We start from the raw sequence: 43,672 nt of genomic DNA on the forward strand, positions 1-43,672 counted from the left end.
GAGACACTGACGAAGCCAAACTATCTTTTTCAGAAATTTGGCTTTTCAGTCTCTTCTCAATGCCTGCGAAGTTAGCTGACGGGCTAGGACTGAGAGATGTCCTTCTCCTGAGATTTCAAAATCACAAATTACACTCTAATTTGGCAATTTTTAATTTTGCTTTTTAATTCTGTAGAGATTCGCCCCGAAAATTGGTTCCTCCGCTCCAACCACACGCTTGGTTTGAGCGCGCCCTGCTGGATTAGGCTTGACTTTTTAAGCCAATTTCACTTAAGCTAGCACGAACGTGGAAATTTGTCAATACTTTTTTAGAAATAGCTATTGGCGATCGGCGAAGCTCAAAAGTTGAGAGAAAATTCAAAAAGTTAATTGTTAACAACCAGCCGGGAAGTCCCTCGGTATATTTAGAGGGGATTAATCTGAGCGCTGCGCGAAGTACCCCGAATAAATTACCGTAGGGATCTCCAGAAGCGTCGGGTGTCGCGGACGGAAACCGACAATTAGACATTGCGAGTACCTTTAATTTTGATGTACTTTCTCAACATTAAATCAAAAGAAATGGTACATTAAGGTAGGTCGAAAAAAGGAAGTTAAAAAATGCAACTCACGTACAAATACCGCCTCAAACCCACAAAAGCCCAACTAACAACTATTGTGGCTCATTTAGAACTCTGCCGTCGGCAGTACAACTACCGATTCGGCGAAAGATTTAGGTGGTGGGAAGCAACGAGAACACCTATCAACGCCTGCCCATTGATTGTTTCGATAGTCCCGATTGAGGAAATTTATCAAAATATTCCCTTAACTAGGGTGCAAACTAGGGACGGCAGAAAAAAGGATGAGTCAGGCAATTCTTTGACTAAGAAAGGTGATGTTTTATCGAACCTTGAAGGCGGATATGTACAGTGGCAAACGATACAACTTGCCGACCTAAAAAACACCAAAAAACTATTTCATGACTACAAAGCGTTGGATTCTCAGGTTTTGCAAGATGTCGTCAACAGAGTTGAAACTTCCTTTTCAAATTTCACCACGCCCGATAAAAACGGCAATCGTAGAGGGAAGCCCAGATTCAAAGGGCTTCACTACTACAAATCCTTCACTTATCCTCAACTAGATAACTTAGATATTGTCAAGGACGAGCAAGATAGGATTTGTATTAGTCTCGCCAAAATAGGTCAAGTGCCTATGGTTTTCCACCGTCCAATACCAACAAAGTTCAAAGTTAAGACGGGTACAGTTATCCCAGAAGCGGATGGGTGGTATATTTCCCTGACGCTAGAAGATAAAACGGTTCCCGTAACGGTTGCAGAAATTCAACCGACGGTCGAAAATACTGTTGGTATTGATTTGGGAATAACCAATTACGTTTACCTATCCAATGGCGAAAGGGTTGAGAATCCTAGGTTTTTAAGGAAGTCGGCCCAGAAATTAGCAAGACTTCAAGCGAAGTTAGCTAATAGAGTTAAGGGTTCTAAGCCTTGGAAAGTTATCAAGGACAAGATTTCCCAACTCCATCAGTTCGTAGCTAGAGCTAGATTAGATTTTCAATTCAAAACTGCACATGAGTTACTTAGCAAGTGTGAAGTTTTAGTTGTTGAAGACTTGAGTGTTAAAAATCTAACTAGACGCGCCCAGCCTAAAACTGACATTGAGAATGGCAATTTGGTTTATTTGCCGAACGGCCAGTCAGCAAAAAGTGGCTTGAACAAATCGATGCTTGATGCTGCTCACGGACAATTCGCCAGCGTTCTCAAATATGTTGCTTGGAAGTTAGGTAAAACTGTTCTATTTGTTGACCCCAAAGGAACTTCTCAACATTGCTGGGATTGCCTCAACAAAGTTCCGAAAGAATTATCAGATCGGTGGCATTCTTGTCTGTGTGGAGAATCCTTGGATCGAGATGAAAATTCAGCCAAACTTATAAAGAAGATTGGATTGAGTTACGAAAGTGGCGGGGGAACTCCGTCACTCAAAAAAGCCTTTGAAAAAAAGGAAAAAGAAGCCTGCGGTCTAACTGTACTCAGTTGACCGTCAGGTTAGTTCACACTAACCTAGAGATATAAAATTCGATCGCTGATTTGATTTATATATTAAGGGCCATGATAGATTTTAGCCAAGCTCTACAAGATAAAATTGATATAATTGTCCAAAACTGGATCGAAGCTGTTCGCGCCGACGAGCAAATCGAAAGCGCCAAGCAACTCACCTATACTTCCGTGCGCGACAGCCTTCCCATCGTACTGCAAGCGATCGTAACTATGCTGTCGGAATCAGAAGAAAGCGACATTCGGACACTCATAGAAGAAAGTTTAGACCACGGGAGTGTCAGGGCAAAACAAGGCTACGATGCCGAAGAAATTGCGCGGGAATACCGCTTGCTGCGGAGGGTAATTTTCGATGCTTTGGAGCCAGAATTGCTAAAAGGCTCAGCCGCTGAAGTCAGCCGAGCTTACCGCTTAATTGACAGTGCCCTCGACGAAGTAATTGCTGACTGTTTCAAAACCTATACCCAGGCAAGATTCCAAGAACTACAGGAGTTGCAAAACCAATTGCAACTTACAAATCAAGAGCTGACTCGCTTAGTTCGCGCCAGTCAAGATAATCTATCTCACTTAGCTCACGAATTGAAAACTCCCCTCACCTCTATTATTGGTTACTCAGAATTGTTTTTGCGCCAAAGAAACAATCCTGGACTTAAAGATTCTGTTCCCAATTTGGCACATATTGATAAAGTCCTCAGCAACGGCAGACGCTTACTTAGATTAATTAACGATACTCTCGAAATCACGCGGTACGACGCGGGACGCATAAAATTGCAGCTAACTGCGACAAATGTGCGATCGGCGATCGGCACTGTTGTCCAAATAATCGAGCCTTTGGCGAAAGAAAAAAATTTAGAGCTCGTCGTTGAGTGCGATCCGGTTCTCGATCGAGTTATGACAGATTACTTGCGCTTGCAGCAAATTATCACCAACTTGGCGAGCAACGCCATTCGCTACACCCAAGCTGGTACTATTACCATAAAAACCCAATTATTGTCAGACAAACATTGGAGTATCTGCATCGCGGATACAGGAATTGGCATTGCTTCAGAAGACTGCGATCGGATTTTTATGCCCTATTTTCGGGCAGACAACTCCCAGGGAGCTTACATTCCGGACAGTACCGGCTTAGGGCTAGCAATTGTCGCTCGATTAGTCAACCTCTTGCAAGGTAAAATCGAATTAGTTTCTGAAGTAGGGGTTGGCTCTTCCTTCACTGTAATTTTCCCCTTGGAATTGGAGGGATTTGAGATTCAGGACTGACTTCAACCTCTATATGTAGGCTACGCCCTAAGCACCTTACCCCTTCTTTACTTCTCTAGCAACAAAAGTAATGACTAATGACTAATGACTAATGACTAATGACTGATGACTGATGACTTCTTCAAATCAGAAACCGAATAGTTACATAAACAGCCGCACTTATTAATTGCAGCGCCATCACAGGAAGCCCGTAACGCAGAAAAGTTTTAAAAGAAATCCGGCGCCCGTGCAGTTCAGAAATTCCCGCCGCCACTATATTGGAAGAAGCTCCTACCAAAGTGCCGTTTCCACCTAAAGTTGCTCCGTACATCATCGCATAAAACAGGGGCAGCACAGCAGGTGGAAACTGCCCTGCAAAATCCGGAGCCAGCACCTCTGTCGGTGCGATCCCGATATTGACAACATACTGTTTTAGCAGCGGCACCATCGCCACTACCAGCGGAATATTTGGCACCACGCTCGACATCAAACCCACAAAAAATAACAAAACTAAAGAACCAAGAAAAATATTTTTACCTAAAATAACTGCTAATATTCCAGATATATTGCCGATTACTCCGGTCTTTTCCAAACCGCCAATCAGCACAAAGATAGACATAAAAAATAGCAGGGTGCTCCAATCTAAATCCCGCAAAATATTATTAACAGAATCAAGTTGGGAATGGTGAGCTAAAAGCATTGCCAAAGCAGCCCCCAACAAAGCAACGGCTGCCGGTGAAATAGGCACGGGCAGAGTCTCTCCTATGACAAAAAAGGTCAGCACGAAAGCTATAATTAAGCCGCCTACTGCTAAAACTCGGGGGTGATTGATTTTTGGGTGCGGCAAATGTTCCAAATCGTCTAAGTTTTTGTGCCAAATTTCCCTCCACAGCCAAGGCAACATAACTAATATAACTGCTACGGCAATTACCCCGCCCAAACTTAACTTTACCAGGTAATCTGCAAAGCTCATGTTAATAGCATCGCCGACAATGAATGTCGCTGGATCGCCCACGATTGTCAGCAGTCCCGAACTGTTAGCTACAAATACCATTAAAATCAGTAACGGCACAAAATCTACACCGACTTCTTCTGCCATTGGCGGAATTAATGGTGCTAGCAGCATGACTGTCGTGGCATTGGGCAAAACTGCACAAATTGGCGTAGTAATGGCGACTATACCTAGCAAGAGATTTTTGCCTTTGCCTTTAGCCAAAAGCACCATTTGAGTTGCCAAATAGTCGAATACTTTGGTAGGCTCAAAGGCTCTCACCATTACCATGACTCCGAAGAATAACCCCAGCGTGGCGTGACTCCGAGCGATATATTCGATCGCATTGTTTAACGTCATCACGTGGGTAAAAACCAGAATCACCGCTCCCAGAAATGCCGCAACTGTAAGGTGTATCCATTCTGTAATTATTAAGAAAACTACACATATAAATGTTGCCGTAGCGATCGCAGCTTGCACGTTTTCCATTTAGTCCCCTGAAAAATTTTAAATTTTAAATTTTAAATTTAAGATATTTATTGCCATAAAATTATACTACTTTATGGCTCTTTTGTCAATAAGTTTAAGTGCTGGTTTGGGCAGCAACAAGCTGGGAGCGAGCGCTCGACACAGATCCAGCACAGGAAAAAAAATCACCTCAAAACTACTTCTTTTGGCAGGGTCGCGATCGCCGGAAGTTTGGTATGGCGATCGGGCGATCGCTCAACTACAATGAAGCATGGGCAATATCTGCCAAACTCAACCCCCACGCAGAAATCATGGACTATAGCCAAGTGCTCGCCGAAAAAACCGATACTATCGTCAAACACTGGATTGAAGCAGTACGCTTGGATCGGAAAATTGAAACGGCTGACGCCTTAACGCAATCAGCGATCGAAAATCACATACCTCACTTGCTGGCGGCGATGACCACAGTGCTTTCCCAATATCAAAGCAACGACATAAAAGTAATAATTGAAGCCAGTTTAGATCACGGATTTCTCAGAGCGGAACAAGGCTACGACGCAGCAGAAGTAGCCCGGGAATACCACTTATTGCGTCAAGTAATATTCTCCCAATTAGAAGCTGAATTGCTAGCAGGAACCACCGCCGACGTATTCAGAGCTTTTCGGCTGATAGATGCCGTAATAGACGAAGCAATTGCCCAGTGTTTCAACAGCTACGTCGCTCAGAGGCTGCAGGAACTTCAACAAATTCAAACTCAGTTACAACTCACCAATCAAGAACTCTCTCGCCTTGTCAGCGTCAATCAAGAAAACGTCTACCATTTGGCTCACGAACTCAAAACTCCTCTCAACTCAATTATTGGTTATTCCGAACTATTTCTGCGAAAAGAAAAATGGCAATCTGAAGTCAAAGATACCCTCCCCGGCATCGAACACATCGAGCGAGTATTGCGTAACGGCAGACAGTTGCTGCGCATGATTAATGACACACTAGAACTTTCTCGCGCTAATGCCGGAAAAATTAAACTTAACCTGCAGCGAACTAATGTACAATCTGTAATTAACACCGTAGTAGAAATGATGCAGCCAATTGCTGATGCTAAAGGACTCAAGCTCGCTGTTACCAGCGACTGCGCCCCAACACAAGTAATCGCCGACGGACAGCGGCTGCAACAAATTATGATCAACCTGCTGAGCAATGCCATTCGCTATACAGAATCTGGTAGGATTGAATTAAGTTGCCGCCGTGATGGAGAAGCAAATTGGGCGATCGCAATTACAGATACTGGCATTGGCATCGCCCCCGAAGATACAAAGCGCATCTTTGACCCCTTCTTTCAAGCAGGAGAAGCCGGCAAACAGCTCTTTCCCGCCGAAAGCACCGGGCTGGGATTAGCAATAGTATCGCGGCTCGTCTCGCTGCTGCAAGGCAAAATCGAACTAGTATCAGAAATAGGAGTCGGCTCAACTTTTACCGTGATTCTGCCCGTAGAAGTTAAAATTTTGCAAGAAGTAATTTAAAAGTTAAGAATTGTGAGTTATAAATCCCAGTTCTTAATTCACAACTCATAACTCTTAACCCATAACTCCGCAATTGCTTCAGTTATCATACTGTCGCTATTGCACCGCAGCTACTTTGAAGTATGAGCAAACACCTGCCTGCTATCTTCTAAACAAGCCATCTACAAGAGACGATATCGAACTAACTAACCAGATAAAAGCACTTGCCAGGAAAATGTTCTCTCTAAGTTCTCTTCGATCGAGCCTGTAACTCGAACCCCGTCCCCCTCTACCTGCCCCGTCGCGCTCTAAGTCATAAATGACCTTTTCTGCGTACCATCTCTCAGACTTTCCGGGATACCTTTCTCTAGCATGATTCAGCAGTCGTTTGGCTAAAGCTTTGTTTCCTTTGACAGCTTGCAACAAGTTTCTATCTATCCCTTCTGTGTCCTGGGAATCGCGCCATATAAAAAAAGCGATAATAGCAATTGCTACTAACAGACTTATTGTTAGTATGGGTTTCACAGCTTATTATTTATTAAAGGACCCTATGATTCTATTTGATAATTTGATTTTGTGACAAGATGCCAGCCGGATAATATACAATTTTTAACATTGTTGAGTCCGGAGAGCTTTATAATACTAAATCGTACTGTATCGTACTGTACAAAAAAGTATTGGTCAGAAACGCGATCGCATCCTACTGGTAGTATGATAAGTATATCAAAGCCTCTTTAACAGAACATTATTTCGATGTCCGCCCTCTACGCAACCCCTACCGTGACAGCATTTCCCCTAACAGCCGTTGTTGGACAAGAAGCAATCAAACTAGCCCTACTTTTAGCAGCAGTCGATCCCGGATTGGGAGGAGTTGCGATCGCAGGTCGCCGCGGCACCGCCAAATCAGTCATGGCCCGCGCCTTGCATTCCTTATTGCCGCCAATTGAAATTATCAAAGACTCTTTTTGCAACGCCGATCCTCAAGAACTTATTGTGGAACAGGCATCTTGCTTGAAGGCCGAAAATAGCGAGCCAGATGCCCACACCACAAATACTAATCTCACCACCGAAATTATTCCCACACCCTTCATCCAAATTCCTTTGGGTGTAACCGAAGACCGACTCTTAGGTTCCGTCGATGTGGAACAATCAGTAAAATTCGGCCAAACCGTATTTCAACCAGGACTCTTAGCCCAAGCAAATCGAGGCGTACTTTATGTAGACGAAATTAACCTCCTTGATGACAACATTTCCAACCAATTGCTAACAGTATTAACCGAAGGGCGCAACCAAATAGAACGCGAAGGCATTAGCTTCCAACACCCCTGCAAACCTCTATTTATTGCCACCTACAACCCCGAAGAAGGGCCGCTCAGAGAACATTTGCTCGATCGCATCGCGATCGTACTTTCAGCCGACGCAGCACTCGAACTAGAAGAAAGAGTCTATGCAGTAGAACAAGCTTTATCCTACTCCAGCTCACCCCAACAATTTCTCAATCAATACGCCGAAGACACTGACAACCTCAAAACCCAAATTATCCTAGCCAGAGAATGGCTCAAAGATGTCAGCATTAAACGGGAACAAATTGCCTACCTAGTAGAAGAAGCCATCCGGGGTGGCGTTCAAGGACACCGCGCCGAAATATTCTCCGTCCGCGTAGCCATTGCCGCCGCCGCCATCGAGGGACGCACAGAAGTTAACGCCGAAGACCTGCGCCGCGCCGTAGAATTAGTCATCGTACCCCGCGCCACCATCATCCAAACTCCCCCAGACGAAAACTCTCCTCCTCCTCCCCCCCCACCGCCTCCCCAAAAGCAGTCAGAACAAGAACAAGACGAACCAGAAAACCAGCAAGAAGACGAAGAAGACCAAGAGGATGAAGACAACCCAGAACCTCAAGAAGAACCAGAAAAAGATACCATTCCCGAAGAATTTCTCTTCGATCCCGAAGGCGTAATTCTCGACCCCAGCGTGCTTTTCTTCGCCCAAGCCGCCAACCGCCAAGGCAAATCGGGCAGCAGAAGCACCATTTTCTCCGAAGATAGAGGCCGTTACGTCAAGCCAGTATTGCCCAAAGGCCCCGTCCGCCGCATCGCCGTTGACGCCACCCTCAGAGCCGCCGCACCCTACCAAAAAGCCCGTCGCGACAGGAATTCCCTCCCCCCCCAACCCCCCCTTGCTTCGGGGGGACAAGGGGGGGTTGAGCGCCGTGTATTTGTCGAACAGGGAGACATTCGGGCGAAGCGCTTGGCCAGAAAAGCTGGAGCTTTAGTCGTCTTTGTCGTCGATGCCTCCGGTTCTATGGCCCTCAACCGGATGCAGTCGGCCAAAGGTGCAGTCATGCAGCTACTCACAGAAGCTTATCAAAGCCGCGACCAAGTTGCTCTCATTCCCTTTCGGGGAGAACAAGCAGAAGTGCTGCTACCGCCGACTCGCTCGATAGCGTTGGCCCGCAAACGTTTGGAACGGTTGCCCTGCGGCGGCGGTTCCCCCCTCGCCCACGGTTTGACTCAAGCCGTGCGCGTGGGAGTCAACGCGCGGCAGTCTGGAGATATCGGTCAAGTTGCGATTGTCGCCATTACCGACGGACGCGGTAATATTCCTTTGGCTCGTTCTTTGGGCGAACCGATTTTAGATGGAGAAAAGCCTGATATTAAGAAGGAATTGTTAGAAATTGCTGCCAAAATTCGTGGGTTGGGAATGCAGTTGCTGGTGATTGATACCGAGAGCAAGTTTATTTCGACTGGCTTTGCGAAGGAATTGGCCAAGACTTCTGGAGGGAAATACTATCACTTGCCGAAAGCTACCGAACAGTCGATCGCAGCTATGACTAAAAATGCTCTGCGCGACGCGATCGGCTAACATCCTGATACCCGCATTTATCTGCGTTTATCCGCGTTTATCTGCGGTTAAAAATCCCAAAATTAGACTTTTTGCCAAAAGTCTAATTTTTAATTCTCACTCTCCGGCGAGTCACCGCCAGCGAACCCGCCACTAAACCCAACCCTACCACCGTAGAAGACTCAGGAATTCTCATCGGCAGCACCCGTGTTACCCTTCCGGGCCTCGGGCTTGGAGAAGTTGTACCTTGGGGGAGTTGAGCGATATTAGTCAGCAGCAAATTTTCTAAACCCTGCCCTGAAGCTGCGGTAGAAACGGCTGGGACATTAGCTGCAACGGCAGCTTGACCGCCGGACATAACGGCGGCAGCCAGTAAAATTCCGGTTGCATGTGGCAATAATTTGCGCTCAAAAAAGGTGTGCATGGGAGATTACCTATTTAGCATTTTGTCGCTCAAACTCGATCTATTTATTAATTTCCTGGGCATTCTCTGTCTGAGCTACCTTAGCAATTAACCGAACCGATTTTAGATTTTAGATTTTAGATTTTAGATTTTAGATTATTGGAGTTTCTGAGCCCTAGTTTCCACTAGGCCACAAATTAAAAATCTCAAATCAACTGCTGCCCCTGCCTCTATAATAGACTCCTCAATCCCAAATCGTAAAACCCCCATCCAAAATTGATTGATCTCAACTATCTGCGAGTCGATCGACTTTAAGCTTGCCCATCGCCGCAGATAGAGCCCGATCTTTAACCTCAGTTATAGCTCGGCCGCGACGGGCAACAGTGCCAGAGGGCGACACCCCACAGACTTGATCAGACTCGATTATAAACAATCGATCCGTGCTTTAGAGTGATGTCACCCCCTTTCTTTATCAAATCTTTAAACTGTTTGAGGTTTTGCAAACAAACTGTAAAGCTGTCAAAATAGAGATAGCAATTCTCAGCCAAAATTAGGTAAATCCTCGTGAGTAACACTAGCAATTTTCGCGAAGCCGTGCGCGAGGCCAAAAACCACGCGCTGGTAGGCCCCAACGTCATCTCCAACGCTCTCCCCTTCGTGGGCGGCGGACTTGTCTTAACTGCTGTCGGCACCTACGGCGGCCTGGGAGTGATCCGCAACTATCCCGGGATCTTCTTTCCCACATTCATCGCCGCGATCGTCCTAGAATTAATTCTGTTCTTTGTCGCTCGCGCCGCCGCCGAACAAGGCAACAAAAATACCGCTTTGCCCCTGCTGGCAACCTACAGCTTGCTTTCCGGCTACACCCTCAGCGGATTGGTGTCTCTAGCCCTCAGCACCCAAGGCGTCGGCATCTCCGGCATCGGTTTTGCTGCTCTCGGCTGTGGCCTTACCTTCATCGCCGCCCGCCAAATTGGGTCCAACCTTTCTGAAGAAGACGGCATGGCCCTCACCAAAACTATCAGTTTAGGTGTCATAGCTTTGTTAGTCGTCGTTGGCGGTCAGTTTCTGCTCTCTCTATTTGGCGTCTACACCCCAACCTGGTTGGAAATTGGCATTTCTGGCGTCGGCGTGTTTATATTTGCAGGCGCTGCGATCGTCGATTTTTACATATTACCCCGCAGCTACCGCGACGATCAGTATTTGCCCGCTGCTCTGTCGATGTACTTGACCTACATCAACTTGTTCATTTTCATTCTGCGCCTGCTGATTGCTCTCAACGGCCGGGATTAATTGAAAATTTAGCTTAAAAAAAACCGCGGCTCGATCGACATCCTGCCGCGGTTTTTGATTAAGATTGGGAATCTAGATAGTCGTCATCGCCTCAAGCGCGATCGCCAACAAAACTTATACAGCGTATTCCAGGTTTATGAAGTAGGGACACGGAACCGGGTCCGGTGTCCCTACGGCGGGGATAGAGCCCTATGTGATCTCCTCGCTCAACCAGGAATACGCTGTATCATGTCCTCCGGCTGAAGGCATGAGGTATAATTTTACTTTTTAATGACTTAATCAAAAGTCTTGTTATCTAATTCTGTCGATCGCGATTTCAACATTCATAAAAAATCCATAGGATAAAACTCATGTACTTAAAATATGAAGATATCAGAAGAGTCAGCGTAGAAATTACCTCCCGGTGCAATGCAGCTTGCCCGCAGTGTCCCCGCACCGACAACCCGATTTTGCCGGGGGCGGAATTAAAGATGCAGGATATTGAGAGAATTTTTCCCAAAGAGTTTTGCTCTCAGTTGGATTTGGTTTATATGTGCGGCAACTACGGCGATGCTATGACTAGCAATACGACAATTCCCGCGATCGAGTATTTGCACCGCATGGGAGTTCCTCATATCTGCCTGTACACCAACGGTAGCGGACGCAATCCCGACTGGTGGCACAAGCTGGCAAAGGCGATGACAGGAGAATGCGACCGCGTAATTTTTAGTATCGACGGGTTGGCAGATACTAACAGCATCTACCGCCAAAATACCAACTGGGACAGGATAATGCAGTCTGTTAATTCCTTCATCCAAGCAGGCGGAAAAGCTGTATGGCACTACTTGATTTTTGAACACAACCAGCACCAAGTAGAAGCAGCGCGGGATTTAGCCCAACAACTAGGATTTGTCGAGTTTGTACCGAAAGCTACCTCTCGTTTTGTGGCGAAAGAGATTTATGACAAAGAGTCCGCAAATCAACAGCCTCAGAAGCCAGAAAATTCTCAGGTAGAGGCTGAGAGCGATCGCCCAAACCCACCAGCAACAGCGAATGTATCAGCCCCTCAGCATCAAGAACAGGCCGCGCTTGAGTTCCACCAACAAGCTGAGGAATGTTTGAAACAAGGAAAGCTATCAGAGGCGATCGCAGCCAGCCAACAAGCCCTAAAAATTCAGCCTAATTTGGCAGCAGCCTGCAAAACTTTAGGCAACGCTTTTCAAGGTTTGGGGAAGATGCAAGCAGCAGCAGATTGTTACGCCAAGGCACTCCAAATTCAGCCTAATTTTCCCGAAGTTTATGCTAATGTCGGCAGTCTTTATGCTCAACAGCAACAGTGGCAGCCAGCTAGTGCTTATTACCAAAAGGCGATCGAACTTAAACCAGATTTTGCCGGAGCTTATCGCAATTTAGCTAAAGTGTTGACGCAGCTGGGGCAACCAGAAAAAGCAAATTATGCTTGGTATCAAGCTATAGCTATCGAAACCTCTCAAGCACCAGAACCAACTCCTTCTGTCCCATCAAAGCCAGCCAGCGAAGAACTCCAACCCCCATCCTTGGAACAATATAAAAATCCGCAGGGAGACCAATTTATTCAAGCTGTAGAAAAATTTGGTAGCCTAAACAATTACTACCGAAATGTAGAAATTAGCTGCCAAACTCAAGCCAGCAAAGAGATTTTCATCAGTTTTGAAGCCGAACTCTGGCCTTGCTGTTGGGTAAGCCATACTAAATACGCTGTTTATAACCACACTTACAGACCGCAAATGCTGGCTTTACTTGAAAAGTACGGCAAGGGGTTTAATTCTCTCAGAACTCAATCTGTGAAAGATGCCCTGGAAAGTGATTGGTTTCGCGAAGACCTCACAAAAAGTTTTTCCTGTTCTAAAAGGTTGGACGTCTGCGCTCACGAATGCGGTAAAACTTTCAATTCAACAGGTTCGCAGTACATTTAGTCACCTCTGCAACCGGAAAAAACCTCAGAAACCCGGTTTATTGACGAACAGCCTACATTTTCGGCTAAGCCCGGGGCAAGAAATTAAGCTGGTAGGGTGCGTAGCGGGCGAAGCATTACTCGCTATTACGGGTTTTGACTTCCTAACGCACCCTACGATACCAGATTCATCCGCGTTCATCCGCGTAAATCTGCCTACATCTGCGGTCAAAAAATCTTTCCGAATATTTTTGCAACAAGCAGCCTGCCGACAGCTAAAATCAATATTACCACCCACAACGCCGGAGAACTCACAGTGGAAGTTCTAGACCTCAAACACCATATCGAAACTTTGTCCGATCGCCTAACCAGTCTACAAGACTATCTTTAGCTCAGCATTAACCGCCGAGAGCCAAAAGTTACAACAGCTAGCAGCACAGCCGAAATCGGGCAACAGAATCAATACAGGCGAACGGCTACTCCAAGAACTAGACGCACTCCAATCCTACCAGCCAAAACTCAACCAGTGCCAAACAATTTTGGCAGATGCTACATCAGCACTGGAGTTACTCGAATTTCAAGCAGACGAGGAATTAGAGCAACAACTTCAAACTAATTTAGCTCAACTCAACTGCTCTCTCGAAGAGTGTGAATTAGAGCAATTGTTGAGCGGGCCTTGCGACAAAAATGGAGCCTACCTGATAATTAATGCAGCAATAGATGACTTAGATGCTCAAGACTGGGCAGAAATGTTGCTGAGAATGTATCTGGGCTGGGTACGGAACCGAGGCTATAGAGTTAGGTTAGTTGAAGAGTCGCGATCGACAGATAGAGGAATTAATTCTGCAACTTTGGCAATAGACGGACGTTACGCTTACGGCTATCTAAAGTCAGAAACCGGAGTGCATCTACTGAAACGTACATCGCCTTTTAATATTACCAGAAAGCAGGCGAGTTCAGCGACGGTGGAAGTTGTGCCGTATGTGGAACTGGAGATTCCACAGCAGGATTTAGAATTAATAATCTTGCCTTCTCCCTACCGGATTTCTGTGAAAGTTTCAGATTGGGTGAAGATTGTTCATGTTCCTACTGGTATTTCTGCAATATCTGGGGAGGAGCGGAGTCGATTGCAAAATAGAGAAAGGGCTTTGGCGGTTCTCACCAGCAAACTGTTTGCTATTATGCAAAGGCAAGGAGTTCAAGAGCTTGCAGACATTCAGGGCGAGATCCTAAAAACAGTCCTCAACCAACCAATTCGGGAATATCAATTGGCCAGCGACAGCGCGAACCAGGGCAAAGTTTTGGATCTCCGTACAGGAATCCAAAAAACAGCCGTCGCCGAGGTGCTCGAGGGCAAAATTGACTCATTTATCAAAGCTGGTGTGCTGCTGAAAAATTGATTTGCACATTTAGAGCAAAATTTCAGCTAAACTCAAAAATACAGCCCACAACGCCGGAGAACTCACAGTGGAAGTTCTAGACATCAAACACAATATCGAAACTTTGTCCGATCGACTGGGTGCAACCCAGGACTATCTTTGACATCCCCGCACTCACAGCCAAAATTCAAGACTTAGAGCAAATCTGCGCCCAACCAGCATTTTGGGACGACCAAGATCGAGCTCAAGAAACCCTCCAAGAGCTTAATGACTTAAAATCTCATTTAGACCAATATCGCGGCTGGCAAACTAGCTTGGAAGATGCTAAAGCTATTTTAGAACTGCTGGAGTTAGAAGCCGACGAGTCCCTGTTCCAAGAAGCCTCATCGAGTCTTTCTCAGTTAACCCGCGAACTCGACCAGTGGGAACTGCAACAATTACTATCTGGACCCTACGATGAAGGCGGCGCCGTTTTGACGATTAACGCCGGGGCCGGCGGCACAGATGCTCAAGATTGGGCCGAAATGCTGCTGCGGATGTACACCCGCTGGGGGGAAAGTCGAGGTTACAAAGTACATTTAATGGAAATTTCCGAGGGAGAGGAAGCAGGTGTTAAATCGGCTTCTTTGGAAATTGTCGGCCGCTACGCTTACGGTTATATGCGATCGGAAAAAGGCACTCACCGTTTGGTGAGAATTTCGCCTTTTAATGCTAACGACAAGCGTCAAACCAGTTTTGCTGGCGTCGAAGTGATGCCAATTCTCGATCGGTCCGTCAAGTTGGACATTCCCGAAAAAGATTTGGAAATCACGACTTCCCGCGCGGGCGGCAAAGGCGGGCAAAACGTTAACAAGGTAGAAACCGCAGTCCGCATCGTTCACCTTCCTACTGGCTTGGCCGTCCGCTGCACAGAAGAACGCAGTCAGTTGCAAAATAAGGAAAAAGCTTTGGCATTACTCAAGGCTAGGCTGTTGGTGGTTGCTAAGGAACAGCGGGCTTCGGAAATTGCCGAGATTCGCGGCGACATGGTGGAGGCGGCTTGGGGCAACCAAATTCGCAATTATGTTTTTCACCCATACCAAATGGTCAAGGATTTGCGTACTGGGGTGGAAACAACCGCCATCGAAGATGTGATGAACGGCGAATTAGACCAGTTTATTCAAGCTTACCTGCGGCAGGAAAATCAGTTGATAGCCCAACCCTCTTAAACCAGTACCGGCAATCAAAGGGGTTCGTAGTGAGGATTTTAGCGATCGTCAAAATTTGAGGAATCATATCAAATCCGTTAGCATCGGAATAGTAAATTCGAGTTCACTGTTGACTGTTGACTGTTAACTGTTCACAGTCAACAGTCAACAGTCAACAGTCAACATCACGGACGGTGTAACCGGAAATGATATCAAGTCCTCACTACAAACCAATTTTATGGTATAATTTTGAGGTTTTGGGCGATCGCCAGACCTTCAACAGGTCGCGCCGTCAAAAAGCTTGATATGATAAAACTTGATCTAACAAACACTAAGGAGAAAGAATGACCCAAGTTGTAATAGGCGAAAATGAAGGGATTGAGTCAGCCCTACGACGGTTTAAGCGGCAAGTTTCCAAAGCGGGTATTTTCCCCGACATGAGAAAGCACCGCCACTTTGAAACCCCCTTGGAAAAGCAGAAGCGCAAAGCTATTGCCAGAAGGACTAAGAGACGCTTTCACCGCAACAACAAACCCTAGAATTAGGGGTCAATTGATTCGGCAGATACAAGGCCTTGCGATTCAAGTACCGCAGCGACTCGGAGAATCACCGCTTCGCTGTAGGGAGCACCAATAATTTGTACCCCCAAGGGCAAAGCGCCGGGCCGCTGTACGGGCACGCAAAGAACGGGCAAGCCAATAAATGATAGGGGTTGGGTGAAAAGTCCCAGATTGGGACGCACTAAGATTTCTTGTCCGGCTATTACCATTTTCTCGACGCCAATTTCAGGGGCAGCAATCGGGGTTGCGGGTGCGAGGATAATGTCTGTGTGTTGGAATATTTCGCGAATTCGATCGCGGTACCACTGTCTGAATCTCTGCGCTTGCAAGTACCAAGTCGCAGGGATCAGGGTTCCCGCTAAAAAGCGATCGCGCGTGGCAGGATCGAAGTCTTGAGGGCGCGATCGCAAATTGTCCAAATGCAAGTTTCCCCCCTCGCAAGCGGTAATGATAAATGCCGCAGCCCGGGCGCGATCGGATTCCGGTATGGTTACAGTTGCAAGCCCCCCTATTTTTGGGGGGTTTGTTGTTTGATTACCACAATCCAAGACATTTGTCAAGGCCTTAGCAACTATTTCTACAGCATCCATTGCTTCCGGTTCGGCCCCAGTGGCGAAATACCCGTCAGCAACAGCAATTCGCAATCCTTCGATGCCTTGATTTAACTGCGGCGAACAAAGTTCAGGCGGGCGTTGAGTGCAAACTGGGTCGCGAGAATCAGGACCTTGCAGGACATCGTACAGCAGCGCCATATCCCTGATCGATCGCCCAAACGGCCCGACACAATCCAAACTACCCGAAAATAAATAAGCGCCAGCCCTGGACAAACGGCCGTAAGTAGGCTTAAACCCAAAGACACCGCACAAAGCAGCCGGTACGCGGATGGAACCGTTAGTATCAGAACCGAGAGTGACAGGTACAAAACCGGCGGCGACTGCTGCTGCGGAACCGCCGCTGGAACCGCCAGCGATGCGCGCAGTATCGCGGGGATTGCGAGTCGGGCCGTAGTGGCTGTTTTCCGTCACAAAACCGTAGGCGTACTCATCCATGTTGAGCGTACCCACGAGCACAGCCCCAGCTTGTTTGAGTCGGGCGACCACCGCCGCGTCCTGGGTAGCCGGAGGATTGCCAGCGTTAATTTTTGACCCAGCTAGAGTAGTAATTCCGGCGACATCGAACAGATTTTTAACAGCGAAAGGAACGCCTGCTAAAGGGCCTGGGTTTTGGTTGCGTGCGATCGAACTATCTATATTTTCGGCTGCTGCGAGTGCGCTTGATGAAGTGATAGCAGTAAAACAATTAAAAGCTTTATCCTTAACAGCAATCCGTTCCAAAGCAGCACTTACCGCCAGTGTAGCCGTAACCTTACCCGATTTAACAGCCGCTGCCGTAGCAACCGCATCAGCCCTCTCCAAAAAACATCTGCGTTCATCCGCGTTCATCTGCCCTCATCTGCGGTTAAAAAACTAAGGTTCAAAGACCGGCGCGACTTCTACTTCTGGGGGTAAAGGAAACTCAGTAACGAGTCGGGCGATCGCAGCTATCCTCTCAAAGTTTACCACAACACCCGGCCGATATTCCGGCTCCAACGGTAAGTTTATCAGTTCAGCAGTGCGATCGACATATTCTTCTACATTTACCATAAGTCCCTCCAAAAAAAACATCCGCGTACATCCGCGTACATCCGCCCCCATCTGCGGTTAAAAATCTAAGCTTCAGATATAAGTGCGATGATTATTGTATCGTAATCGCGATCGGGCAGTCAGTTATTATTGCTCAGTTTTTTGTATTCCTCGGATTGCCTGATATCATCTAGAGGCGATATAGGTTCACTTGGTCGAGCGGGACTGAACTCTATACATATATCAATAATAGCTTCCTTATACTTTTTATAATCATTATTTTCGTAATATGAATTTACGACTCTTGCCTGCACTCTCAATTTCCCTTCCTGCCATCCTCCAGAACCCACTTTTAGAAGTTTACAATTTACTGAGTTTCTACATTTCCATTGAATTTCACTGCACAGAAAACCTTTTGAATCTAACGAAATCGTGCTTAAATCTGATTTGATATCCACACGTTCCGTAGAACCACCGCGATACATTGGTTGGCTGTGATAGCTTGTTAAAAACCTTTCTTTAAATTCTTGACTCACTAAATTCTTAAGTTTCGCTACTGTAAATGTATTATTGTTATCGAACAACAAAACATCATCATCGCGGTCTAGTGGTTTAAATTTATCATTCATAAAATTTGATGCGGTCGTGTACCGTTAAATATCAGGGGTGTAAAAGCATGAGTTACAAATGTTCCGGTGGGCAATGCCCACTCTACGAATACAACTATTTTGACATTTTTTAGGCCAGATTAATTAGTATATTTCATAAATTCAGCCCGGTTCGATGCTTGTTCCCAACTCAAACACTGACAGTTTCCCGCAACTTTTCAACGGCAACATCCAGCGGAGGCAAAGTAAAATCCTCAGCATCCATTAATTCCTTAACCTTCTCAAAAATCTCAACCTCCGCCTCTTCCTGGTCAGTTAGCTTATCATAAAAATAAGGGTCAGTAAACCACTGCTCAAAAGCCATTTCTAACCGCCCATTCGGTGCTAGTTCAAACCGCCAATACTTAGAAACTCTACTATCAACCACCTCAAACAGCGGTGCAGGATTCTGCATGGGATAATAGGTGTAGTTATCGTCACAGATATAGTACCAAACATTACCCTGCGATTGGTAAAGAGCGTAGACCACATATTCCTTGCCAAGCGTTAGGGGAAATTCCACTTCTTTCGTAAAATAGAACTCAGGCTTGAGGTAACTTTCAGGGAGAGCATTGCCTGTATTGGCAATACAGCGAATTTTCATGTTTTTTATAACTACAGATTTTTTAGTGCAACTTTAGGATATGTACGTTTGAATTTGAACTCAACAGTTTGGGCAGTCTCGTTATTTCTGAACCAATGTACTTCAACAACTGCTCCCTCAATTACTGCGGTTTGGGCACTAACCATTTTAACCCAATCACCGACTTTGCCCCCGTAATTAGCAACCAATCTGGGAGCATCTCCTAACGGCTTATCTGCACTGCCTTGAATTCGCTTGCCGACGCTAGCTTTAGCATCTTGCAACAGAAGTTGCTCCTGCAAATTTCTCGGAATCTCATCGGGAATAGCACCTTGATTCACAATTTAACAGCTTCAAATATTGTTTGTCAAATACCATAAAAACTCACTTTAGCAGGTTCAGTTTTCGCCAGCAACTTACCGCGCGAAATCACATACCGAACTGCCGCGCGCCTCCTAATTGCATCATAACAATCCTCAGCATCCAACACAATCAAATTTGCAGGTTTCCCCGCCTCAATCCCATAATTATCATCTCCCAGATAGAGAGTTTTAGCACCGTTGACAGTCAGCATATTAAAACAAGCTGCAATCTCAGCCATTCCCGTCATCTGACAAACATGAACCGCCATATGAGCCACATCCAACATATTTCCCGTACCTAAACTATACCAAGGATCTTGCACGGAGTCGTGGCCCAAACTCACATTCAATCCCTGCTGCCACAACTCCTTAACCCGCGTCACCCCACGGCGTTTGGGATAAGTATCAGCGCGGCCTTGCAGAGTGATATTAATTAAAGGATTAGCGATGAAATTAATTCCCGATTTTGCCAAACTTCCCATCAGCTTAAAAGCATAAGCATTGTTATAAGAACCGAAAGCCGTCGTGTGGCTAGCCGTCACCCGCGAACCAGCCCCGCTTCTAATCGCACAAGCCGCTACCACCTCCAAAAATCTCGACTGTTCATCATCGATTTCATCGCAGTGAACATCTATTAATCTATTGTATTTTTCAGCAAGTTCAAAAATTCGTTCAACCGACTTCACCCCATCTTCCCGCGTCAACTCATAATGCGGAATCCCGCCCACAGCATCCGCACCCATATCCAGAGATTTCTCTAAAAGTTTGTCATTTTCTGGACTTTCGTAAATCCCGTCTTGGGGAAAAGCCACAACTTGCAGAGTCATCCAATCTTTGACTTGTTCGCGAACTTCCAAAAGTCCTTGCAAAGCAGTCAGCGTCGGTTCGCTAACATCAGCGTGACTCCTGACAAACAAAATCCCTTGAGACGCTTGCAGCCTTAAAGTTTCAACAGCCCGTTTTTTGACATCATCCAGAGTTAAACTTAGCTTTCGTTCCCCCCAGATTTGAATTCCCTCGAACAAAGTGCCGCTTTTATTCCATCGCGGTTCCCCCGCAGTCAAAGCCGAATCGAGATGAATGTGCGACTCCACAAAAGGAGGACTAACTAAATTGCCTTGAATGTCGATTTCGCGTTCGCCAAATTCTGATATCCGAGGCGAAACAGCGACTATTCGGTCATCCTCAATAGCAATATCAACCGTTGGGCGATCGTCCTCCGCACCTAACAAACGACATTGGCGCAGAACAATGCTATACTTTTGCTCAGACATGAAAATTGCACCTAAATTTAACACTTGTAAACGCGATCCTTCCTAGTTGCTACTCAGTCTAGTGAGACCAAAAGAATTCCCCAATCACTTGCGAACCCCCTCCTTCTCCTCCTCTGCGTCCTCTGCGCCCTCTGCGGTCAAAAAATCTTACTCAAAAAACCAACCTATAACAATAATCACCAAAAAGAAAGCGAACTACAAATCGCCAAAATCAGACAATCTCAAACTCCAGATTGTGATTTTTCACAAAATCAAAGCTAAAATGGTCAACCACATTAGTATCGCTCAATTCCAGATTGTAAAAATCAACAAAATCCGCATCAAAATAGGGCCCAGCGTGCCAAGTCCCCACATCTAACTTAATAAAACAATTGCCCGGAATCCGAAAAGCAACAACATCATCCAAACTCGGTTTATCGCTAACCCCAGGAGGCGCAACCGCCATCAACCAATCCTTCCCCTCCAAAGAACCCAAACACTGAGTACATTGAACGTGCCGCGTAATTTTGCCAAACTTGCGACCTTCCTTCAGGAGCCGCATAATGTAAAATCTAGGAACACCATTTTGCAAATTTAACTGAGCATCCTCAGAATCGAAAGACTTGCCATCAACAGCCGCAAAGATAACTTGACCGTAAGGCCGAAAATTCTCCCGTGTCACCCATTGCGCAAACAACTGCTTAGTCGAAATTGATTCGCTCATAAAACCCAACATCCCTAGCATTCTCCGTCATAAATATTCTAATATAAATAGTAAGACCACTTTATTTCTACCTTGAGTGCAGCTAAAAACCAACCTTTCGACTCATCCCACAAAAAATAAACAAGATTGCCTTCATTCGATCGCCCTTCTTGAAATTAATCTGCGTTAATCTGTGTTAATCTGCCTGACATCTGCGGTTTCAGTATCAACCTTACAATCACGCATCAGCACACTGCTGCAAAAAACGAGCCGGAATATCACGACGAGCACCCCAATGCAAATGCAAATAAGAAGCGTGTACCCGACAAACTCCCCAACCTTCAGCAACCGCCTCAACCTCCCCCCGTTTGCCATACCTCCAACTGTGATAAACTGGATTAATCGGTTCCACAGTTAAATGCGATCGATGAAACTCATGTCCCCAAACCCGATCGAGAGCAGTTAACACCGAACTATCCCTCACCGCCACAGCTTCTCGGTATCCCAGCGTCAAACGCTTTCCCATCGCAGCAGAAGTTTCCAACACCCCCACCCCTTGCCAAGAATTGCCATCGAAGTCTACAATAGAATCGCACAAATACATCAAACCACCGCACTCCGCATAAGCCGGCATTCCCGCAAAAATAGCACTTCTTACCGCATCCCGAATTAAAACATTACCGCTCAATTTTTGAGCAAACACCTCCGGAAAACCGCCGCCAAAATATAACCCTTGCACGTTGTCAGGAAAAACCGAGTCATCAAGGGGGCTCCAAAATACCAACTCGGCACCCAACTCTTCCAACAAATCAAGATTGTCCTGATAGTAAAAATTAAAAGCCCGATCGCGCGCAACTGCAATCCTCACTCCAAATTGTTTACCCAAAGAGTTGACAACATCATCTTTTTGAGTTACAATTTCCGAAGGGAGACTGTGCCTACCCGAAAGTTGCTCAGACCCCTCACCCCCCCCATTTCGAGTTGCAGCCAACAAAGGCAAAAGTTGGTTCCAGTCAAAACTAACAGCAGCCAAATCAGCCAGTTTATCGATCGCAGCATGAAGATTCGGCAACTCCTCAGCAGGAATCAGCCCCAAATGTCGATCGGGAATAGTAACAGCCTCATCCCTACGCAAAACGCCCAAAATAGGTAAATTGAGCGGTTTTAGAGCATCTTGAAGCAGTTCCAAATGTCGGTCGCTCGCCACCCGATTCAGCACCAAACCAGCGAATTTAAGGTCAGGGTTAAAAGAACGAAAACCGTGGGCGATCGCAGCCACAGAACCAGAGAGCCTGCTGCAATCTATGACAAACAATACCGGCAAATTCAGCAAATAAGCCACATGAGCCGTAGAAGCAAAGGAAATAGAATAATTTTGTTCTGCTTCTGGCGACTCCCATCGCAATTCTTCCCTCTCTTCTTTCTTCCGAGAAACACCGTCAAATAAACCCATTACCCCTTCAACCAAGGCACAATTAACATCTTGAATATGACGAGAAAAACACTTTTTTACATAAGATTCAGACGTTAGTACGGGGTCTAAATTGCGACAGGGGCGACCAGTAACAAAAGCATGAAACATCGGGTCAATGTAATCGGGACCCACCTTAAAAGATTGAACATTCAAGCCGCGGCGGATTAAAAAAGCTAAAAGGGCGATCGTCACAGTCGTCTTTCCCGCACCGCTGCGTTCGCCAGCAATCACTAAAGCCATAGTTCTAGTTAGTTAAAATAAATAATAGATAAGATTGCCAAAGTCGCTTCCCCATCAGGAAATTATCTGCGTTCATCTGTGTTAATCTGCCTTGCATCTGCGGTTTCTGTATCAATCAAAGATTTATGCAATCCTTCCTCATAAAAATAGACAGTAGATCGAGTTATGAGTATTGCTCTCGAACCGCTCAAATAATAACTATTTAACGAACCGCGAAGACGCCAAGAGCGCGAAGGAAGAAAAGAGAAGAATAAAAGTAGGGCAGACATTGCCTGCCCCACTGAATGTTAACTCAATCCGTCTTGCTTATTTTTTTACTCCTTTCTCCTGATTCCATCCATCCGTTACATCCGTACATCCGCTACACAATTCGTTGCCGAACTTCTTTTTACTGTTTAACTAACTTCAGGATTTGAGCCGTTACTGCCAAACTTTCTTCGTAAAGCACATCTCGGCCCCAACTCTGCAGGTGCTGACCCAGCAACTGTTCCGTCACCTGGTCGAACAGAGGAGTCACCTGGTTAAACCGATCGGTTTGAGCGCCACCTTTGGTTTCCATCCGCATACAGCCGCCCGCTTCCGAACACAGAACTGTACCGCAGTCAGCCTTTTCGTTCGTAGAATTCAAACGCAGAGCAATCAAATCGCCCGGGACATCGCCCCAATCAGCAGTAGGAATAGCAGCCAACTCGGCTTCTACCACCCGTTCGTCGGGACCGGCGAATTTAATTCGCTTGATTTGGTAATCGCCCTCCTCTTGTTTGAAAGCAACCGGACGCCACTGAAGCCGGCTCGCCAGCCAGCCCAAATACATCAGCGCTTGAGTAGAATTTCCTTTTTCGTAATCGATCGTCACCCGATCGATTTCCCGAATCGCCGCGCGACGTTCCGGGGCGTCAAAAGCCTCAGCAGCCAACTCTTGCCACGCGGCCAACCGGCGCCAATTGAGATCGGCGATCGGAATGCCCTCCTCGATCAGACTTTGCATCAACAGCAATTCAGCTTCCGACTCGGTAAAGCTGCTAGAGTCAACAATCACAGAACTGCTAGTTGTCGCCAGCCGCTGGAACAAACCTCGATCGGCATCGGGATTCGCTTTCCACCACAGCAGCGTCGGCAAATCCGGGATCATCAACGCCGTCACGATGCCGCTCACCCGTTCCAGAGCAGCTTCCGTACCCCGGAGGGTAATGTACTCGCAGCAGATCAAATTGCCGCTGTTGCGCTTGTGAACCGGACAATAAGCAGCAACTTGAGCCTGCACGCCCCTATCTTCCCCCGCGGTCGGGCACAGAGCAATAATCCGGCAGGGATTCGCAGCCACGATCGCGTCAGCCACCCCCGAACCCCCGGAACCCAAGCCAGGCCCGCCCAACTTGGTGTCACCATTGGAATTTTTGCGAGCCACTTCTTCCCGCAAAGTCGCCAGCAATTCAGCGTTAGCTTTGCCAGTTCTTGGCAGTCCGTAAGCTTTTTGAGCAGCCCTGATGCTAGATGCCGTCATCGGCCCGGTAATACCGTCCACCGGCCCTTCATAAAACCCCAGATCCGCCAATAACTGCTGAGTTTCTTCCGGTTCGTAGACTACAAAAGTAAACGTTGTTGCCCTAGTAGCGATCGGAAAATCGCCCTTTGACCCTGATTCTCTGTAACTTTCCCAGATTTGACTCAATTCTGCCTCTATCTGGTCGATCGACACATCTTTAGGATTTTGCAGCGAAACCAGAGGCGGAGCTTTCATCGGTGTCATCGTCATAAATCTTTTCTCCTTTCTTCTTAGTTATTACTCATTGCTCATTAGTTCAGTAGTCCTGGAGATCCCAAAATTTTAGACCCTAGTTTAAGCTGTCAGATTCATCTGTGCAGTAAATCTAAAATCTAAAATCTAAAATCTAAAATCGACTGACTTTTAAAGTCTGCGCCACTTGCGACCGTCTCTGTTAATTAGCAGTTCTGCTTCCGTCGGTTCCCAAGTACCCGCTTCGTATTTAGGAACCAACTCCTGTTCGTTGGACGATTCCCAAGCCATCAGCGCCGGCGTTACCACTCGCCAAGCTTCTTCCACTTCATCAGAACGGGTAAACAAAGTTTGGTCGCCCAGCATACAGTCAATTAACAGTCGATCGTAAGCATCCGAAGATGTCACCCCAAAGGAAGAACCGTAACTGAAATCCATATCCACCGTCCGCGTCCGCAAATCCGGCCCCGGCATTTTTGCCTCGAACCTCAGCGAAATCCCCTCATTGGGATGCACGCGCATGGTCAAAACGTTTGGAGTAGTTTGTTGGGCCGCGGACTGAAAAATTAACAGCGGCACTTCCCGAAACTGAATCGCAATTTCGCTAACTTTTTTCGGCAACCGCTTGCCGGTTCGCAGGTAGAAAGGTACTCCCTGCCAGCGCCAGTTGTCAATCATAAACTTCATCGCCACAAAAGTCGGCGTTGTCGAGTTGGGAGCAACCCCCGGTTCTTCGTGATATCCTGGCACCGGTTTGCCCTTCATCCAACCTGCAGAATATTGACCCCGAATCGCTGAGAACTCCAAGTTATGCAAATCTGCCAAGCGAGTTGCTTGCAGAACTTTCATCTTTTCGGTGCGGATGCTGTCAGCGTCCAAGGAATTCGGTGGTTCCATCGCCGTCAGACAGAAAATCTGCATCAAGTGGTTTTGCAGCATATCCCGCAACGCCCCGGAGGATTCGTAGTAACCCGCCCGGTCTTCTACGCCTACTGTTTCTGCCACTGTAATTTGTACGTGATCGACAAATTGCCGATTCCACAGCGGTTCAAAAATCGCGTTCGCAAACCGGAACACCATTAAATTCTGAACAGTTTCTTTACCCAAATAGTGGTCTATCCGGTAAACTTGCTGTTCTTGGCAAACCTTCTGCACGACTCGGTTGAGAGCTTTTGCCGAACTCAAGTCGCGACCGAAGGGTTTTTCAATTACCAAGCGGTTTTTTACTGGATCGGCCAGCATTTGAGCCGCGCCCAGTTGCCTAATTGCTTCTGGGAAAAAGTTCGGGGAAACTGAGAGATAAAATATGTGATTGCCGCGAGTTCTCCTTTCTTCGTCGAGTTCCGCTAAGAAACCTTTGAGTTTTTGATAGCTTTCGGGGTTGTCAATGTCGCCCGGACAGTAGTACAAACCTTTCGCGAAATCTTGCCAAAATTCTTCATTGCCAATCCCGCCGCCAAATTCTTCAATGCCTTCGCGCATTTGCTCGCGGAAGTAATCGTGACTCCAAGGGCGACGGGCTACTCCCACCACGGTAGTTTCCGGTGGCAAGCGTCGATCGAGCTTCATCTGATAAATTGCAGGTACCAGTTTGCGCTGGGTCAGATCCCCAGAAGCTCCGAAGATTACCAGAATTTGTGGTTCCGGCACTCGTTCTTTTCGTAAACCTACGCGCAACGGATTTTCAAGTAGCGTTACCATTTATTTTCCTTTTTCTAGAGCTGTTAGTCTTGCTAATACACCATGATAGTTTGCGTTGATACTCCCCATACCGTTCATGCCAGGGGATTCTTGAAGAACCCAAAGTCGGATTTTCAAAGGCGCTATCAATTCGCCGCTACCGATTCTACTAAGATTTAACCCCAGTTTCACCGCTACTTTTCTGATAATATTAGCCGCACCGTTACAGTCGGCATTAATTTTTGTTCCGTCCGCAGAGCGATATAATCCGCGAGTTACTCTCTTTCCTGATTCTGTCCACCCTTCAGTTTTTTCACCGAACGTAGGTAGTGAATCATTGTCGAGAAAACTCGCCTTTGAGGTATAAGACTCTTCGGTTTCTACGAACTTAATTCCGTACTCCAGACACAACTGAGATATTTTTTTCTTCAATCTACCTGTTGGAATTTGAACAAAGTTTTGATTGGTCTTTGCCCCCATATTTTTCTTTTGTTTTTGGTCTTTGTTCCATCCAAAAACTATTGTGCCGATTTGATTCTCAATACAGTGATTTACAACGATCCTTGCTGCTTTATTCACCGCATCTCTAACCTGACGATTTCTCTTCTCCGTAATCCTAGCCAATTGATTAGACCAGAATCCTTGAGGCTGATTTTCCTTGAGAACAGAGATTCGCTTGTTGTACCACTGATTCAATGACTTTAAATGCAGTCCATCAATAATAAAGGAAGTTCCTACGTTAGATACGCCAGTCAACCAGTTATTGATTCCGTGGTCTAACCCCAATACACTTTCAGGATTTACCTCAACCTCACGAGATTCCGATTGGTACACAAACTCTGCATAGAAACATCTATTTCTGGGAAGAATCCGAATTTCAACCAACTTCTTGTAATCCAGGTTGGAGGGCATCGGTATAAAAAATTCGCCAATCCCGAACCATATCTTAACCTTGCGTCCCAATGGAAATCGTACCATCCCATTTTTTAGTTTGACATCAGCCCTGGGAAATGTAACTGCTTTAAGGGAATTTTTTTTGTATCCAGGTAGTCTTGGGTGTTGAATTACCGTCCCAGATTTGATACCTTTCAAAAGCCCAATATACGATCTGAATGATTCGGCGACGCTAGTCAATGTCTGCTGTGCCGTATGAGAATAGAGTGCTTTGAAATGCAGGTTGGACTTGAACATTTTATGGAAGTCGTACTTACCGGGAATTTTGCCAGTCTTGAAATACAACTGACGACCGTAGTACAGCGCACAATTTGCTAACTTATTCGACTCACTACAGATAAATTCTAGAACCGCTTTCAGACTAGAGTCAGGATTGACTAAGTTTTGCTGACATCTATAGTTAGACATTCTTTTGATTCTCAATGTATTGCTTGACAACAGAGAGAGCTACCAACTATACAGGACAAAATAACTATTTGTCCTGTATAGTTGGTAATCTGCGTTCGCCAGGGGCTTGCGTCTCGTTCTTCGGTCACAATCATGCCTCAGCGGTTGGAAATGGAAAATTCGAGTTGTATCTCTGGCTAAATTCCTGCTCTGGGACAGAGGATTTTTTTTTTGCGGGGGAAATGAGCGCAATTGCGCTCATTTTTCCGACAGAGAATTGACAACTCAGCATTTAGGAACCAAAACCATTATCTATTCCGAGTCCTAAATGCTTCTGCCTTCAACGATACAGATATCTGTCTAGGCGACGGGTGACAACTTCTGCACTTTCTCTTGCAAGGAGTCCATCAGGGATTGGAACGGGGTGACAAATTTATCGATCCCGTCGAGGAGCAAGTCTGCCATCACTTTGTCCAAGTTGATGTCGATGTCGGGATCTTTGAGACTTTCGATCAGCGTGTAAGCTTCTTCAACGTTGCTCTCAATCCGGGGTGCGACATCGCAGTGATCGAAACAAGCTTCAACGGTGTTCGGCGGCAAAGTGTTAACGGTGTCGGGGCCGATTAGTTCATCGACGTACATGACATCGCTGTAGTTGGGGTTTTTGGTGCTGGTGGAAGCCCACAGCAAGCGCTGCACTTTCGCTCCCTTGGCAGCTAAAGCTTGCCAGCGATCGCTCGCTACGATCTCTTTATACTTCTGGTAAGCTATCTTCGCATTGGCGATCGCCACTTTCCCCTTCACCGCTTCGAGTCTGGCTTTTGTGGAAATATCTGTGACATTTTTGAGTTTCTCATCAATCTTGCCATCGACATTGATGTCGATCCGGCTCAAGAAGAAACTGGCAACAGAAGCAATATTGCTCACATCCAAACCTTTAGCCACCCGCGCTTCCAAACCGCGAATGTAAGCCCAGAAGGTTTCGACGTAGCTGTCAACCGAGAACAGCAAAGTCACGTTAACGTTAATCCCTTCGCTGATGACTTGCTCGACTGCGGGCAAACCTTCAGCGGTTCCCGGAATCTTAATCATCACGTTTTCTTTGCCGAGGGCTGTGTAATAGCGCACGGCTTCGCTAATCGTGCTTTCTGTGTCGTTGGCGATCGTCGGTGGCACTTCGATACTGATGTAACCGTCCAAACCCTTCGACTCTTCGTAAACCGGGGCGAAGATGTCGCAAGCGTTGCGGATATCTTCAAATACCAGAGATTCATAAATCTCCATCACAGATTTGCCCGCCCGGATACCCGCTTCGATATCCGCATCGTAAATCACATTACCCGCGATCGCTTTCTCGAAAATCGCCGGATTAGATGTAATCCCGCGCAGTCCCCGAGTTTCAATCATCTGTTTGAGTTCGCCGGACTCGATCAGATTGCGAGTCAAATTGTCCATCCAGATGCTTTGGCCAATTTCTTCGATTTCTAACAGGTGATTCGTTGGCGTTGCCGTCATTACTGTAACTCCTACAATTTGATAGTTGATAATTTGGAATTGAAATTTGGGAAGTCAAAATTGGGAATTGGTAATTGAAAATTGGCAATGGGGAATTGGCAATGGGGAATGGGTAATTGGGAGTGGAAAGTTATAAGTTAAAACCTTCTTCCTTCTTCCCTCTTCCTTCTTCCTTCTTCCCTCTTCCTTCTTCGTGACATCCGTTACATCCCGTACATTGCTCGTTGCCGAACTTCCCTGGGCCTTCACTGTGGGACTGTTCTAGGATTGCGCGCTCGATCTTGAATAAAAGACTCCACCATCGCTACATTTTCTTTACTACCGACAATCAAGGGCGATCGCTCGTGCAGTTTGGTCGGCACAACGTCTAAGATATCTTGAGTCCCCGTACTGGCGCGCCCGCCGGCTTGCTCCATCAAAAACGCCAAAGGAGCCGATTCGTAAAGCAAGCGCAATTTGCCCTCGGGTTTTTTCACCGTTCCGGGGTACAAAAACACGCCTCCCTGGAATAAAATCCGGTGGAAATCTCCCACCAAAGCCCCGCCGTACCGGGCGCTGTAGCCTTCGCTGCGGTGTACGTAGCGAATGTAGTCTCTCAAAGATTCCTCCCACTGCCAGAAGTTGCCTTCATTAACGCTGTAAATTGGGCCGCGATCGGGAACCTTAATGTTTTCGTTAGCTAGAATAAACTCGCCCAAACTCGGATCGAGGGTAAAAGAATGAACGCCCTGACCGATCGAATAAACCAGCATGGTACTAGGGCCGTAGAGCACGTAGCCAGCCGCAATTTGTTTGCGTCCGTGTTGCAGCAAATCGGAAGCCGAACCGTCTTCATCCTCCCCCTCTTGCTTGCGGATGCTGAATATTGAGCCGACATTGAGATTGATGTCAAGATTGGAAGAACCGTCTATGGGGTCGTAGAGCAGACTGTAACGCCCGATCGGACAATTTTCGGGAATGTAATAGGGTTTTTCCATTTCCTCCGAAGCCAAGCGGCAGACAAGTCCGCTTTGCTGGAATACCGAGATAAACACTTCATTGGCATAGATATCCATCTTTTTGACGGATTCTCCCTGCACGTTCACAGCGCCTGTAAACCCTAAAGCATCTTCCATTAACCCGGCTCTGCTGAGCCGCCTCGCGATCAGCTTTGCAGCTAGCCCGATGCGATTCATCAGGGCACTGAGATCCTGAGCATCTGCACTAAAGCTATGGAGTTGCTGGAGTACGTGACGGGATAGAGTTGTGCAATCGCGGTCTAAGGATTGTACCTGCTCGGTCGGGCCCAGGCGGGCTTCCCCTGTCGGCGCGTTTACCATGATTTTGATGTCCTCCCTGTCTTGTGGCTCGCTCGTTTAGGATTTTTCAGGTGCTTCACACTTGCTCCTGAATCGGCTTTTAGGTCGATCGACCTCTATCTTCTATCTTAGGAAGGGTTTTGCGATCGGGCGTCGAACTTTAGGTGAATTTTAGATCCCCATCGAAAATTGAGGAGTTCGATCGAGTGTTGAGTCCGCAATTGTATTAAAAATCACTCAATTTTTTAATTAAGCGCAGAGTCCGTCCGAGGGAAGAAGGTTTTAACTTTGTGGAAGCAATACCATTCAATCTTTAAATCGCGATCTATAGCTATCGAACAGTTCATCGATTTTCTGGAGGTCATATACCAGCGTCCCCCGCTCATCCCAGAACGTGCGATCGCGATCGCCCTTGAAGGAAAGCCAATTGAAACTTGTCGTTACAGCAAATTTCGCATCAGATACGAGAATTTTGGCGTGGGTATCTCCCAAACGCTTAAGGATAAAATTATCTTTGTACTGATTCGCTAATTTTTTAAGATTTTTCTCAGCTTGGATATCGGATGGGTACTTTTTATCATCTTCATCTTTTCCCAAACCGTACCCAATTAAAAGCTGTACGTCACGCTTAAGTAGTTTTTCTAGCTGTTCAATAAACTGTTTTTTTACAACATTAGCTCGACTCCAAGGATAAATAATCATAGGTAGTCTTAATATTTTTAGATGATGGCGAATTTTTAAGATGCGTTTACCCTCTCGGCTACGCACCTTACCAATAATTAAGTCGAGACTTGTGCTCCTTGGGTATCGATCCCGATCGCCCTTACATCAGCCTTCACCCCAAATTCCCCCCAAGCAGCCGCCATCGCTTTCTCAACCGCTGAGGCAGATGTCACATCAGTTACAGCTAAAAGTGTTGGCCCGGCACCGCTAATTACCATTCCATAGGCCCCTGCATTCAGCGCAGCTTGTTGCACCGCTTCATATCCTTTAATCAGAGATTGCCGGTAAGGTTGGTGAATTTTGTCTTGCAGGGCGCAGCGCAGCCAGTTTTCATTGCCACTTTCCAAAGCCCGCACCAGCAAACCGAGGTGTGCAGCATTAAAAATGGCGTCAGCCCGACTGTAATCTGCTGGCAAAACTTTGCGGGCTTCGGCTGTAGAAAGTTCAAAATCGGGAATGGCTACCACGGGCACAATATTCGGATGCCAGGGAATATCGCAAATTTCCCAAGAACCCCCCTCCTGCCCCCCCTTACTAAGGGCGGGTTGGGGGGGTGCATTGCTAGCAGCGAGGCGACATCCTCCCAATAAAGCGGGGACAACGTTGTCGGGATGTCCTTCAAGTTCGATCGCCAACTGCATCACTTCCACCTGACTCAAAGGCTTTCCGGCTAATTCATTTGCACCGACTAACCCACCGATAATAGCTGTGGCGGAACTTCCTAAACCTCTAGCCAGCGGCACTTGCATATCTATATGTATGGCTACGGGCGGCGGCGATTGGTTCAGGTATCCGTATAACTTTATAAATGCTTGATAAGCGAGATTGCTGTCATCTATCTTGACTTTGGCCGCTTCTTGGCCTGTAACTGTAATTTTTAGTTTCTCGGTTGCTGAGGGTTCGAGTCGGGAGAATTGGAAGCGGTTGTAGAGGCTTAAAGCGGCGCCGATGCAGTCGAAGCCGGGGCCTAAATTGGCGGTTGTAGCGGGTACAGTAACGGTGACGGTGGAATTTTCGGGCATTTTTTGAATGGTGGATTTGGAATATTTAACCGCAGATGGACGCAGATGAACGCAGATCGAAGCATATTATACTATGTTTTCAAAACCACTCTATTCTTGCAGCATTTGAAGATGGTTGATGGCATCTTGATAATCGTTGGTATTGCCGTCTTTTTCATAGAGTTGGGCTGCTTTATGATAATCCGCGATCGCCCCCGGTTTGTCTTCTAAGATTTCGCGGACTCTGGCGCGGTTGTAGTAAGCGTCGCCGTAGTTAGGGTTGATTTCAATGGCGCGATCGAAATCTGCTTTTGCTGCTGGATAATCTTTCAGGTTGCGGGCGCGAATTATGCCGAGTTTGTTGTGGGCTTTAGCGTAGTTGGGGTTGAGGCGGATGGCTTCGGTGTAATCGGCGATCGCACCTTCAATGTCCCCTGCTTCTGACTTGGCTAAACCGCTGTTAAACAAGTCTTCCGCCGGATTTTGAACAATCGTTTTTTGAGCTATTAATATTTCTGAGTATTGAGCAGAGACAGCAGGGGATATATTACCAAAGATAGTAAAGATTCCTAGAGTAGCAATTAAATTGTAAAATGATGATTTCATAATCTAGGCAAAAATATCAGCTACAGAACAACTAAAACCTGGCAACAAAGGCGAAGTTAGTTCATCATTGCTCAACAGCGTAGCAATGAGCCTTAAACTTGCTTGTTCCCTGCGATAAACTTCTATTTGCTGCAATTGCCAATTCACAACCCAGTATTCCTGCACTCCTCGCACCGAATAGAGTCTGAGTTTCAAATCTCGATCGCGTCTATGATTGTCTGCACCGGGGGACAATACTTCAACAATTAACTCAGGTGCAGCGGTTAAATGGCCGGCTTCGTCTAGCAAGATAGCCAAGCGTTCATTGCTCGCCCAAACTACATCAGGAATGACGTTATCAGCGTCCGTGAAAATAAGACCCGGATTGATGGCGGCTCGTCCCAAACCAGTCGAGCGCGACCAAGTTTTTAACTCTAAGTAGATGTTACCACAAGCTTCTTGATGCCCCCAATGCGGTGCTCTAGTCATAAATAGCTCCCCATCAATAATTTCATAGCGATCGCCGTTATCGGGCAATAGTTCTAAATCGGCGGTAGTCCAGCGTACTTTATCAGATATTGTCTGGTTCATACAAGCACTCTTGATAGGTGATACAAACATTCTAAACGATCGAGCTTCTTGTCGCTCCACGGCTTCAAACAATCGGGTTACACAGAGTCTCGTTTTTTTCCGGCGAGACTCAGAATATTGAAACCCGCATGGGCGCGGGTTTCGTTTGTGTAGGATCGATTTGCGATCGCACAATTCGGCGATCCCCCAATTTAAAATTATTTAAAATTTTAAATCACCGGATTACTTCAAAATAGTTTTAGAAGCAATGCGAGTTTTCTTGCGATCGGCTTCACTCAATTGTTCACCAGACTGCAAACGAGTAGCAGAAGTTTGCAGCACAGTTGCGGCACTTTTATCACCCATTTGCAGAGCAGTTTTAGCCGCCGTTTGCAGCATAGTGGCGGCACCGGCGCGATCGCCCTGTTGCAATCTAGTTTCTGCCAGTTGAGTTTGTCGGTACTTAGCCAAAGCTAAAATGTGCTGCTGCACTATCGGGTTAAGTGCCGGCTGATAAACTTTCAGGACATTAGCGGAAACAGCAACGGGATCCGAAAGCAAACCTTGACCGACACTCGGATCGTCGTAGCGAATTTGCAATTGCCCGATCGCCTGTGTACCTTCGGGCAACTGTCCAATATAAATATTAGCCAAAACTACTCGCTCTACATCCTTCATTAAATCTCCCAAGCGCACCATAAAGCGATCGCCCTGCTGCTGTACCGGTAATTCGATCGTGTCTGGGGCAACTTGGGCGATCGGTTTGAGTTCGGCTAACCGCACTTTTGGCATCAGCGAAAATAGCAAATAAGCATTAGTCAAACCTACACCTTGGACGCGAGTAAACAGCCTGCCAAACTCATCAACCGCATCTTCCGGACGCTGAATGTGAGCCAGAGCACCGCCGCCAGCATCAGCAATCTTTTCCAAAATATCCTGGTTCCAGTTATCGCCAAATCCCAGAGAATTTAAAGTCATGTTATACTCCGCCGCCAGTTTAGCCAACTTCAAACAGCGGCTGTCGTCGCCGTGTTCGTTTTCGCCGTCAGTCAGCAGAAACGCCTGAGAGATAGTTTCTTTTTTGCCTTTACCCAACTGTTCAATACCTAACTTAATCCCCTCATCAATTGCTGTGCCGCCTGCCGGGCGCAATTGCTCAATTTGCCGTTTAATGCTAGCGGGGTCTTCCACAATTTGATTGGGGACGAGGACTTTGGCTTTGTGATCGAAAGCCACCGCGCAAAAGCGATCCCCGGGCTTCAACCTGTCCAGCAACTGTCCGGCGGCTTGTTTGACGGTTTCCAAGGGGCGTCCGCCCATCGAGCCGCTGTGGTCGAGAATCAGGCACAGGTTTAAGGGTACGCTGGAGTCGATCTCCCTGGCGATCGCAGATACTGAAATCGCTAGCTGGCGCTGGGTCGAGGGCGCTGCAGCGTCAAGGTTAGGGTCGTTTAAAACCGGGAGCAAACTAACTTTCATGCGGGATACCTAAAGATTGCGTTAGTATTTCTTTAAGAATAGCTCCATCAGTTCAGGCAACATTTCGGTTATATGAACACACCAATTAAAGCTGTGCAATCGCCATACTACGGGGAAGGGAACTCTCGGACGCCACCTCCCGATTTGCCATCCCTGTTGCTGAAGGAGCGGATCGTTTATCTGGGTATGCCTCTGGTACCTGCGGTAACAGAACTGATTATCGCTGAACTGTTGTTCTTGCAGTACGAAGACCCAGATAAGCCGATCAAAATCTACATCAACTCGACAGGCACTTCTGGTTACAGTGGCGAACCCGTCGGCTTTGAAACGGAAGCCTTCGCTATCTGCGACACGATCAGGTACATTAAGCCGCCCGTGCACACTATTTGCCTCGGTTCGGCAATGGGCATGGCTGCGATGCTGTTAGCGGCTGGTACAAAAGGCTTTCGGGCGAGTTTGCCCCACGCTTCGATTGTATTGCACCAACCCAAGGCGTACACGCGGGGTCAAGCAAGCGACATTCAAATTCGGGCTAAGGAAGTGCTGGCAAATAAAGCAACGATGCTTGATATTTTGGCAAGATGTACTGGCCAACCGGTCGAAAAGATTACTAAAGATATGGATCGGTTGCTGTACATGACGCCTCAGGAAGCTAAAGAATACGGTTTGATCGATCGCGTTCTTGAAAGTTCGGAAGAATTGCCGAAACCGCTGCCGGCTGGAGTCATCTAGCTGGGAATGGGGAATGGGGAATGGGGAATGGGGAATGGGGAATGGGGAATGGGGAATGGGTAAGAATTAAGGGTTAATGGCTAGTAGTTTCTACCCTGATTAGTTATTCAATAGTCTTTTTATGACTAACAATGCCCAATGCCCGATGCCCAATGCCCGATGCCCAATGCCCGATGCCCAATGCCCGATGCCCAATGCCCGATGCCCAATGCCCGATCACCAATTACCAACTAAACGGAGTTCCGAATTATGCCTATCGGTGTGCCAAAAGTTCCCTACAAAATGCCGGGGGGTTATGATACTCAGTGGATTAATATCTACGATCGCCTCTACCGGGAACGGATTATTTTCTTGGGCAGGGATGTTGACGATGAAATTGCCAATCAAATCATCGCTGTGATGCTCTATCTCGATTCGGAAGATTCAGGTAAGGATATTATTTTGTACATCAATTCCCCAGGCGGGATGGTGTCGGCCGGCATGGCTATTTTTGATACCATGCAACACATTAAATCGGACGTGGTGACGATTTGTGTGGGCTTGGCTGCTTCGATGGGTTCTTTCCTGTTAGCTGCCGGTGCCAAGGGGAAACGGTTAGCTTTGCCTCACTCGCGAATCATGATTCACCAGCCTTCTGGGGGCACGCGGGGACAAGCAACGGATATTCAGATTGAGGCGAAAGAGATTCTGCGGCTGCGGCACCAACTGAATAATATCTATGCCAAGAATACTGGCCAGCCGATCGAGAAAATCGAGAAGGACATGGATCGCGACTATTTCATGTCCGCTGAGGAAGCCAAGGAATACGGCTTGATTGACAGAGTGATCGAAGAGCGTCCGTAAGTTATTTTTTCGCTTCAGTAGTGCGGGCAACCCTAGCACTACAACCTAGTTCGCAGTAAATTTTGGCAGAATCTTTACATTTAAGGATTCTGCCATATTTAATGGTACTATCAACGCTCATTCATGCTAAATGGATATTGCAGATTATTACCGACAGTTAGGACTGAGGTCTGGTGCGAGTTTATCGCAAGTTAAAGCCTCTTATCGGCAGTTAGCCAGGCAGTATCACCCCGATGTGAATCCGGGAAACGAACAGGCTAAGAATAAGTTTATTGCTATTACTGAGGCTTATAAGTTCCTGGTGAATATTGCCCCCCCCGATGTTGCGGAGTCGAAAGTTGGCAATTCCACTGTGCCGCCTACTTCGACACCCCCGAATCGGGCGGTGAAAGCTCAACGGCAGGCAGTTAAAGTGACTCGAAAAGAGCCGCCGGTGCAATTATCGGCAGATTTATCGGCTGCGGAAGAAAAGTTAAAGCAAGAGGCTTATGTTGAGCTGCAGCAGTTGCTGAAATATCAGAGGTTCCCACGGGCGATCGCCTTGATTGAGGGTTTGGCACAGCGGATTCCCGAAGATTTGGAGGTGCGTCAGTGGCAGGCGATCGCCTATCAGCGCTGGGGACGGCATTTGATCGGAGAAAGGCAGGTTGATAAGGCAAGAATCTATTTGAAAAAGGCTCTGAAAACTGACCCTCACAATCGGGCTTTGTGGGCGGAAGTTGAGCGGGATTTTCGCAGGTTGGAACAGATTTATTGAAGCGATATTGCGTCCCCCTTTTTCAGGGGGGATCGGTCGTGATTTTTTAATTTTTCTAAAATAACTTGGGTATTTTCAGGTCGGTTTTCTGGTAGCGGTTCCATCAATTCGTCGAGCGAGTTTACGAGTAACGGGTCAATATCTATAGCCTGGTTCCTCCAATTAATTTTACCAGTTTTTTCATTAACGGGAAAGTCGATCGGCTGTATGCCTGTTAATAAATGTACAAAAGTACGCCCCAGGGCAAAAAAGTCCGATCGCACGCCTGCTTTACCTAGAATTTGTTCCGGTGCGACATATCCAGCAGAACCTATGGGTGCGGTATCCATCTCTGCTTCTGAGGCGGCTCCGAAGTCAATTAATCTCAATTTCCCATTGGCTTCAACCATCAGGTTAGATGGCTTAATATCCCGATGCACTACATGATATTTGTGGATTTCCTGCAAAATATGAAGCATTTGTTCCAGCCAATCAACAGCTAGTTGTTGAGAAACGTACTGGTTTTTAGTTAAGAATTCTGCCAAGTTTTCGCCGCTAATTTTTTCCATCACCAAACAAGACAATTTCTGGAAGTTATTGGGGAGTTGAATTTGGAAATAACCGTCAGGTTCAACTTGGGGAACTCGGCCATTTCCCGCCAGCCAAATCAAAACTCGCGCTTCTTGCTTGAACAAGCGAACTAAATCTGGATTGTGGGTGTATTTCAAGACTTTTAAAACTTTGACAGTTCCCCATTCGTTTTCCCCTGTTCCCCAATCTTCGACTTCAAAGATGTCTGTGGGGCGTGCGGGATTGGGCGATCGAACTGGTTTAAGGATACGGTAGCGATCGCCAATTAACAAAGCCGTACCGCAAGCCTGACAATTTTGGGCAGCCGGAGGATTTTCGCGTTGTTCGCATTGAGGATGGATGCAGTAAATCATCTGCCTTGATACGTCCAGGACTGACCGAAAGCATCCAGGATACAAGCCCCCGGATTCATCCGTGGATAAATAAAAAACCTGTATCCGATCGACAAGCCCCCGAATTTATCCGTGGGGTCAATGCTTCAATCTAAAATCTAAAATCTAAAATCTAAAATCGATTGACGGATTTAACGGATTTATTCAATTATTAGCATAAAACCCAGCAGTTCTGACCTTACTGCTGGGTTTCTATTTACCGCCCATTTGGGCACGCTATCACATTTAAGTCAAGGATTTAAGATTAATAGCATCGCGCTCTACCGATTGAGCTACCCCCCTGCGTTTGGTAGAGGGGGCTGGATACGAGCCAGCAACCTCGATGATGTTATTGTTCCTGACATTCGTTTTAGCGATCGGCGGTGAATGCTGAGTTTAGAGTAATAACTTGCTGTTGAATTTGTACGCAATGTTGCCTCTGCCAATTGGGCTACCCCCCTATTTTGGGTAGAAGGGACAGGAGTCGAACCTGCACTATCACATTTGTACGGTTTAAGTTGAAGTTTGAGTTTTAACTTGTACTCTGTTTATATCTTAAACCATAACTATCAAAAAAGCAAGCAATCAGCGGAAAATAAATTGAAAAATTCGCTCTCCCACTCTCTGCTCCTCAACTTCAGAATTGTTAGCTTCTTCGCGGGCGAACATAACAGCCTGCTGCAAGATTTCCACCCTTTGGAGCAACTCATTGATCCGCCGCGCCGGCAAAGCTCCAGAAAACTTGACAGTCCGCCAATAGCCGATCGTAATATCTTCGTAATAAACATCGACTTGAGCCGGATGGTGTTCGGTAGCTTCAGCTTTAACGTGATTGCGCGGAGTTTTAAAAGTCTTGAGAGTTTGCACCGGTTCTGTTGCCCAGCAGTCTGCCGAAGCATCGAAGTTCCAAGTCTCGGAAGCATCTAAGACGGGAAGTTTTTTGATGAATGCTTGCAAATCGACCAACTGCTTTTCAATGAATAGCAAATAGCTGACAGGTACTTGGCTCAAAAGCACGTTTCCGTCTACAATTACGTCAGCGCGGGCGCTACAATTTGTCCAATCTTTGGTTGCTGTTACGTCGAAGAGCTTCGTCAAAACTTCAGTCGTTTTGCGGATAATCTCTTCGGCTTTGACTTCAACTTTTTTGGACTCGGGCGGCAGTTGTTCGCCTTCTTCGTCTTTGGGACGGTAAGTGCGCGATATTCCAGAAAGCACAGCCGGCTTCTGAAGTGCTTTTTGAGCTTCTGCTAGTTCTTGGACCGAGCGGCTTTTGATGCCTTTTTCGATCGCGATAATCTGATTTAAGCGTGCCATTGTTCGATGTTATTGACGCTGAACTCATATCAAGCCGGGTTAATACGGATAATCGAATTGTTTGTCCTGTGGCTTTTAGGGCTTTGAGGACTCTGGATCCTCACTACAAACCTCACGATCGTTCTTTAACCAGACTTGCTCTTTTTGTAGTATTACATAATTCAATGTAAATTACAATCTTTCTTTTGTAGGCGCGGTGTCCCTGTGCCCGCCGCTACCCATGCCCGCCGCTACCCGTGTCCAGGAATTTATACCTATTAACGACATCTGGATTGAGAGCAGCAATTCGCGACAATTATATCGGGGAGCGATTGCACGGAGAAAAGTACGGGATGGCTTTGTCTGTTCCTGTAAAATTGTAGCGGCAAAGCATCCACGACAGGACGGGCTTTCCACATTTTTTGAGCTATATTGTTAGGAGCACCCATTACAGTCATACGGTCAATTCTACGATCTTGAACTAGCATCAGGGAGTCAACTCCTAGCTGAATTAACCGGTGATGCAGCCGATAAGCTGCGCGCGCGGCTCCGCCTCCTCATTTGGGATCGTAAGTGTTAATTAACAAAGGCTGAAGCATTTTTTATTAGTGATTTTTTTTCAACCGCAGAGTGGGGGAGGACAGAGAGAGAAGAGAGGATTTTTCCAATCAGTTAGGATTGCTGTAAAAACTCAGTCTCCGCCCAATTCTACTAACTTGCCTGAGGGCGAAGCAGCAAAGCAATTGTTCCAATAAGTGAACCAGGACATCGCCTGCTGCGACTCGTCCGCATCTGGGTGGATGGAGGATTTTCTGGGGCGGAGTTTCTCCCTTGGGTGATGGATACATCCTGATGGATTCGCCCGTGTCGTCAAAAAACCTGAGGGTACTCAAGGTTTTGTGCTCCTTCCCAAAGGCTCGATAGTAGAGCGCACCTACGGTTAATTCCATTGCTCTGGCCGCCGAAATATCGATTGTGAGCGATTACCTGCATCCTCAAAAGGTTTGATCCATGTTGCCATGATTCGACAGATGCTAGGCAGATGTGCCTAAGCCTTTTTGTCTCTCCGTATTTTGAAACATCCTTTAACCAAAATGTAGGAAAGTTTACGTGTTTTTCACGCTGCGACTACCTCTTGAGATAGATGTGCAAATACCTCCCGAGCCCGCTTGTCATATCGGGAAACATTTCTTAACATATAGATAACAAAGGGAATCCAAGGAGACACCAAAAATCCTTAAGCCCTTGGCGTGCCCCGCTTAATTAGATTCTTCGCAAACAAGGGCTAAATCAATGAACAAGCAGCAAAACTCCGAAGTTTCAGCATTTTTGCCAATCCTCCAAAAAGGCATTTGGCTGTTTGGGATTCTCTCTTGGATATTCGGCCTGACAGATAGAAGTATTGCACTATTATCTGACGGATATTTGTCGGCGATCGATATTGTCCAGCTATTTACAGCTTCATTCTTCTTCCTTAGTTGGCTATTTTTAAGCCCTTTTCTGGGTCTTAACTCCCAGAGTCAACGGAAGGGAGAAGACCTTGGGCAGAATGTAGAAGCATCTCCCTAGTTTTTAATTTGGAATGTTAGTTTCTCGATCGATACTTCTCTCTTGTGGGGCAAAGCGGGCCGGCCAAATGCGATCGCAAAAAAACAAAGTTCCCGCCGTCACGCACAGCGGAATGGCCAACAGATTCAACAGGGGAATGCTCACCAAACCCAAACAAACCAAACCAAAACTCCCGCTAGCCGGCAAACTCGCCCAAATTATCTCCAATTTCTCCTGAAAAGGTCGCCTCCGCCTCTCCAAAGGTGCATCTAAGAAGTCCAAACAGACAATAGTCGCGCCCAAAGCTACGCCACCCAAACTGCTAAGAATAGAGCCGACGCCGGGGATAAAATTCAGCAGCAGCAGCGGTATGCCGATGCTCAACAAAATTTGTAGTTTTCGCAGTTCAAAGGCGATCGCCCTTTGAATATCCCGAAAACTATTGCGTAAATTCATTGGTTCTTCTGCGGGCAATTGACCGTTCCGCAGCAGTTCCAATTGTTCGGAAAGTTTGCCGTACCAGGGCGAACCTAAAATCACGCCAAACTGCACTAACAAAAATCCGATTATCAGCAAAAGTCCTGACACTAGGAGTACGCGCAGCAGCCAGCCGAAAGCGACTGTTAACAGGCCCAGAAAGCTCAGCCAAGCTGGAAAACTCGCAATTATAGCATTAAATCGGACGGACAAATCGGCAACTAAAACGTCTATACCTGCCAAACTGGGAAATAGCAAGGTTAAATAAAGACCGATACCAATTATAAAATTTAGCCCTACGGGAACTAATACATAACTCCACAGCTTGGGAGTTTGCAAAATCAGGGTGAAAGCTCGAAAAGGATAGGTGAAACCTGCGAGGAGTCGAATTGGTGCGGTAATGGCGGCGTGGGCGGGGTTTGAATTTAGCTGTTTTGACATATTTGCTGCTTTTGAGGACTCGACTTTATTTTCTATTATCCACTTTCCATTATTATTGCTGATGAGGATTTATCGCAGGTGGCCCAAAAGTGAAGCTTTTTATTTACCATACCCCGGAACTTACGCCAGCCGACAATATGCCGGCTTGCGCGATCGCAGTTGATGTGCTGCGGGCGACTACGACAATGGCAACGGCCCTGAATAATGGGGCGGAAGCTGTCCAAGTTTTCAGCGACTTAGATAAGCTGATGGCCGAGAGCGAAAAATGGCCTGCAGATAAGCGGATTCGCGCTGGAGAGCGCGGCGGCAGCAAAGTTGACGGATTTGACATGGGGAATTCCCCCTTCGACTGCACGCCAGAAAAGGTGACTGGGAAGCGAATTTTTATCAGCACAACTAACGGTACTCGGGCTCTGCAGCGAGTGCAAGCTGCTGCAACGGTGTTAACTGCGGCTTTGATTAACCGCAAATCTGTGGTGCAGTTTTTGTTAAATAAACAGCCGGAAACTATTTGGATTGTGGGTTCTGGTTGGGAAGGGGGTTATTCGTTGGAAGATACGGTTTGTGCTGGTGCGATCGCCCAAAGTCTCCTGGCAGAAAGCGGAATTCCTGCGAGCGATTTTGCTGGTAACGATGAAGTATTTGCGGCTATTGCTCTTTACCTGCACTGGCAAGATCGGTTGCACGAATTGTTGGAAAGAGCCAGTCACGGCCAACGCCTCCTCGGTTTAGGTGTTATTGAAGATTTAAAATATTGCGCGCAAACGGATACTTTAGATGTGCTGCCGGTGCAGCGAGAACCGGGAGTTTTGGTTAAGTCGGATTTTAAAATTCCTCAAGCTAATTTCTGGGTTCAATCTTCGGAAAAAACGGCGAATTAAAATTTGCGGCGAGTGGTGTATTATATCGATTCCGGTTGCACCGTCCGCATTGTTGACAGTTGACAGTTGACTGATGACTGTTGACTGTTGACAGTTGACTGATGACTGTTGAGTGTTGACTGTTGACTGTTGACAAGCGAATTTCAAAGGTGGTACCCGCCACGTGATTTATCCGTGGAATCAATCCCAAATCGATTTTCGAAAATCCTCAAGAAAGAGCATTTATCTCGCGCAAGTCAATCTAAAATCTAAAATCTAAAATCTAAAATCGATTGACGGGCGGGTCAAAAAAATGAAAATTGCGCGAATTATTTGTTGCGAGCTTGATTCGACTTTACGCCCGACTAATGAAGCAAGGATTTGATATCATTCCGGCGCAACCGGAAACAATCCTTTTAAGCACCAGATCGCAGCCGTTGTCGAAATTCCTTAGCTGCTGTTAGCGAATTGGGATATCGAATGTATTCGGCCAGCAATTCTATATCCAGATTAGGGATAATTGCGCTGCGAGCAATTGGTTCATAACCGCAACTTGCGAGAAATTGATCTGGGATTTCTTCTCGCAGATAGTAGAGGCTGAAGCGGTCATTTTGCCAGAACCAAACTTCTTTAACATTAAGTCTTATGTAAACTTCCAATTTGTTAATGCCACCGCTGGTAACGATCGCCTCAATTGCCAGGTCGGGAAATTCTTTGTCTGTGCCAATGCAGTAAGCTTCATCGGGTTCGGTACCGCCACTTTTCTCTTCTCGTCGCAGGGTTGTAGAGCCAAAGGGAAAATAGTTGATGTCTGCTTCTAAGAAGTAAATGACTAAAAGATCTCCAATGCGAGTTTTTCTGTTTTCATGGCGGCCCGAAGGTGACATAATTTCTCAGGCTCCATCTAAATAAGTGACTCGATATGCCGAAGTATCGCCATTTCTGGCGAGCAAGGCTTCATATTGCTCCCAGTTAACGCGATCGATAATGTAGCGGCATTCAGGATCTTGGCCTTGGAGTGCTGGTTGGTCGAGCAGCGCGTTGAGATCGCTTGTAAACATTAGTATTGTAAAACTTCATTAAGTTTATAAGCATCAATAAACAATAGTAGTATCATATAGTCAGGGAAGTCAAAAAAAT

General features: G+C 46.6%; 43 protein-coding genes and 1 riboswitch. Of the genes, 14 read left to right on the top strand and 29 right to left on the bottom strand.

The window, feature by feature from the left end:
* Positions 1-45: 45 nt before the first annotated feature.
* Positions 46-258: riboswitch (cyclic di-AMP (ydaO/yuaA leader) on the bottom strand.
* Positions 242-508, bottom strand: a complete 267-nt coding sequence (locus tag QUB56_RS12140) for a hypothetical protein (RefSeq protein ID WP_332955419.1) — start codon at positions 506-508, stop codon at positions 242-244. Its footprint overlaps the riboswitch before it by 17 nt.
* 89 nt (positions 509-597) lie before the next feature.
* Here QUB56_RS12140 and QUB56_RS12145 point away from each other — a divergent pair, with 89 nt between their 5' ends.
* Positions 598-2,031 (top strand): transposase, encoded by a 1,434-nt coding sequence (locus QUB56_RS12145; protein WP_332955420.1) that lies wholly within the window; start codon positions 598-600, stop codon positions 2,029-2,031.
* Between the two features lie 71 nt (positions 2,032-2,102).
* Positions 2,103-3,308, top strand: a complete 1,206-nt coding sequence (locus tag QUB56_RS12150) for a sensor histidine kinase (RefSeq protein ID WP_332955421.1) — start codon at positions 2,103-2,105, stop codon at positions 3,306-3,308.
* Between the two features lie 121 nt (positions 3,309-3,429).
* On the opposite strand, the gene QUB56_RS12155 is transcribed toward QUB56_RS12150, so the two are convergent.
* Positions 3,430-4,767: an ArsB/NhaD family transporter gene (locus QUB56_RS12155; protein WP_332955422.1), complete on the bottom strand. Its 1,338-nt coding sequence runs from the start codon at positions 4,765-4,767 to the stop codon at positions 3,430-3,432.
* 98 nt (positions 4,768-4,865) lie between these two features.
* On the opposite strand from QUB56_RS12155, the gene QUB56_RS12160 reads away from it, so the two are divergent.
* Positions 4,866-6,266: a HAMP domain-containing sensor histidine kinase gene (locus tag QUB56_RS12160; protein WP_332955423.1), complete on the top strand. Its 1,401-nt coding sequence runs from the start codon at positions 4,866-4,868 to the stop codon at positions 6,264-6,266.
* A gap of 141 nt (positions 6,267-6,407) precedes the next feature.
* Here the strand turns inward: QUB56_RS12160 and QUB56_RS12165 are convergent, their stop codons facing one another.
* Complete coding sequence (locus QUB56_RS12165; RefSeq protein WP_332955424.1) at positions 6,408-6,770, bottom strand: hypothetical protein; 363 nt, start codon at positions 6,768-6,770, stop codon at positions 6,408-6,410.
* 228 nt (positions 6,771-6,998) lie between these two features.
* Between QUB56_RS12165 and bchD the strand changes: the two genes are divergently transcribed.
* Complete coding sequence (gene bchD / locus QUB56_RS12170; protein ID WP_332955425.1) at positions 6,999-9,110, top strand: magnesium chelatase ATPase subunit D; 2,112 nt, start codon at positions 6,999-7,001, stop codon at positions 9,108-9,110.
* 82 nt (positions 9,111-9,192) lie between these two features.
* Here the strand turns inward: bchD and QUB56_RS12175 are convergent, their stop codons facing one another.
* Entirely contained in the window at positions 9,193-9,513 is a 321-nt protein-coding gene (locus tag QUB56_RS12175) for a PEP-CTERM sorting domain-containing protein (protein WP_332955426.1), read from the bottom strand.
* Between the two features lie 543 nt (positions 9,514-10,056).
* Between QUB56_RS12175 and QUB56_RS12180 the strand changes: the two genes are divergently transcribed.
* From QUB56_RS12180 to rpsU, 5 genes are all read left to right on the top strand, one after another.
* A complete protein-coding gene (locus QUB56_RS12180) occupies positions 10,057-10,785 on the top strand; it encodes a Bax inhibitor-1 family protein (RefSeq protein WP_332955427.1) in 729 nt (242 codons plus the stop codon).
* A 350-nt stretch (positions 10,786-11,135) separates the two neighbouring features.
* A complete protein-coding gene (locus QUB56_RS12185; protein ID WP_332955428.1) occupies positions 11,136-12,719 on the top strand; it encodes a tetratricopeptide repeat protein in 1,584 nt (527 codons plus the stop codon).
* Between the two features lie 361 nt (positions 12,720-13,080).
* Positions 13,081-14,097, top strand: coding sequence for a PCRF domain-containing protein (locus QUB56_RS12190; protein ID WP_332955475.1), 1,017 nt, complete (start codon positions 13,081-13,083; stop codon positions 14,095-14,097).
* A gap of 67 nt (positions 14,098-14,164) precedes the next feature.
* A protein-coding gene (gene prfB / locus QUB56_RS12195; protein ID WP_332955429.1) for a peptide chain release factor 2 occupies positions 14,165-15,284 on the top strand; the annotation gives its coding sequence in 2 pieces (ribosomal slippage) (positions 14,165-14,236 and positions 14,238-15,284; 1,119 coding nt in all).
* A 323-nt stretch (positions 15,285-15,607) separates the two neighbouring features.
* Positions 15,608-15,802, top strand: coding sequence for a 30S ribosomal protein S21 (gene rpsU, locus QUB56_RS12200; protein ID WP_006632476.1), 195 nt, complete (start codon positions 15,608-15,610; stop codon positions 15,800-15,802).
* Positions 15,803-15,804: 2 nt separating this feature from the next.
* On the opposite strand, the gene QUB56_RS12205 is transcribed toward rpsU, so the two are convergent.
* The 19 genes from QUB56_RS12205 to QUB56_RS12295 all read right to left on the bottom strand — a co-directional run bounded on the left by QUB56_RS12205 (position 15,805) and on the right by QUB56_RS12295 (position 34,637).
* Complete coding sequence (locus QUB56_RS12205; protein ID WP_332955430.1) at positions 15,805-17,265, bottom strand: AtzE family amidohydrolase; 1,461 nt, start codon at positions 17,263-17,265, stop codon at positions 15,805-15,807.
* A gap of 24 nt (positions 17,266-17,289) precedes the next feature.
* Positions 17,290-17,466 carry a DUF4089 domain-containing protein gene (locus tag QUB56_RS12210; protein WP_332955432.1) on the bottom strand — a complete coding sequence of 59 codons (177 nt, stop codon included), beginning with the start codon at positions 17,464-17,466 and terminating at the stop codon, positions 17,290-17,292.
* A 119-nt stretch (positions 17,467-17,585) separates the two neighbouring features.
* Entirely contained in the window at positions 17,586-18,074 is a 489-nt protein-coding gene (locus QUB56_RS12215; protein ID WP_332955434.1) for a KGK domain-containing protein, read from the bottom strand.
* 169 nt (positions 18,075-18,243) lie between these two features.
* Positions 18,244-18,696 (bottom strand): hypothetical protein, encoded by a 453-nt coding sequence (locus QUB56_RS12220; RefSeq protein WP_332955435.1) that lies wholly within the window; start codon positions 18,694-18,696, stop codon positions 18,244-18,246.
* 11 nt (positions 18,697-18,707) lie between these two features.
* Positions 18,708-19,016, bottom strand: a complete 309-nt coding sequence (locus QUB56_RS12225) for a hypothetical protein (RefSeq protein ID WP_332955436.1) — start codon at positions 19,014-19,016, stop codon at positions 18,708-18,710.
* 26 nt (positions 19,017-19,042) lie between these two features.
* Positions 19,043-20,311 (bottom strand): cytosine deaminase, encoded by a 1,269-nt coding sequence (codA, locus tag QUB56_RS12230; protein ID WP_332955438.1) that lies wholly within the window; start codon positions 20,309-20,311, stop codon positions 19,043-19,045.
* 211 nt (positions 20,312-20,522) lie between these two features.
* Positions 20,523-21,014 carry an ureidoglycolate lyase gene (locus tag QUB56_RS12235; protein WP_332955440.1) on the bottom strand — a complete coding sequence of 164 codons (492 nt, stop codon included), beginning with the start codon at positions 21,012-21,014 and terminating at the stop codon, positions 20,523-20,525.
* 217 nt (positions 21,015-21,231) lie between these two features.
* Positions 21,232-22,707 (bottom strand): cobyrinate a,c-diamide synthase, encoded by a 1,476-nt coding sequence (locus QUB56_RS12240; RefSeq protein WP_332955442.1) that lies wholly within the window; start codon positions 22,705-22,707, stop codon positions 21,232-21,234.
* A gap of 388 nt (positions 22,708-23,095) precedes the next feature.
* Complete coding sequence (gene opcA / locus QUB56_RS12245; protein WP_332955444.1) at positions 23,096-24,463, bottom strand: glucose-6-phosphate dehydrogenase assembly protein OpcA; 1,368 nt, start codon at positions 24,461-24,463, stop codon at positions 23,096-23,098.
* A 153-nt stretch (positions 24,464-24,616) separates the two neighbouring features.
* Positions 24,617-26,146 carry a glucose-6-phosphate dehydrogenase gene (gene zwf / locus QUB56_RS12250; protein WP_332955446.1) on the bottom strand — a complete coding sequence of 510 codons (1,530 nt, stop codon included), beginning with the start codon at positions 26,144-26,146 and terminating at the stop codon, positions 24,617-24,619.
* Positions 26,147-27,487, bottom strand: coding sequence for a transposase (locus QUB56_RS12255; protein WP_332955448.1), 1,341 nt, complete (start codon positions 27,485-27,487; stop codon positions 26,147-26,149).
* A gap of 339 nt (positions 27,488-27,826) precedes the next feature.
* A complete protein-coding gene (gene tal / locus QUB56_RS12260) occupies positions 27,827-28,981 on the bottom strand; it encodes a transaldolase (protein ID WP_332955449.1) in 1,155 nt (384 codons plus the stop codon).
* A gap of 54 nt (positions 28,982-29,035) precedes the next feature.
* Positions 29,036-29,230 (bottom strand): hypothetical protein, encoded by a 195-nt coding sequence (locus tag QUB56_RS12265; protein WP_332955450.1) that lies wholly within the window; start codon positions 29,228-29,230, stop codon positions 29,036-29,038.
* Positions 29,227-30,300, bottom strand: a complete 1,074-nt coding sequence (gene fbp / locus QUB56_RS12270; protein WP_332955452.1) for a class 1 fructose-bisphosphatase — start codon at positions 30,298-30,300, stop codon at positions 29,227-29,229. The genes QUB56_RS12265 and fbp overlap by 4 nt, the downstream gene beginning before the upstream one ends.
* Positions 30,301-30,585: 285 nt before the next feature.
* Complete coding sequence (locus tag QUB56_RS12275; protein ID WP_332955454.1) at positions 30,586-30,981, bottom strand: hypothetical protein; 396 nt, start codon at positions 30,979-30,981, stop codon at positions 30,586-30,588.
* 77 nt (positions 30,982-31,058) lie between these two features.
* Positions 31,059-32,024, bottom strand: a complete 966-nt coding sequence (thrB, locus tag QUB56_RS12280; RefSeq protein WP_332955455.1) for a homoserine kinase — start codon at positions 32,022-32,024, stop codon at positions 31,059-31,061.
* A gap of 90 nt (positions 32,025-32,114) precedes the next feature.
* Complete coding sequence (locus QUB56_RS12285) at positions 32,115-32,609, bottom strand: tetratricopeptide repeat protein (protein WP_332955457.1); 495 nt, start codon at positions 32,607-32,609, stop codon at positions 32,115-32,117.
* Positions 32,610-32,612: 3 nt separating this feature from the next.
* Positions 32,613-33,179, bottom strand: coding sequence for a Uma2 family endonuclease (locus QUB56_RS12290; protein WP_332955458.1), 567 nt, complete (start codon positions 33,177-33,179; stop codon positions 32,613-32,615).
* A gap of 222 nt (positions 33,180-33,401) precedes the next feature.
* The gene (locus QUB56_RS12295; RefSeq protein WP_332955459.1) at positions 33,402-34,637 is read right to left on the bottom strand and encodes a VWA domain-containing protein; all 1,236 of its coding nucleotides are present in this window, start codon (positions 34,635-34,637) and stop codon (positions 33,402-33,404) included.
* Positions 34,638-34,709: 72 nt separating this feature from the next.
* Between QUB56_RS12295 and QUB56_RS12300 the strand changes: the two genes are divergently transcribed.
* From QUB56_RS12300 to QUB56_RS12310, 3 genes are all read left to right on the top strand, one after another.
* Complete coding sequence (locus QUB56_RS12300) at positions 34,710-35,369, top strand: ATP-dependent Clp protease proteolytic subunit (RefSeq protein ID WP_332955460.1); 660 nt, start codon at positions 34,710-34,712, stop codon at positions 35,367-35,369.
* Between the two features lie 249 nt (positions 35,370-35,618).
* Positions 35,619-36,212 (top strand): ATP-dependent Clp protease proteolytic subunit, encoded by a 594-nt coding sequence (locus QUB56_RS12305; RefSeq protein ID WP_332955461.1) that lies wholly within the window; start codon positions 35,619-35,621, stop codon positions 36,210-36,212.
* Between the two features lie 130 nt (positions 36,213-36,342).
* A complete protein-coding gene (locus QUB56_RS12310; protein WP_332955463.1) occupies positions 36,343-36,969 on the top strand; it encodes a DnaJ domain-containing protein in 627 nt (208 codons plus the stop codon).
* On the opposite strand, the gene QUB56_RS12315 is transcribed toward QUB56_RS12310, so the two are convergent.
* The 3 genes from QUB56_RS12315 to QUB56_RS12325 form a co-directional block, all read right to left on the bottom strand.
* Positions 36,963-37,892 carry a serine/threonine-protein kinase gene (locus QUB56_RS12315; protein WP_332955464.1) on the bottom strand — a complete coding sequence of 310 codons (930 nt, stop codon included), beginning with the start codon at positions 37,890-37,892 and terminating at the stop codon, positions 36,963-36,965. The genes QUB56_RS12310 and QUB56_RS12315 overlap by 7 nt on opposite strands.
* Positions 37,893-38,495: 603 nt before the next feature.
* Positions 38,496-39,227: a DUF7873 family protein gene (locus QUB56_RS12320; protein WP_332955465.1), complete on the bottom strand. Its 732-nt coding sequence runs from the start codon at positions 39,225-39,227 to the stop codon at positions 38,496-38,498.
* A gap of 647 nt (positions 39,228-39,874) precedes the next feature.
* Positions 39,875-40,156: a hypothetical protein gene (locus QUB56_RS12325; protein ID WP_332955466.1), complete on the bottom strand. Its 282-nt coding sequence runs from the start codon at positions 40,154-40,156 to the stop codon at positions 39,875-39,877.
* Between the two features lie 343 nt (positions 40,157-40,499).
* Between QUB56_RS12325 and QUB56_RS12330 the strand changes: the two genes are divergently transcribed.
* Entirely contained in the window at positions 40,500-40,775 is a 276-nt protein-coding gene (locus tag QUB56_RS12330) for a hypothetical protein (protein WP_332955468.1), read from the top strand.
* Positions 40,776-40,778: 3 nt separating this feature from the next.
* On the opposite strand, the gene QUB56_RS12335 is transcribed toward QUB56_RS12330, so the two are convergent.
* The gene (locus QUB56_RS12335) at positions 40,779-41,672 is read right to left on the bottom strand and encodes an EI24 domain-containing protein (protein ID WP_332955469.1); all 894 of its coding nucleotides are present in this window, start codon (positions 41,670-41,672) and stop codon (positions 40,779-40,781) included.
* An 89-nt stretch (positions 41,673-41,761) separates the two neighbouring features.
* Here QUB56_RS12335 and QUB56_RS12340 point away from each other — a divergent pair, with 89 nt between their 5' ends.
* Positions 41,762-42,553 carry a 2-phosphosulfolactate phosphatase family protein gene (locus QUB56_RS12340; RefSeq protein ID WP_332955470.1) on the top strand — a complete coding sequence of 264 codons (792 nt, stop codon included), beginning with the start codon at positions 41,762-41,764 and terminating at the stop codon, positions 42,551-42,553.
* A gap of 395 nt (positions 42,554-42,948) precedes the next feature.
* On the opposite strand, the gene QUB56_RS12345 is transcribed toward QUB56_RS12340, so the two are convergent.
* Positions 42,949-43,419, bottom strand: coding sequence for a Uma2 family endonuclease (locus QUB56_RS12345; RefSeq protein WP_332955471.1), 471 nt, complete (start codon positions 43,417-43,419; stop codon positions 42,949-42,951).
* 6 nt (positions 43,420-43,425) lie between these two features.
* A complete protein-coding gene (locus QUB56_RS12350) occupies positions 43,426-43,593 on the bottom strand; it encodes a hypothetical protein (protein ID WP_332955472.1) in 168 nt (55 codons plus the stop codon).
* Positions 43,594-43,672: the final 79 nt, after the last annotated feature.

It is taken from the genome of Microcoleus sp. AR_TQ3_B6 (genome assembly GCF_036702785.1).
Taxonomy (GTDB): domain Bacteria; phylum Cyanobacteriota; class Cyanobacteriia; order Cyanobacteriales; family Microcoleaceae; genus Microcoleus.

Excerpts from the sequence above, each read along its gene's own strand:
- QUB56_RS12140 (WP_332955419.1), bottom strand. The coding sequence starts at position 508 with ATGTCTAATTGTCGGTTTCCGTCCGCGACACCCGACGCTTCTGGAGAT.
- QUB56_RS12145 (WP_332955420.1), top strand. The coding sequence starts at position 598 with ATGCAACTCACGTACAAATACCGCCTCAAACCCACAAAAGCCCAACTA.
- QUB56_RS12150 (WP_332955421.1), top strand. The coding sequence starts at position 2,103 with ATGATAGATTTTAGCCAAGCTCTACAAGATAAAATTGATATAATTGTC.
- QUB56_RS12155 (WP_332955422.1), bottom strand. The coding sequence starts at position 4,767 with ATGGAAAACGTGCAAGCTGCGATCGCTACGGCAACATTTATATGTGTA.
- bchD (WP_332955425.1), top strand. The coding sequence starts at position 6,999 with ATGTCCGCCCTCTACGCAACCCCTACCGTGACAGCATTTCCCCTAACA.
- QUB56_RS12175 (WP_332955426.1), bottom strand. The coding sequence starts at position 9,513 with ATGCACACCTTTTTTGAGCGCAAATTATTGCCACATGCAACCGGAATT.
- QUB56_RS12185 (WP_332955428.1), top strand. The coding sequence starts at position 11,136 with ATGTACTTAAAATATGAAGATATCAGAAGAGTCAGCGTAGAAATTACC.
- rpsU (WP_006632476.1), top strand. The coding sequence starts at position 15,608 with ATGACCCAAGTTGTAATAGGCGAAAATGAAGGGATTGAGTCAGCCCTA.
- QUB56_RS12205 (WP_332955430.1), bottom strand. The coding sequence starts at position 17,265 with ATGAACGCGGATGAACGCAGATGTTTTTTGGAGAGGGCTGATGCGGTT.
- QUB56_RS12210 (WP_332955432.1), bottom strand. The coding sequence starts at position 17,466 with ATGGTAAATGTAGAAGAATATGTCGATCGCACTGCTGAACTGATAAAC.
- QUB56_RS12215 (WP_332955434.1), bottom strand. The coding sequence starts at position 18,074 with ATGAATGATAAATTTAAACCACTAGACCGCGATGATGATGTTTTGTTG.
- QUB56_RS12220 (WP_332955435.1), bottom strand. The coding sequence starts at position 18,696 with ATGAAAATTCGCTGTATTGCCAATACAGGCAATGCTCTCCCTGAAAGT.
- codA (WP_332955438.1), bottom strand. The coding sequence starts at position 20,311 with ATGTCTGAGCAAAAGTATAGCATTGTTCTGCGCCAATGTCGTTTGTTA.
- QUB56_RS12235 (WP_332955440.1), bottom strand. The coding sequence starts at position 21,014 with ATGAGCGAATCAATTTCGACTAAGCAGTTGTTTGCGCAATGGGTGACA.
- QUB56_RS12240 (WP_332955442.1), bottom strand. The coding sequence starts at position 22,707 with ATGGCTTTAGTGATTGCTGGCGAACGCAGCGGTGCGGGAAAGACGACT.
- opcA (WP_332955444.1), bottom strand. The coding sequence starts at position 24,463 with ATGACGATGACACCGATGAAAGCTCCGCCTCTGGTTTCGCTGCAAAAT.
- zwf (WP_332955446.1), bottom strand. The coding sequence starts at position 26,146 with ATGGTAACGCTACTTGAAAATCCGTTGCGCGTAGGTTTACGAAAAGAA.
- QUB56_RS12255 (WP_332955448.1), bottom strand. The coding sequence starts at position 27,487 with ATGTCTAACTATAGATGTCAGCAAAACTTAGTCAATCCTGACTCTAGT.
- tal (WP_332955449.1), bottom strand. The coding sequence starts at position 28,981 with ATGACGGCAACGCCAACGAATCACCTGTTAGAAATCGAAGAAATTGGC.
- fbp (WP_332955452.1), bottom strand. The coding sequence starts at position 30,300 with ATGGTAAACGCGCCGACAGGGGAAGCCCGCCTGGGCCCGACCGAGCAG.
- QUB56_RS12275 (WP_332955454.1), bottom strand. The coding sequence starts at position 30,981 with ATGATTATTTATCCTTGGAGTCGAGCTAATGTTGTAAAAAAACAGTTT.
- thrB (WP_332955455.1), bottom strand. The coding sequence starts at position 32,024 with ATGCCCGAAAATTCCACCGTCACCGTTACTGTACCCGCTACAACCGCC.
- QUB56_RS12285 (WP_332955457.1), bottom strand. The coding sequence starts at position 32,609 with ATGAAATCATCATTTTACAATTTAATTGCTACTCTAGGAATCTTTACT.
- QUB56_RS12290 (WP_332955458.1), bottom strand. The coding sequence starts at position 33,179 with ATGAACCAGACAATATCTGATAAAGTACGCTGGACTACCGCCGATTTA.
- QUB56_RS12295 (WP_332955459.1), bottom strand. The coding sequence starts at position 34,637 with ATGAAAGTTAGTTTGCTCCCGGTTTTAAACGACCCTAACCTTGACGCT.
- QUB56_RS12300 (WP_332955460.1), top strand. The coding sequence starts at position 34,710 with ATGAACACACCAATTAAAGCTGTGCAATCGCCATACTACGGGGAAGGG.
- QUB56_RS12305 (WP_332955461.1), top strand. The coding sequence starts at position 35,619 with ATGCCTATCGGTGTGCCAAAAGTTCCCTACAAAATGCCGGGGGGTTAT.
- QUB56_RS12310 (WP_332955463.1), top strand. The coding sequence starts at position 36,343 with ATGGATATTGCAGATTATTACCGACAGTTAGGACTGAGGTCTGGTGCG.
- QUB56_RS12315 (WP_332955464.1), bottom strand. The coding sequence starts at position 37,892 with ATGATTTACTGCATCCATCCTCAATGCGAACAACGCGAAAATCCTCCG.
- QUB56_RS12320 (WP_332955465.1), bottom strand. The coding sequence starts at position 39,227 with ATGGCACGCTTAAATCAGATTATCGCGATCGAAAAAGGCATCAAAAGC.
- QUB56_RS12325 (WP_332955466.1), bottom strand. The coding sequence starts at position 40,156 with ATGGAATTAACCGTAGGTGCGCTCTACTATCGAGCCTTTGGGAAGGAG.
- QUB56_RS12330 (WP_332955468.1), top strand. The coding sequence starts at position 40,500 with ATGAACAAGCAGCAAAACTCCGAAGTTTCAGCATTTTTGCCAATCCTC.
- QUB56_RS12335 (WP_332955469.1), bottom strand. The coding sequence starts at position 41,672 with ATGTCAAAACAGCTAAATTCAAACCCCGCCCACGCCGCCATTACCGCA.
- QUB56_RS12345 (WP_332955471.1), bottom strand. The coding sequence starts at position 43,419 with ATGTCACCTTCGGGCCGCCATGAAAACAGAAAAACTCGCATTGGAGAT.
- QUB56_RS12350 (WP_332955472.1), bottom strand. The coding sequence starts at position 43,593 with ATGTTTACAAGCGATCTCAACGCGCTGCTCGACCAACCAGCACTCCAA.